The following is a 40,381-nucleotide window of genomic DNA, read 5'->3' as shown; positions in this document are numbered from 1 at the left end:
CCTGGCGGCCCTGTCCACGTGCGTCGCACTGGGCTGCGGGACCGGCGCCCCGTCCCGGGTCGCCCGGCCGGCCCCGCCGTCCGGCGCGCCGAGCGGTGGCGGGTACGGCGTGGTCACCTGGGCCTCCTCCGCGAGCCGCGTCGGCGAGGCGGCCGGCGACCGCAGCTACCGGCTGATCGTCCGCACGAGCGTCGGCGGCAGCCGCCTCAGGGTGCGCCTGTCCAACGCCCACGGCGACCGGCCGGTGACCTTCGGCGACGTCCGCGCGGGCCGCCAGCGGGAGGGAGCCGCTCTGGTCCCCGGCAGCAACCGCCGCCTGACCGTCGAGGGGGCGCGCTCCGTCACCGTCCCCCCGGGCGGCATCGTCCACAGCGACCCGCTGCCCGGCCGCGTCCCGGCCGCCGCCGTCTCCGTCCAGCGGCGGGCCCCGCCCCGTCTCCGGCCCGCCGCAGCCCGGCGGCCGCGTCGGCCACCGCGCGTCTTGCCGACCCCGGCGTCCCCGGCGGGCAGCACCGCACGGGGCTCAACCCGCGCGCGCCCGCTCCAGCACCCGGGACAGGCGCGCCAGTTCGGCGTCCCGCCCCACCAGGGGAGTGCGCGACGAAGCCTGCGGCACGGGACCACCCTTCTCGTTCAGGGCGCGGCGGACCGCGCGACGGTGGGGCCCACAGGCCCCGGCCCGGGCCGTCAGGCCCGCAGCACCCGGGCCCAGTCCACGGGCACCCGCCCCGCGGGTCCCGGAGCCGGCTGGTCCGCGGGGTGGCTCACCGGCGGGGCCAGCTCGGGCCCGGATTCGTACAACTGGTTCGCCGCGTAGTCCCAGTACCAGTCCTCACCCGGCTCGAAGCTCTGCACCAGAGGGTGCCCGGTCTCCCGGAAGTGCGCCGTCGCGTGCCGGGCCGGGGAACTGTCGCAGCACCCGACGTGCCCGCAGCGCGCACACCGCCGCAGGTGGAACCACCAGCCCCCGTCCCGCTCGCACTGCGCGCACCCGTCGCCGCTCGGCGGCGCGCCCGGGTCGATGCCGTTCTCCGCACTCATGCCGATTCCTCCTCCACCGTCGTCAGCGGCAGCAGCACCTGGAAACGTGTGTCCCCCGGCTCCGACTCCACCTGGATGCCGCCGTGGTGCTTGTCCACCACGATCCGCCAGGAGATGTCGAGTCCCAGTCCCGTCCCCTCGCCCACCGGTTTCGTGGTGAAGAACGGATCGAAGATCCGCCCCCGGTCGTCCGCCGGGATGCCGACGCCCGTGTCCCGGAACTCCACCAGCAGCCGGTCGTCCCGCCGCGCCGTCCGCACGGTCAGCGTCCCCCGGCCGCCCGCGCTGCGCATCGCGGAGACCGCGTTGTCGATCAGGTTCGTCCAGACCTGGTTGAGCTCCGCCGGGTACGCCGGGATCCTCGGCAGGGTGCGGTCGTAGTCCTTCACGACCTCGATCTCCTGGCCGATCTTGCCCGACAGCATGACCAGCGTGCTGTCGAGCAGTTCGTGCACGTCGGCGTTCCGGAAGGGCGCCCGGTCCAGCTGCGCGTACTGCTTGGCCGCGTCCACCAGGTGCGAGATGCGCGTGGTCGAGTCGCTGATCTCGTCCATCAGCAGCTCGGTCTCGACGGTGTAGTTGAGCCAGCCGATCGCGCTCGGCAGGATCTCCTCGTCCACCGCCGCCGCGACCTGGTCCAGCCAGTCCGCGTCGAGTCCGGCCTGGACGAAGGTGGGCGCGACGAGCCAGCCGTCCCGGATGCCGTGGCCGTCGAGCCAGTCGGTGAGCGCGTCCTCCCGGTCGGAGGCCTCCAGCGGGCTGAGCGAGGGTGTTTTGGCGACGCGCTCGGCGGTGCGTTCCTGCAGTTCGATGAGGCGGGCCATGACCTCGGGGGAGTAGGGGCCCTGCGCGATGACCGCCAGCTTGTGGCGCATCCTGCCGACCCGCTCCCGCAGCGCCGCGGTCGCCCGGACGGCCGCCGCGGCCGGGTTGTTGAGCTCGTGCGTCAGGCCCGCGGACAGCGAGCCCAGCGCCAGCAGCCGTTCGCGCTGGCCGATCATCCGCTGGGTGTTCGCGGACCCGAAGAACAGCCCTTCCAGCAGGTGCACCGCCATCGGGAACCACTCGCGCATGATCCGTGCGAACGTGTCGGCGGGGAGCACGAAGAACCGCGTCGGCTCGGTGACGCGCAGGGAGTTGGTGTAGACCTGCCGCACCCGGTCTCCCAGGTAGGCCTGCATGGCCCCGGCGTACACGCCCCGCTGGGAGGTCCGGGTCACCTCCACGTCGTCCCCGCCGACCCGGCGGTACAGCACGACGGTGCCCTCCAGCATCACGTAGAAACAGGTGGCCGGGTCGCCCTCGGCGTACACGGGCCCCGGCTCGAACCGCTCCACGCGTCCCGCGGCGCACAGCGTGCCGAGCTGCTCGGCCGTGAGGCCCTCGAAGAGGAACAGCGCCCCGACCTCCCGGGCGTCGCAGGGCATCGGCTGCCCGCTCACGACTGCTCCAGGTAGCGGTGGACGAGCATCACGGCCATGGCTCCCTCTCCGACGGCGGACGCGACGCGCTTGGCCGACTCGGAGCGGGCGTCACCCGCCACGAACACGCCGGGCACATTGGTCTCCAGGTGGTACGGCGGCCGGTCCAGCTCCCAGCCCTCGGGCGGACGGCCGTCGGGGGTCAGGTCGGGCCCGGCGAGGATGAAGCCGCGCCCGTCGCGCAGCACCGTGCCGTCCAGCCAGTCCGTCAGCGGGGCCGCGCCGATGAACACGAACATCCACTGCGCGTCGACCTCCTCCCTCTCGCCGCTGTCCAGGTCCCGCAGGGTCAGCCGCTCCAGGCGGCCGTCGCCGTGCGCCTCCTCGACGACCGTGCGGGTGCGCACCCGGATGGCGGGGGACTCCTCGATCTGCTGGATCAGGTAGTGCGACATCGACGCCGCCAGCGACTCGCCCCGCACCAGCAGCGTCACCGACTTGGCGCCCCGGGACAGGTACATCGCCGCCTGCCCCGCGGAGTTGGCGCCGCCCACGACGTACACGTCCTGCCCCTCGCAGGAGGGGGCCTGCGTGAGGGCCGAGCCGTAGTAGACCCCGCACCCGGTCAGGTCCGCGCAGCCGGGCGCGGCCAGCTGCCGGTAGGAGACGCCGGTCGCGAGGATCACGCTGTGCGCCGCGACCGCCGAGCCGTCGGAGAAGCGGACGATCCGCGCGGCGCCGTTGGCCTCCAGGGCCGTCACCTCACGCGCGGTGAGGATCTCCGCGCCGAACTTCGCCGCCTGCCGCCGCGCCCGGTCGGTGAGCTGCCCGCCCGAGACGCCGTCGGGGAAGCCCAGGTAGTTCTCGATCCGGGAGCTCTGCCCGGCCTGCCCGCCGGTCGCCGACCGCTCCACCAGCACGGTCCGCAGCCCCTCGGAGGCGCCGTAGACCGCCGCGCCGAGCCCGGCCGGGCCGCCGCCGATGACGACCAGGTCGTAGAAGTCGGCCGCCGGGGTCGTCGCCAGGCCGACCCGGGCGGCGAGCTCCACGGCCTCCGGCTCGACCAGGGGCGTCCCGTCCGGAGTGATGACCACCGGCAGCCGCTGCCCGTCCTGCCCGGCCGCGGCCAGCAGCCGCCGCCCCTCCGGTTCGTCGGCGGAGTACCAGCGGTAGGGCACCTGGTTGCGGGCCAGGAACTCCCGTACCTCCGAGGAGCGTGCCGACCAGCGGTGCCCGACGACCTTCGTCGCGGGCACGGGCCGGTGGTCGCCGGCGCGCCAGGCCCGCAGCAGGTCGTCGAGGACCGGGTACAGCTTCTCCTCGGGCGGGTCCCACGGCTTGAGCAGGTAGTGGTCGAGGTCGACGACGTTGATCGCGTCGATCGCCGCGTTCGTGTCCGCGTACGCCGTCAGCAGCACGCGCCGAGCGCCCGGGAAGACGTCCAGGGCCTGTTCGAGGAACTCGATGCCGTTCATCCCGGGCATCCGGTAGTCCGCCAGGATCACCGCCACGAGGTCGCCGCGGAGCTTCAGCTCCCGCAGCGCCTCCAGCGCGGACGCCCCGGACTCCGCCCGCACGATCCGGTACGACGCTCCGTAGCGCCGCCTCAGGTCGCGGGCGACGGCCCGGGAGACGCCCGGGTCGTCGTCCACGGTCATGATGACGCTCCGCGCCGCGTCGGCGGCCTGTGCCATACGTCCCCCCATACCGGGCGGTCGACTCACGGCGCGGTGCCCGGGGGCGCCGCGCCGACCTGTGCCCATCGTATGTTCGATCGGCGTGCCCGCCGTGCCCCGGTCAGGGATCAGCCGCGGCGGGGCCCGAGGACGCAGAACTCGTTGCCCTCCGGATCGGCGAGCGTCACCCACGGCTGCTCGCCCTGGCCGATGTCGGCGTGCCGCGCGCCCAGCGCGAGCAGGCGGGCCACCTCGGCCTCCTGGTCGTCGGGCCGGAAGTCGAGGTGGAGACGGTTCTTGATCGTCTTGCGCTCCGGCACCGAGGTGAAGAGCAGCCCCGGCAGCCGGTCCGGGGCGGGCCGGATCTCGAACTCGTCGGGTTCGTCGTTCACCACGGTCCAGCCCAGCGCCTCGGCCCACCACCGGCCGAGGGCCTCGGGGTCGGCCGAGTCCACCATGACCTGCTCCCACTGCAAAGACATGCGGGAAGGATAGTGAAGACCGATCATCGTCGCAGTCGCGTTTTCACAAGGAGGCACCGGGATGACAGGCCCGATCACCGCAGGGGTCGACGGATCGCAGGAGAGCCTCGCGGCCCTCGCCTGGGCGGCGCGGGAGGCGGTGCGGCGCGGGACGGCGCTGAAGGTGGTGCACGCCTGGCGCTTCCAGCCGCAGGAGGTGCTCGAAGCGGGGATCGAGGGGGACGCGGACAGTCAGGCCGAGTGGGTGCACAGCGCCGTGACCGAGGCCGTCGCCACCGTCACCGAACGGCACCCGGGCCTGGAGGTGACCACGGACGTCGTGGAGGGGGAGGCCCCCGCCGCCCTGCTGGCCGCCGCGGCCGACGCCGAGCTGCTGGTGCTCGGCTCGCGCGGGCACGGGCGGATCGTCGGGTTCCTGCTCGGCTCGGTCGGCCAGCAGGTCGTCGCCGAGGCGACCCGGCCGGTGGTGCTGGTCCGGGCCGGCGACGAGGCCTCGGGGGAGGCGGCCGGGCGGGAGGTCGTCGTGGGGCAGCAGGGCGAGCCGGGGGACAGCGCCGACGCGCTCCGCTTCGCGTTCGAGGCGGCATCGGCCCGCGGGGCGACCGTCCGGGTCGTCCGGGCCTGGACCCTGCCGCCCGTGTTCGCCTACAGCCCCGGCTCCCTGAAGCTGCTCGACGAGGCCGGGGGACTGGAGCCGTACGAGAAGAAGGCCCTGGCCGCCGCGGTCCGGCCCTGGCGCCGGCGCTTCCCCGAGGTGCCGGTGGTCGAGCACGTGGAGATGGGCAGCGCCGGCCAGGTGCTGCTGTCGGTGGCGGGGACGGCCCAGCTGATGGTCGTCGGCCGCCGCGCGCACCGCACGGCCGTCGGCGCCCGGATCGGCTCGGTGGCCCACGGGGTGCTGCACCACGCGGACTGCCCGGTGGCGGTGGTCCCGCACACGTGACGCGGGCGGGGGCTCACTCCGCCGTCGGCTGCAGCGTGCTGCTGGCCTTGGGGAGGATGGTGGTGAGGTAGTCCTCGACCGCCTGGTCCAGGCCGATGTCGTGCTGGGCCCGCTCGGAGAGGTACCAGCGGTGTTCGAGGAGCTGGTGGTAGATCTCCGCCGGGTCCATCGCGCCGCGCCGTTCGGGCGGGACGGCACGCACGGTCGGACGGAAGACCTCCCGGACCCAGCGGTGGGCGAGAACTTCGGGACGGGCTCCGAGGGGATCGCCGGGGGCGTAGTCGTCCTGGGTGGCCATCCAGCTCTCCAGGTCGTTCAGCAGCCGCCGGGCCTGGTTCTCCTCGGTGTCCAGACCGGTCAGCCGCAGCAGTTGCCGCTGGTGGTGGCCGGCGTCGACGACCTTGGGCACGAAACTGACCGTGTCCCCGTGCGCGGCGTGCTCGATCTGCATCTCGGCGACGTCGAAACCGAGGTCGTTCAGGCGGCGGATGCGGCGTTCTATGCAGTGGTACTTGCCCGCCGGGTACACCGAGGTCCGCGTCAGCTCCTCCCACAGGCCGCCGTAGCGGGCGCAGATCTCCATGCCGAACTCGATGGGGTCCACGGACGGGTGCAGCGCCCCGGACGCCTCCAGGTCCAGCAGCTCCCCGCTGATGTTGACCCGGGCGAGGTCGAGGTCGTACTCGCGCTGCCCGACGCTGAGCTGGGGATGCAGGTCACCGGTCTCGGCGTCCACGAGGTAGGCCGCGTAGGCGCCGGCGTCGCGCCGGAAGAGGGTGTTGGACAGCGAGCAGTCGCCCCACGCGAAGCCGGCCAGGTGCAGCCGCACCAGGAGCACGGCTAGGGCGTCCATCAGCCGGTGCATGGTGGCCGGGCGCATGGTCGTCTCGAACATCGAGCGGTACGGCATCGAGCCGCCCAGGTGCCGGGTGACCAGGACGCTCTCCAGGGGGGCGCCGTCGGCGTCGAGCCGGCCGGTGACCACGGCCAGCGGGTCGACCGCCGGGATGCCGAGCCGGTCCAGGTCGCGCAGCAGCTCGTACTCGCGCAGCGCGGGGCGCTCGGCGAGCTCCTTGACGGCGATCACCTCGTCACCGGCGCGGGAGTAGCGCACCACGTGCCGGGAGATGCCGCGCGGCAGCGGGACGAGGTACTCCTCCGGCCACTCCTCCAGCGGCACGTCCCACGGCAGCTCCAGCAGGAGCGCGGGATGCTCCGGGTTCGTCGCGCTGATCTGCAGTGCCATGCGCCGGGTGTCCTTGTCTCGCCGCCGATCGTCGCCTCACTCTAGAGGGCGAACTCCCGGGCCCGGTGTGCGGCGTCCCTCACCGGTCCCCGGTGCACCGGCCCGTGGCCGGGCAGCAGCAGGTCGCCGTCCAGCTCCGCGAGGACGTCCAGGCAGGCCACGGCGCGCGGGCGCTCGTGGTGGACCAGGTCCGGCAGCAGCTGCGGTCCCCCGGTCCGTGCGGTGGGGTGTCCGCTGACCAGGGCGTCACCGGAGATCACCACGCCCGCGCCGGGCAGGTGGTAGGCGCAGTGGCCGTCGGTGTGGCCCGGGGTGCGCACCGGCACGGGCCGCCCGGGCAGGTCCAGGGCCCCGGGTGCCGGGAACGCCTCGGGGACCGTGACCGGGACGTGGGCCGTGCCGCCGGACCGCAGCGCGTGCACCGCCCACGGCAGCACCCCGGACCGCCAGGCGTTGCGCAGCACGGTCCCGACGGACACCTGGTGCGGGAAGTCCCGGCGCGCGTGCGGCACTTCGGCCTGGTGCAGGTACACGGGCGTGCCGTGCGCGGCGCGCAGGTACTCCGCGGAGCCCAGGTGGTCGTTGTGCGCGTGCGTGACGAGCACGGCCGCGACGGCCTCCGGGGAGCTGCCCACCTGCGCGAGTGAGGCGAGGAGCCGCGCCCGGTCGCCGGGATAGCCGGTGTCGACCAGGGTGACGGCGTCGCCCTCGGTGAGGATCACCCAGTTGGTGTTCGAGCCGTGCACCGGGGAGGTGCCGTCCGCGACGTGCCGTACGTCTGCCCGCCTGTCCGCCCCGCGCCGTCTGCTCTCGTCCTGTCCCGACAGGAGAAGGTAAGCAGGGCCCGGCCCGGGGCGGAATCGCCGGGTGGTCACAACCTCCCGGGCCGGTGCGGCCGTTCGGGGCGGCTCAGCGCACCCCGTGCGGGCGGAACTGGATGCTGATGCGCGGCCCGGTCGCGCGGGTGCTCTTGGGGACCGAGTGCTCCCAGGTGCGCTGGCACGAGCCGCCCATCACGACGAGGTCGCCGTGGCCCAGCGGCCGACGCACGGTCTCGCGGCCGCCGCGCATCGGCCGCAGCAGCAGGTCGCGGGGCGCTCCCACCGACAGGATGGCGACCATCGTGTCCTCGCGCGCTCCCCGGCCGATCCGGTCGCCGTGCCAGGCCACGCTGTCCCGGCCGTCGCGGTAGTAGCACAGCCCGGCCGTCGTGAAGGGCTCGCCGAGCTCGCCGCCGTAGTGGGCGCTGAGCGCGTCGCGCGCCTCGGTCAGCACGGGGTGCGGCAGCGGGTCGCCGGCGCCGTAGTGAGCGAGAAGCCGGGGCACGGCGACGACGTGGTCGTACATCTGGCGCCGCTCGGCCCGCCACGGCACCTCGGCGGCCAGCTGTTCGAACAGCGCGTCGGAGCCGCCGAGCCATCCGGGCAGGACGTCGAGCCACGCCCCGAAGCCGAGCTCGGTGCGGCGGATCCCGTCGAGGCGGCCGAGGCGAAGTTCGTCCGCCTGGTCGAAGAGGGAACCCTGGAGGTGGTGCCTGGCCATGCGTCCAGCGTACCCATTAATCGAATGGGTGTTCCATGTCGCCGTGTCCCGGCTACCGCGCCCGCGCCGCGAGCGGTCTTCCGATACATCGATGTACCGCATACATTGCCGTATCGAAAGGAGGCCGACCGTGCCGGACCCGACCGGACGCGTGACCAGGCGCCGCGTCCGCACCCGCGCCCACCTCCTGGACGCCGCGTTCTCGGTGTTCGCCGCCAAGGGCTTCGGGCGCGTCTCGATCGAGGAGATCTGCGAGGCCGCCGGATACAGCCGGGGCGCCTTCTACTCCAACTTCTCCAGCCTCGACGAGCTGTTCTTCGCCCTCTACCGCGACCGGGCCGACGTGATCGCCGCACAGGTCTCGGGAGCGCTCGCCCTCGACGGGCCCGACCTCGACGTGCCCGCAGCCGTGGACCGCGTCACCGAGGTGCTGCTCCTGGACCGGGACTGGCTGCTGGTGAAGACGGACTTCCTCGTGCACGCCGCCCGCGATCCCGAGGTGGCCCGCACCCTGCTCGAACACCGCGCGCGGCTGCGCCAGGCCGTCGCCGACCGGCTGGCCCGCGCTCGCGGGGACACCGCCCTGCCCGCCGTCCTCGGCGACGCCGACGGCGCCGCGCACGCCGTGGTCGCGGCCTACGACGGCGTCACCACGCAACTTCTGCTGGACCGGGACGTGGACCACGCCCGCGCCTGGCTGAAGCAGCTGCTCACGGCCCTGCTGACCGACGGCAGCGGCACCCCCGGTCACACGAGGCACTGAGGAAAGGACGGTCGCCATGGACGCCGACGTCATCGTCGTCGGAGCGGGCCTCGCAGGCCTGGTCGCCGCACACGAACTGACCGGCAGGGGCCGCAGGGTGGCCCTCGTCGACCAGGAGAACGCCGCCAACCTCGGCGGCCAGGCCTTCTGGTCCCTCGGCGGGCTCTTCCTCGTCGGCTCCCCGGAGCAGCGGCGCCTGGGCATCAAGGACTCCTTCGACCTCGCCTGGAGCGACTGGCGGGGCAGCGCCGGCTTCGACCGGCTGGACGACGAGGACTCCTGGGCCGTGCGCTGGGCCCGCGCCTATGTCGAGTGGGCCGCGGGGGAGAAGCGGTCCTGGCTCGACGGGCACGGCATCACCTTCCTGCCCACCGTCGGCTGGGCCGAGCGCGGCGACCTCACCGCGCACGGGCACGGCAACTCCGTGCCCCGCTTCCACATCGCCTGGGGCACCGGCACCGGCGTCGTCGAACCCTTCGTCCGTCACGCCCGGCAGGCCGCCCGCGACGGACTGCTCACCTTCCACCACCGCCACCGCGTCGACGCCCTCGTCGTCGAGGGCGGCACCGCCCGGGGCGTGCGCGGCACGGTCCTCGCAGAGGACCCCTCACCCCGCGGCGTCGCCTCCAGCCGCGAGGCGGCCGGGGAGTTCGAACTGACCGCCCAGGCCGTGATCGTCACCAGCGGCGGCATCGGCGCGAACCACGACATCGTCCGCCGCCACTGGCCCGAGCGCCTCGGCACCCCGCCGCGCGAGATGGTCACCGGCGTCCCCGCCTACGTCGACGGGCGGATGCTCGACATCAGCGCCGAGGCCGGCGTCCGCCTGGTCAACCGCGACCGCATGTGGCACTACACCGAGGGCCTGCGCAACTGGGACCCGATCTGGCCCGGCCACGGCATCCGCATCCTGCCCGGACCGTCCTCGATGTGGTTCGACGCCCTCGGCCGCCGCCTGCCCTCGCCGTACCTGCCCGGCTACGACACCCTCGGCACCCTGAAGCACCTGCGCACCACCGAGGACATCGCCGGGTACGACCACTCCTGGTTCATCCTCACCCAGAAGATCATCGAGAAGGAGTTCGCGCTGTCGGGCTCCGAGCAGAATCCCGACATCACGGCCAAGGACCGCGCCGGCTTCGTCAAGGAACGCATCCTCGGCAAGGGGGCGCCCGCACCCGTCGGCGCGTTCCTGCGCAAGGGCGCCGACTTCGTGACCGCCTCCGGCATCGAGCAGCTCGTCGCGAAGATGAACGAGCTCACCGACGAGCCGCTCCTCGACGCGGCCGGGATCAAGCGGCAGATCGAGGCCCGCGACCTCCAGACGGCCAACCCCTACGCCAAGGACGCCCAGGTGCAGGGCATCCGCAACGCCCGGCGCTACATCGGCGACCGCCTCGGCCGGGTCGCCGCCCCGCACCGCCTGCTCGACCCCGCGGCCGGCCCCCTCATCGGCGTCAAGCTGCACATCCTCACCCGCAAGACCCTCGGAGGCATCCAGACCGACCTCGACTCCCGCGCCCTGGGCACCGACGGCCGGCCGGTCGAGGGGCTGTACGCGGCCGGGGAGGTCGCGGGCTTCGGCGGCGGAGGAGTGCACGGCTACAACGCCCTCGAAGGCACCTTCCTCGGCGGCTGCCTCTTCTCCGGCCGTGCGGCGGGCCGGGCGGCGGCGCTGCAGACCGCCTGACCCCCGGCTCCCGGAGGAAACTCAGTCCCGGACGAGCCGGACCAGCACCGCGGCGTGGCTGCGCTCCGGCGTCTTCGAGGCGGTCAGCAGCGTCACGTCGCCCTCGCGGACCAGGTCCCGCAGACGGTCGAGGGCCTCGGCCGCCCCGCCCGCGGCGAGTTCCGCCTCGTACCGCTCGGCGAACTCCTCGTAGGAGCCCTCACCCGCGTGGTACCAGCGGCGCAGCTGCGTCGACGGGGTCAGCTCCTTCGGCCATTCGTCGACCCGCGCCGCGTCCTTCGCCAGACCGCGCGGCCACAGCCGGTCGGCGAGCACGCGCACGCCGTCCTCCGGCTCGGGCGGATCGTAGACACGGCGGACGCGAACGCTCATGGTCGGCCCCTCTCGGGAACGGACGGACATGCCGCGAGCCTAACCGTCACCGCGGTGATCGGCGCGTCCGTCCGGTTCCGCTCCCGCCGGGCGGGTGGTCCGTCCGCCCGGCCACGACGGGAGAGGAGGTCATGCCATGAGCGCACCGGACGCTGCCGGTCGTGCCCCCCGACCCCCAGGGGAGAAGGCGGGGACGCCGGACCCGGGGAGGGGCGGAGGGGCGGAGCCGGCGTCAGGCGGAGCGGCGCCGGGCGGCGGTCCGGCGCTTCAGCGCACGCCGTTCGTCCTCGCCGGTCCCGCCCCACACGCCGATGGACTGCCCCGTGTCCAGGGCCCATTGCAGGCACCGCTCCTGTACGGGGCAGCGCCGGCACACCGCCTTGGCCTGCTCGGTCTGCAGCAGGGCCGGGCCGGAGGTGCCGATCGGGAAGAAGAGTTCGGGGTCCTCGTGCCGGCAGGCGGCCTGGTCTCGCCAGTTGTCCATCGAAGTCACCTGTATCGCAATAGACATGTGCTCTTTCGGAGGCTTGCTCCTCTTCGGGTCACCTGTCGATGCGGGGTGAAACAGCGCCTTTCCCGGCAACGTTCACTGCTCGCGCATGCCCCAGGGGGAGCCGTAGTCCGTCAGCAGGTCCAGGAAGGGGCGGGCCGGGAAGGCCTCGGGGCCGAGCACGCCGGTGCCCGACCAGGCGCCCGTGGCGAGGAGTTCGAGCGCGACGACCGGGTTGACGGCCGTCTGCCACACCACGGCCTGGGAGCCGTACTCGGCCATGGACCACTGGTTGTCGACCACGTGGTACAGGTACACCTCGCGCGGCGTGCCGTCCTTCACGCCCCGCACCCACGTGCCCGCGCAGGTCTTGCCGTGCATCCGCTCGCCCAGCGTCGCCGGGTCGGGCAGGCACGCGGCGACGACGTCCCGGGGCGACACGGCCACCGGCCCGTCCGGCCCGGGGACGGTCACGGGTGCCGTGCGGTCGAGGCCCAGCAGGTGCAGCGTCTTCAGCGTCTCGACGAACTCCCGGCCCAGCCCGTACTTGAAGGTGACCCGGCGCGCGCCGACCCAGCGCGGCACGAGGAGCACCTCCTCGTGCTCCACATTCACGCACTCGACCGGGCCGATGCCCTCGGGGAAGTCGAACACCTCGGGCTCGCTGAAGGGTTCGGTGGTGAACCAGCCGCGGCCGCGCTCGTAGACCACCGGCGGGTTGAGGCACTCCTCGATGGTGGTCCAGATGCTGAACGACGGCGCGAAGCCGTAGCCTTCGACGGTGAGGTTCGCGCCGTCGCGGATGCCGATCTCCTCGATCTCGTCGAAGAGTTCGTCCGCCGCGTGACGCGCGAAGACGTCCGACAGACCCGGTTCCACGCCCATGCCGACGAGGGCCAGCAGCCCCTCCTTCTCCCAGTCGGCCGCCTGCTCGAACTGTTCGTCGCCGAGCTTGACCCCGCACTCCCGGTACGGCCGCTCCGCGTGCGGGCGGGACAGCGACATCGCCAGGTCGAGATACGTGGCGCCCGCGGCGCGGGCCGCGCGGAACAGGGGCATCACGAACCGAGGGTCCGTGGCGTTCAGCAGGACGTCGCAGCCGTGGCCCGCCAGCAGCCGGGCGACGGCCTCCTCGTCGCCCGCGTCCACGCGCGCCGCGGTGAACCGGGCGTCACCGCCGAGCGCCGCGACCGCCGCGTCGGCCCGGCCGCCGTCGTAGTCGGCCACCACCATCGCCTCGAAGAACGGCCGCCGGGCCGCGATCCGGGTGATCGCGCCGCCCACGCCACCGGCACCCACGAGCAGTACACGCATGACAGAAACTCCCTCTTCGCGAAGAACGTGACGAGCCCTTGCCGCGATACAACGCGGCCCTGTGCCATAAGGTCAATGGCGTTGGCATAAGGTCGCAGGCCGCCCGGGCCCCGGCACGAACCCCCGGAGGGAGCAGCCGTGCCCAAGCCCGTGGTGCCCGAGGAGAAGCGCCGGCGGCGCAGGCCCACCAAGAGCGGCACCGTGCTGTCCGAGCGGCTGATCGTCGAGACGGCGCTGCGCGTGCTGCGCGAGCACGGCAGCGCCGGCCTGACCGCGCGCCGGCTCGGTCTCGCCCTGGACGCCGATCCGAGCACGCTGTACCGGTACTTCCGGGGTATGGACGACCTGACGCTGGCCATCGGCGACGCCCTCATCGGCCAGGCCCTGGACGGCTGGCGGCGCACCGGCCGCTGGCGTGAGGACCTGCGCTCGTTCGGGCTGCGCGTCCACGCCGCCTACGTGGAGCATCCGCAGGCGGCGGTGCTCACCGCGGGCCGGGTCTCGGGCCGGGCCAACGAGCTCGCCGCCGACGAGGCCGTCCTGGACGTCCTGCGCACCGCGGGTTTCCCCCTGCCGGACGCGGTACGCGTCTACCAGGCCTTCATCGACACCACGCTCGGTCTCGCCGCGCTCGACGCCGCTTTTCTGGCCCTGCCCAGCGCCTCGCTGCACGCCGACGAGGAGATGTGGCGCTCGACCTACGCCCGCCTGCCCGCCGCCACCCACCCCCGGATCGCCGAGGCGGCCCCGCTGCTCGCCACCCGCATGCTCACCAGCGCCTATCCGACGGCCCTGGAGATGCTGCTGGACAGCGCCGCGGCCCGGCTGGAGGGCGTCCGTGGCCCCGCATCAGGACCTTAGCGCCCCGGCTGCCGCCGCCGCGACCGCCTCCGCCACCCGCGCCACCGCGGGGGAATCGAGCCTCCACTGCTGCCAGTACAGCGGCACGTCGGTCACCCGGTCCCCGGTGAAGGCGACGAGCCGGCCGTCGCGCAGCAGCGGTTCCGCCTGCGCCTCGGGCACCAGACCCCAGCCCAGCCCGAGGGCGACGGCCTCCACGAAACCCTCCGAGGTCGGCACGTAGTGCCGCAGCGCGCTCGCGCCGCTGCGCCCCCGCGTCAGCCGGCGCACGAAACCGTCCTGGAGGTCGTCCCGCCGGTCGAAGGTCACCACGGGCACCTCCCGCAGCGTCTCCTCCGGGTGGCCACCGAGCCGGCGCGCGGCGAACTCCGGCGCGGCGACCGGGAGGTAGCGCATCCGCCCGAGCGAGCGGACCGAGCAGCCCGGCACGGGGTCCGGCGACGAGGTCACCGCCGCCATCACCGCGCCCTCCCGCAGCAGCGCCGCCGTGTGGTCCTCGTCCTCGCGGCGCAGCTCGAAGCAGACCCGCAGCTCCTCCGGCACGAGGGTGAGCGCCCGCAGGAACCAGGTGGCCAGTGAGTCCGCGTTCACCGCCACCGCCACCCGGGTCGGCTCGCGGCCGCTCAGCCCGAGCTCCGCGCAGGCGTCGTGCTCCAGCCGGGCCATCTGGCGGGCCAGCCGCACCAGCACCTCGCCCGACTCGGTCGGCCGCACCGGTTTGGTGCGCATCAGCAGCACCCGCCCCGTGCGCTGCTCCAGCGCCTTCACCCGCTGGCTGATCGCCGACGGCGTCACGTGCAGCGCGGCGGCCGCGGCGTCGAAGGTGCCCTCGTCCACGACGGCCAGCAGGGTCCGCACCTGGTCCAGCGGGAGATCGGTCGACATCACGTCTGCTGAGGATACGTAAGAAACATTAGCTGGACCCGATTCTGCCCTCTCCGTAGCGTCAAGGACATGACCAGCACCCTCACCGCCGCGGCCGCGGGTTTCGGCACCGGCCTGTCCCTGATCGTCGCCATCGGCGCTCAGAACGCCTTCGTCCTGCGCCAGGGCGTCCGTCGGCAGGCCGTCCTCGCCGTCGTCGGCATCTGCGCCCTGTCCGACGCCCTTCTCATCGCCCTCGGGGTGGGCGGGGTCGGCGCGGCGGTGGTGTCCTGGCCGGGCGCGCTGACGGCGGTCGGCTGGATCGGCGGCGTCTTCCTGCTGTGCTACGGCGCCCTGGCCGCCCGCCGGGTCGTCCGTCCGGACGGCGCCGGGCTGCGAGCGGTGGGGGAGGCCGCCGGATCGCGCCGCAGGGCCGTGCTCACCTGCCTCGCGATGACCTGGCTCAACCCGCACGTCTACCTCGACACCGTCTTCCTGCTCGGTTCCGTCGCCGCCGGCCACGGCCCGCTGCGGTGGACGTTCGGGATCGGTGCCGTGCTGGCCAGCCTGTGCTGGTTCACCGCCCTCGGCTTCGGCGCACGGATGATCGGCCGGTTTCTCGCCCGGCCCGCGGCCTGGCGGGTCGTGGACGGCCTGGTCGCCGCCACCATGATCGTCCTGGGCGTCGCGCTCCTCACCGGAAGCTGACGCCGGCCCGTACCGCCGGCCCCGGCAGCCGTTGTAACGGCTCCGCGGCGCTCACCGGCTCCGACGGCTCACAGCACCCCGCGGCGGTGCAACGTGTACTGCTCCATCAGTTTGCCCCGGGTCATCTCCAGCCGGTGGGCCAGCACCTCGGCGACGTTGCGCACCAGCATCAGCCCGAGCTCGGTGTCCTCCTCGCACAGCCGCAGCACGGCCTTGGCGTCGAACTCGTAGGCCCGAACGGGGCTGAACGCCACCGCGCCGAAGTCCCAGGTGTACGGCGGGAACAGCCAGGACCAGCCGAGCAGGTCGCCGGCGCCGAGGCTGGCCACCGTCACCCGCTGCAGGGAGTTGACCTGCTGGTCCAGGGAGACGGCGCCGGAACGGATGACCCAGAAGCGGTCGGCCGCGCCGCCCGACTCGAAGATCCGCGCGTCCTCGGGGAAGGACACCTCCCGGGCCAGCGTCACCAGACGCTGCCGCTGGGGAGGGGGCAGGGCGGTCAGGAGTTTGATCGCTTTGGTCATGCGGAGCTCCTCGCCGGGCGTCGACTTCGGTGCGTTGCCTGCTGCGCTGGGGGTCGGTGCTGAGCCTTTCCCTCTGCCCATTCCAGCCGCTGGCGGGGCCCCGGGCACCTCGGCGGGAGCAGCTTTCCCCGGGCATGAGAAAGCCCTGGCTGGACGGGGGAAACCAGCCAGGGCGGAGTGGTGCGGGACGACGGGGGTCCACTCCGTCACCACGTATGGATGAACGGTAAACCATTCCGTTGCCGAGTGCGTAACCGAGACCGGGTCGCGTGACCCGTTTCACTTCACCGGGCGCCCCCGGAGGGCGCCCGGACCGTCTCCAGCCCCGGACCCGCGGGGCCGGGGGTGCTTGCCCGCCTCCAGCCCCGCCGTCGGATGCACCGGCACCGGCCACCCGCACGCCCTCGGCCGGATCGAAGAACGCGTGACCGGGGCAGCCGCACCCGCTCAGCTCCGCGCGGTGTGTTTGCCCGGGGTCAGGATCTCGTCCAGCACCATGAGCACCGCCTCGTAGGACATCCGCCGCACGGTCGCGTCCCGGGCTCCCTGAGGGTCGGTCGCCGTCAGTTCCTCGCTCCTGGTCCGCCACGCGCGCTCCTCCCGCAGCGCACAGGCCCTCGCGCGCTGGATGCGCCGCAGCAGTTCATCCGAATCCACCACATCGGTCATGCACGTCGCCTACCCCGGCAGTGCGGGGAGATGGCACCGGCTCACGGCCGTTCGGGGGTATTCGGGGGCGAGGGGGTCACGGAGGTTTGCGGGTGCGGCGAGAGGTCAGCCGCAGAGAAGGACCCCGGCGCTCGTGAGGTGCGTGCCCCGGACGCTGTGACGGGTCGTCAAGCGGCAGGTCCGTGAGCCCGGGGATACCCGCCCAGGCGACCACGGAACGTGACCCGGACCCGGCTTTCCGTCCCCGACCTACCAGGGAGCTGAAGAATGTGCGATGAGCACATGATCGAGTCCGTCGTCGAGCCGCCCGGTGCGGACCGGGCCCGACCGTGCCGGCCCGCGGAGGCCCGCCGGGCCGTGGCACGCGCCGTGGCGGAACGCTGCCGCGCCACCCACACCCCGTGCGACGCGGACGCCCTGTCCGACGCGCTGCTCGTCGCCTCGGAGCTGACGACCAACGCGATCCTGCACGGCGGCGGCGTCACCGACTTCCACGTCGACATCGACGGCCCCGGCGTCCGGGTCTCGGTCAGCGACCGCAGCGACCGGCTCCCCGTGACCGCCCCGCCGGCCGACGCGCACGGCCGGACCCGGCACGGTGGCCACGGCTGGCCCATCGTCTGCCGTCTCGCCCGCGACCTCCATGTGTCCGACCTGCCCGCCGGCGGCAAGTGCATCACCGCCCTCGTGCCCCTGGTCTGACGGCCGGCACACGGTTCCCGGCAGATTGCTCCGCAAAGTGGAGTTTGCTCCACCGCGTGCAGGGCAGACGCAGTTTCGTGCTTCGGACCGGAGGCGCGCCAGCGGGAGCGGTGTATCCGCCCCGGAGGCCCTCCAGGCGATCCGGGCGGACTCGTTCCCGCGGTCAATCCCTGAAACCACTGTTCAGGAGCGAATCCGCATGCTCATCGATACGCCCACCCACCGTCCCGGCACGCCCGCACCGACGACCACCGCCCCCAAGCGGCGTCACGACGACGCGCCCGACACCGCAGCCCTCTTCACCCGCATGGCGGAACTGGAGGAAGGACCCGAGCGGGAAGCCGTTCGCGACGAACTGGTCACGCTGTGGCTGCCCATGGCTCACCGCATCGCCGGCCGCTTCCGCGACCGCGGCGAGTCGATCGAGGACCTCCGCCAGGTGGCCGCCCTGGGCCTCGTCAAGGCCGTCGACCGGTTCGACGTGAGCCGGGGAGCCTTCGAGAGCTACGCCGTCCCCACCATCACCGGCGAGGTCAAGCGCCATTTCCGGGACCGCATGTGGGCCCTGAGGGTTCCCCGCCGCGTGCAGGAACTGCGCAACAAGGTGCGCGTCGCGCGCCGGGAACTCACCCATAACCCGGGCAGCCCCGAGCCCTCGGTGGCCGCCATCGCCGCCCACGCCGGCCTGACCGAGGAAGAGGTCGGCGCCGGACTCGAGGCCCTGGACAGCTTCAGCACGCTCTCGCTGGACGCCGAACTCTCCGCCGACGACGACGGCTACAGCCTCGCGGACACCCTCGGCGGCGCCGACTCGTCCTACGACACCGTGGTCGACCGCGAGTCCGCCAAGGAAGGCCTGCGCCGCCTGCCGGAACGCGAACGGGCCATCCTCTACATGCGCTTCTTCGAGGACATGACCCAGAGCCGCATCGCCGACCGGCTGGGCATCTCCCAGATGCACGTCTCCCGGCTCATCACCCGCAGCTGCGCCCGCGTGCGCGACGAGGTCCTGGGACAGCGCACCGCCCGGGGCACCGGCGGCTCTTCCACCACGGCCTGACCACCCGACCCCTTTGGAGCGAACGACATGCTGAGGCCCCATCCCGATGTGCTGCGCCGTCTCGTCGACGCATACGAGGCGCTCTCGGCCGCCGAAGCCGGTGCCGCACCGGCCGAGGAGAGCCCGCGGGCACGCGACCTGGCGTACACGCTGTGCGTGTCGACCGGCACCCGGGACGTCCTGCGCGCCCTCGAGGCGGCTCACCGGTGGCTCGCGGACGCACCCGCACCGGCCCGCGAGACCGCTTCCCGGGTCCCCGAGCAGCCTTTGGCGAAGCAGACCTTGGTGGCCACGGGGAACGCCTGAGCCGCGTCTGCGCGTGAGGCGGCGGGGAAGACGAGGCGGAGCAGGGGTCCGGCCGGCGGCAGCCGCCGGCCGGACCCGCTCGCGTCACACGAGGGACCGCGTCACATCACGGAGGAGCTCGAAGTCTCATGTCCATCGCGGGGCGGGAACCGGCCGCCGAGGACGAGGGCGCACCGGAGCGACTGCGCGCCCAGGTGCGGGACCTGCGGGCCCGGCCCGTGTGTACCCACCGATCTCCCAGGCGCGGGGCATGCTGCGGGACCGCTCATGCCCTGCCCGACGCGGAGAGCGCCTTCGCCCTGCTGCAGCGGGCGTCGCAGCGGTACGACGTCAAGGTGCGGACGCTGGCCGGGGCCCTGGTCAGCGTCCCGCGCCCCGACCACCGGGAGCCGCTGTGGTTCCCGCGCCGGGTCCGGAGGCCGGAACGCGCTCTCACCTTCGCGGCGGCCCACCGGTCGTGATCCGGCAGCCGCGGGGCGGTCCTGAAGGCGGTGCTCGGCAGCACCCTCGCGGTGGCCGGTACCGACATGGGCAACGTCCAGCTCTCCGACCCGGCCGGGGGCGGCCTGCGCATCGAGCGGCACACCGGGCTCATGGCCGACTTCGTCGACTTCTTCGCCTTCGTCGACGAGGACGGCACGTCCTGCGCGCAGGCCGCCCGGGACGTCTCCCAGGTCACCGTCCACGACGTGGAGAGCGACCCGGTGTTCAGCGAACCCGCCCGGGCGGCCATCCTCGCGGCGGGCAGCAGGGCCTGTCACAGCGTCCCGCTCACGACCGGTTCGGGGCTGTCCATCGGGGTGGTCTCGGCCCACCTGGCCAGGCCCCTGCACGGACTGACGGCCGCCCAGACCAAGGCCCTGGACACCGTGGGCGGCCAGGCCGGCCGCCGGCTCACCTGGCACGACCGCACGGTGGTCCTCGACGCCCCCGAGCACCTGCACGCCCTCGGCCGCGCGAGCAGCGGACCGCTGCTGCGCCGCGCCTGACGAAGGCTCAGCGGCCCTCGTCCCCGCGTGCGCCGGGCGGACGGACCCCCGCGTCAACCGGAACCCCCAGGTCCGTGGGCTCCGCGCCGGGTGTGCGGCCGCCCAGCCGGGGCATCCGCAGAGCCGGGAGGATGAAATGAACACGAGTGCGATGGCACGACGCGGTGGGTTCCTGGCCCGGCGTGCGGCACGGGGCTCGGTGACCGAGGGCGCGGCCCGGGCGGGACTGACCGCCCGGGGCGTGATCTATCTGCTCGTCGGCGCGCTCGCCCTGCAGATCGCCTTCGGGGACACGGGGCGGCAGGCCGACCGCGGGGGAGCGCTGGCGGAGCTGTCCCACAAGCCGTTCGGCGCCGTCCTGCTGTGGGCGCTGGGCATCGGCCTCGTCGGCATGGCCCTGTGGCGGCTGTCCGAGACCCTCTTCGGCTCCACCGGACCGGACGGCCGCAAGCCGCGCAAACGGCTGCTGGCGGCGGTCCGCTGCGTGTTCTACTCCGTGGTCGCCTACTCCGTCCTGTCGTTCGCCGCCACCCGGCATCAGAGCGGCGGCGGGTCCAGCGACCGCCAGTCCCGGGACGCCACCGCACGGCTCATGGAGATACCCGCCGGCCGGTGGCTGGTCGGCGCCGCCGGTGTCGCGATCGTCGCCGCCGGCTGCTGGATCGGTTACCGGGCGGTGCGGCGCAAGTACCACGACAAGCTCCGGCTGGGACGGACGAGCCGCCGGACGCTGCAGCTGGTGGACGTCACCGGCGTGGCCGGCGGCGCCGCCCGCGGGCTGGTGTTCGCCGCGGCCGGCGTCTTCGCCGTCCGCGCCGCGATCGCCTACGACCCGGACCAGGCCAAGGGCATGGACGACACCCTGCGCACGCTCGCCGGGACGCCGCTCGGTCCATGGCTGCTGGTGTGTGTCGCGGCCGGTCTGGTGCTGTTCGGAGTGTTCTCCTTCGCCATGGCCCGCTGGCGCCGCGTCTGAGCCGCGCCGGGCGGGGAACACGGTGCACATGAGCGATTCCGAGATTCCGCATGGCGACGGCCGGCCCGTGGACGTGTACCTGGACCTCCTGCGCATCCGGATGGACACGGAGGACTACCGCCTCCTGATGCGTGTGGTGGAACCGGTCCTCGAGGCGATCGACGAGGAACGCCTGTCCAGCCTCGATTTCGCGCTCGACTCGGGGGACGGCGACGAACTCCCCCAGGAGGTCCGCGACGAGGTGGCCCTCGTCATCGCGACCGCCGTCACCGGACGCCTGGACAACGAAGTGGTCGAACTGACCGTGGACGACGCGGGCCCGGTCCGCATCGTCACGGACGCGGCCACCGCCTCCGACCCGGACCGCCTCGGCGAGATAGCCGACTACATCAAGGAACGGCACCGGCAGACCGAGGAACTGCGCGGCATCGCCGAGGTGAGCGGCCTGCCCACGGACTTCTGACGGGCGGCGGCCCTCACGGCCCTCAGGCCCGGGGCTCCGCCACCGGCACCCCCAGCGGCCGGGCGAGGCCCACCACGGCCTCGTCCAGCCGCTCCAGATGCCGCAGCACCCGGTCGGTGATCCGCCCGTAGCGCGGCGTCCCGGCGTCGGACCCCAGCAGCGAGGCGATGCTCGGCCCGGTCTCCACCGTCGCGTCCGCGTGCGCGTCGGCGACCCGGGCCGCGGTCGCCTCGATGTTGCGCACGGTGCGCCCCGCCGCCCCGCGCAGCCGCGGGTCCGCCGCGATCGACGGATGCGTCGGCAGCAGTTCGGCGGTCGCCGCCAGGGTGCGCGCGTGGTACGCGCACGTCTCCAGCAGCGCCACCACGTACCGGGCCGTGTCGCGCCGGGAACGCAGCGGCGTGACCGGGTGGGTCAGCGGCTGGGTGGCGGCCCGCAGATCGGCCAGGGCCTGGTCCAGGTCGCGCGACTTGTCCAGCAGCTCGTCGGCCGGCCCGCCGCTCAGCTGCCCCACCGCGGCCTCGGTGACATCGGCCAGCCGCTCCAGCACCGTGCCGAGCAGCTCGTTCGTCCGGCGGTCGGTCTGCACCGGCAGCACCAGCGCCGCCGCGACCACCCCGCACGCCGCACCGAGCGCCGTCTCCTCCACGCGCAGCAGCAGCACCTCCCAGCTGTAGGTGTGCAGCAGCGTGTACAGCAGCCCCAGCATGGCGGTGACGAAGAACGACATCAGCGTGTACGACAGCGGCGCCGAGTAGAACATCGCGAAGATCAGCACCAGCACCAGCGCGAAGGCCGTCCAGGTGTGCTGCCCGACGAGCCCCGCCAGGACGATGCCCGCCACCACGCCGAAGACGGTCCCCAGCAGCCGCCGGTAGCCCTTGACCAGGATCTCGCCCGTCGAGGACGTGTTGATGAAGACGATCCAGCACGTCAGCACCGCCCAGTACCAGCGCTGCGTGGACAGCAGCTCGCCGCCCACGATGGCCAGCGAGGACCCGACGGCGACCTGCACCGCCGCACGGGTCGTGGGGCGGTGCAGACCCGTCTGCTCCTCCGGCCGCGCCTCCTCGCCGGTGCCGTCGATCGCGGCCTCCTCGGCGTCCAGCTCCTCGCGGGAGCGGGCCGTGGCCGGGGTGTCGTCCGACTCGTCCTGCGGACCGTCCAGCGCGACCCGCAGCCCCATCACCGCCCGGGCGGCCTCGCCGATGCCGCGGAAGACGTCCTGGACGGCCGCCGGCGCGGACGGCAGGTTCTCCTCGTCCCGGTAGCCGAGGAGCCGGTTGCGCACCTGCGCCAGCCCGGTGCCCGTGTCACCGCTTCCGGTGCGCAGCACCAGGGCGTGCAGCGCCCGCAGGTCCCGGCGGAGCGTCGCCGTGGCCTCGTCGGGCACGGCGGGCCCGGCCGGGGAGGGGGCGGGGGCGCCCGGCAGGTGCAGGGTGAGGGTGTCGGCCCGTTCGGCGCTGCGCGCCGTCAGCAGCAGCAGGCCGAGCCGCTCGGCGGCGATCTCGGCGTCCGCGATCCGGCGCTGCACCAGCCTGGCCGCGGCCTCGTCCGGGGTGCCCTCCTCCAGTCGCCCCTGGATCATCATGGCCGTCTCGTGCAGCCGGGCGGTGCCGTCGCGCAGGGCCTGGAGCGCCCTGTCCATGTCCTCGGCGGCGGCGTCCAGCAGCTCGATCTGCGCCGACACCAGCTGGGCCAGCCGGGCCCGGAAGGCCTGCCGCAGCCGCGTCAGGACACCCGGGGGCGTCGTCGGCACGACCGCGAACCGCAGGACGGCACTGGAGGCGAACGCCAGGGCCATGGCGCCGTACAGCGCGGGCAGCTCCGAGGGGGTCGCGCCGACGAACAGGGACAGGAAGTAGACCTGGAAGCCGATCAGCCCCAGCGCGGTGCCCCGGTCGCCGAACCGGCGGCCGTAGACCGCGCTGAAGATCAGCAGCACGAAGAAGACGTCGCCGACGACCAGCCGTGTGTGGAGCACCGCGCCCAGGCTCACCGAGGCCAGCGCCACCGGCAGCCCCAGCGCGAGGGTCACGGCCTGCGCGGCGGGCTGCTTCTCCTGGATGGCGAAGGTGGCGACCATCGCCGCCATGGCCCCCGCCACCAGCAGGCGCACATCCTCCGTGAACAGGGAGAGCGGGGCCAGGGTGAGGGCGATGGCGCCGACAGTCCGCAACCCGGCCGTCAGACGCAGCAGTCCGGGATCGTTCGCCGCGATCCGGTCCCGCAGTCGTGTCCGCACCGAGCGTCCCGCCGCACTCACGCCGCCGCACTCTCTCCCGACTCATCCACACCAAGATCCGCGTCTCAGCATGTCATGCCCCGAGCGGAAGGTCCCGAGCGGTCCCGCTACTCCAGCCGGTCGGTCCCCTCGACGTGCGCCCGCACCCGCTCCGGCGAGAGATAGGCGTCGGTGTACTCGAAGTCCTTCAGCCGGGCGGGCTTGCGGGCCTGGAACCCCGTCCGGACGAAGTCGTCACCGGCCACGGCGTTGAGCAGCCAGTTCGTCATCACCCGGGTCTTGGCGACGTTGGTGCGCAGCGCCGACCAGTGGTAGCCGCGGGCCACGGCCTGGGCGGGCAGGCCCCGCAGTTCCACGCCCAGCGGCTTGGAGACCGCGTCGGTGCCGCCGAGGTCGACGACGAGCCCGAGGTCCTTGTGGACGTACGGCTGCATCTGCTGACCGCGCAGCGACGCGATGACGTTGTCCGCGACGTGCTTGCCCTGCCGCAGCGCGTGCTGCGCGGTGGGCGGGCACATCGCCCCGTCGCCCTTGGCCAGGTCGGGCACGGCGGCCGAGTCGCCGAGCGCGAACACCCCGTCGCTGCCGGGCAGGTTCAGCTCGGCGGCGACCGCGAGCCGCCCCTTGACGGTCTCCGCGCCCAGCGTGGCGATCAGGGGGCTGGCGACGACGCCCGCGGTCCAGATGAGGGTGCGGGTCGGGACGACCCGCCCGTCGGTGAAGGTGACCTCCTCGGGGCCCGCCTTCGCGATGGACGTGCCCAGGGAGATCTCGATGCCCCGCCGGCGCAGGATCTCCTGCGCGCTGCTGCCGAGCTTCTCGCCGAGCTCCGGCATCAGCTTCGGCGCGATGTCGATCAGGTGCCACTTGATCAGCCCCGGGTCCAGCCGCGGGTAGCGCTTGACGGCGGCGTGCGTCAGGCGCTGCAGGCACGCGGCCGTCTCGGTGCCGGCGTAGCCGCCGCCGACCACCACGAACTGCAGCCGCGAGGCCCGCTCGGCCGGGTCCTGGCTCGCGTCGGCCAGGTCCAGTTGCGAGATGACGTGGTCGCGGATGTACGCCGCCTCGGCGAGCGTCTTCATCCCGAACGCGTGCTCCGTGAGGCCGGGGATGTCGAAGGTCCGGGTGATGCTGCCGGGGGCGAGCACGATGTGGTCGTACGGCTCGTCGACGATCTCGTCGGTGATGGTTCGGATGACGCAGACCTTCGCCTTCAGGTCGACGCCGATGGCGCCGCCCGGAATGATCCGCGTGCGGTACCGCTTGCTGCGGCGCAGGGAGACGGCGATCGACTGCGGCGTCAGCACGCCGGAGGCGACCTGGGGGAGCAGCGGAAGGTACAGCTGGTAGGCGAACGGCGTCACCAGGGTGGCGTCCGCCTCGTCCGGGGAGAGTTTCCGTTCCAGACGGCGGACGCACTCCACACCGGCGAAGCCTGCGCCAACCACCAGGATCCTGGGTCGTGTCACGGTGTTCATCCCTTTCTGCGGCTCCAGGCGGTCTGCCTCGAACGCCTTCCGACTGCCCCTGGATCGCCGGTTCGCACCCTTCGGATCTACCGCGTGCCCGAGGGGTACGCCAGCCGGACGTTGGCAGGCAGACGAACGCGTCGATCACCACCATGCCCGCCCGGTGGCCGAAAAGCACCGGGCGGGAGTGAAGAACGCGTGCCCGCGTGCCCCGGCCGGACCGGGTGTCGGGGCCGGGCGTCAGGACCGTGCGTCGGAACCGGGCGCGTCCCCGTGGAGATGACACAGCAGCAGGCACACGTCGTCGTCGCGCTGGGAATCGCTCAGCAGCGGGTGCAGGAGCCGGTCCGCCGCGCTCTCCAGATCCGCGTCCAGCTCCTGGGAACGGAACCGGCCGAGCGCCGTCGCCAGCCGCTCGATGCCCGGGTCTATGCCCTGTGCGCGCCGCTCCACCAGCCCGTCCGTGTACAGCGCGAGCGTCGAGCCGGGCGGCAGCTCCTCGGTGTGGTCGGCGATCTCCTGCGTGAGGGGGATGCCGAGCATGGCGCCGGGCTTGGCGTCGAGGGTGCGCACGGTCCCGTCGGGCAGGCGCAGCACGGGCGGCGGATGGCCCGCGGCGGCCCAGGTCAGCGTGGACGGCTCGTCCGGGTGGAACCGGGCGATCACGGCCGTGGCGTACAGGTCCGGCTGCAGGTGGTGCAGGAACCGGTGCAGCCGGGTCAGCAGCCGGCCCGGGCTGTCACCGTCCACGGCGTAGGCCCGCAGCGCGGTGCGCAGCTGGCTCATCATCACCGCCGCGTGCAGACCGTGCCCGGTCACGTCGCCGATGACCGTGATGAGCCCGCCGTCGCGCTGGCGGAACGCGTCGTACCAGTCACCACCGATGTTCAGCCCGTAGGTGGCGGGCAGGTACCGTGCGGCCAGGCTCAGCCCGGGGGTGGCCGGCAGGTCCGTGAGCAGGGCGCGCTGCAGCGTCTCGGCGATGTCACGGTTGTGCTCGAAGCGCCGGGCGTTGTCGATCGCGATGCTGGCCCGCCGGGTGAGCTCGATCAGCATCACCGCGTCGTCCGGGTCCCAGCGCGCACCGGGCGGCGTCAGCGTGAGCACACCCAGCGGCGCCCGCCTGGTCGGCAGCGGGACGCACAGCAGCGGCCGGTCCGGGCGCAGGGCCGAGGGCGGCTGGTCGTCGACGCCGGGCAGGTTGCCCGGGTGGTCCGCGGCGTACTGGGGCCGCCCGGTGCGGGCCGCCACGACAGCGGCGGCCGCGTGCGGTGTCGAGCGGTCCCGGTCCTCGTCCTGCTCGAACAGCCAGACGTCGACGCTGCCGGCGTACTCCGGGACCAGCAGGTCCGGCAGCCGGCGCACGATCTCCTCGTGGTTGAGCGAGGCCGTCAGCACGGCACTCGCGTCCGCGAGGAACGTCAGCCGGCGGCGGGCGCTCTCCGCCTCGTTGCGTGCGCTGCGCTCGGCGGCGAAGGCCTCGCGCTGGGCCCGGCCGGCCGCGTCCAGCTCGGCGTGCAGCGCCAGCACGCCCTGGTTGGTCTGGTACAGCTCCTCGCGGTGGAAGGCGACCAGGTCCTCCTGCTCGGTGAGCTTGTCCAGCACCACGGCGGTGTCCTCGTCGGCGCCGAGCAGCGCCTCGGCCAGCGCGGCGGGGTCCTCGGCGACGGTGCCGGCCTCCGCGGCCTCGGCCGCCTCGGGGCAGGTGACCGTGACCTCCCACGGCGGCTCCCCGGCGGACGCGGCCTCCGCCGACGGGGTCACCACGGCGTGCAGCAGCCCCTCCTCCGTCGGGGACCCCGCGAAGTTCAGGGTGAGCAGCCAGGTGCCGCCCTTGGTGAGGCACTGCCGCAGGTGGGCGCTGAGGTCGGCGGCGAGCCGCGTCCGTTCCAGGGTGGGCACCCCGTACGCGGCGGCCAGGCGCGCGAGGGAGATGCGGGCGCGGGCCGCGTCGGTGACGGTGGTGATCTGCCAAGTGCGCATCATGGGCGTTCCGGCGGTGTCGGAGTCAGCACGGCCACGGCGGTGTCGTCCCGCACCGGGAGGACAGGACTGCTCGCGTCCCGTATCGTCACGGCTGCCGTGACGGCCGGGTCGGCCGTGGGCACACCGGCGTCCGACGGGGGTGTCCAGCGGCTGGGCAGGCCGTCGGTGTGCAGGATCAGCAGCCGGTCGGGCCCCCAGTCCGCCTCCTCCTCGCGCAGGGTGGAGGGCCGGTGCACGCCCACGATGCCGGGCCGTGACAGCAGGGGACGCCAGCAGCCGCCCGTGCGCAGCCGCGCCCCGACGTTGCCGATGCCCGCGAATCGCAGCAGGCCGGCGGCGAGGTCGAGCTGCGCCACGGCGACGGCTGCCCCCCGGGTGCTCTGCAGCGCGTCGTGGAGCTTGCCCAGGGCCGCTGCGGGGGAGAGGTGGGCCCACCGGTGCACTGCCGCGATCGCGGCCGACGAGGCCCGCGCGGCCTCCGGCCCGTGTCCGAGCCCGTCGGCCAGCATCAGCGTCACCCTGTCACCGGCCCGCACCCACGTCCAGGCGTCACCCGAGTACTCGGCTCCGCCGTAGGGGATGTTCACCCCACCGGCGCGGACACCGGCGAGGGGCACCGGACCGTTCTGCGCCGGAACGGCCTGGTCGGCGGCCGTGCCGGTGGTGGGCGGCGGATCGTGCGGCGGCGGGGTCCGGGCGGCGGCGCCGTCCGGGAACGGGGGCGCCGACGCGGGCCGCGACCCGGTCCGGTGCACCGGCGCGGGAGGCGCGGCGAGACCGCCGGGCGGCCTCGCCGTCCCGAGCTCGTCACCGCCGACCGCCGCGTGGCCCGTGAGGGCGCCGCAGGCCGGCACCTCGGCCGGGGAGCCGTCCGGCCCGGCACGGCCCGGCCGCGCCCCGCCGCCGCGTGCCGCGCTCCCGGACCACGGGGGAGCCTCCTGAGCACTCGCGGGCACGGACGTGCCGGCCCGGTCCCGCGGCGCGATCGCGTCGCCGCTCCGGGGCGTCGCGCCCAAGCGGGCCACCGCCACCGTGCCGCGGCCCGCCGTGCTGTGCAGGCCGAAGTCGTCGGCCAGACGCCGACAGGTCCCCAGACCCGCCCCGAGGGAGCGGGTGGTGGAATAGCCGTCGCGCACGGCCGCGCGGACGTCGGACATCCCGGGACCGTGGTCGATCGCCGTGATCTGCACGACCCGGGGCTGCTGCCGGTCCGGCCGCAGCGCGGGCGCGTCCACGATGTCGATGAGGACCTGCCCGCCGTCGGCGTGCTTGAGCAGGTTCGTCGCGAGCTCCGTCGCGACCAGCGCCGCGGCGGCCGTGCGCCGCTCGTCCAGCCCGGCCATCGCGGCCGCCTCCTCGGCGGCGACCCGCGCGTCGCGCACCCGCGTCGCGTCGCGCACAGGGACGTCCCACACGCGCGGCATCAGGCCTCCTCGCGCGGCCGGGGCGGCTGCCCGACCCAGCAGGTGACCCGCACGGTGGTGCCGGCGCCCGGCGTGCTGTCGATGGCGAAGTCGTGCACCAGACGCCGCGCCCCGCTCAGCCCCATGCCCAGCCCGCCGCCGGAGGTGTACCCGTCGCTGAGTGCCTGGTCGAGGTCGGTGATGCCGGGCCCCTCGTCGGTGAAGGACAGCCGAAGTCCCTGTGCGCCCGGGCGGCTGACCTGCCTCGCCTCCATCCGTCCGCCCCCGCCGTGCACGAGGGTGTTGCGGGCCAGCTCGCTGGCCGCGGTGACCAGCTTCGTCTGGTCGACCAGCCCGAAGCCGAGCAGGGCGGCGGCCTGCCGCACGTGCTGCCGCACCCACACCAGGTCCATGTCGGACCGGATGGGCAGGCAGGCCTCGACGCCCGCGGCGGTGTGCATCACGGAGTCTCCTGACGCGGGCCGCCGGGACGTACGGTCGGGGCCTGGCGCGTGAGCATCTCCATGCCCGCCTCGGTGCTGAGGGCGGTGCCCAGCCCCGGCAGCGTCAGACCCAGTTCGACCAGGGTGATGGCGACCGCCGGGCGCATGCCGGCGACCACGGTCCGCGCGGCCAGCAGCTTGGCCTGCGCGGCGATCTCGGCCAGTACCCGGCCGAGGAACGAGTCGACGATCTCGACACCGGAGATGTCGATGAGGACCCCGCGGACGCCCGTGCGGGAGATGGTCTCCGCGAGGTCCTGCTGCAGTTGCTGCGCGGTGCTGTCGTGCAGGTCCCCCTGCAGCGTGATCAGGAGGACGTCGCCGAGCCGCAGGACCGGCACGTGGCCCGTGACGGGACGGGAGTACGCCTCGCTCACCGCTGACCCGCACCGGGGTTCACGATGTCCGCACCCAGCCGGTGCAGCGCGTAGCCCAGCGCGTCGGACAGGCTCGCGCGGGTGATGACGTCGAGGTCCAGACCGAGGTGCACCATGGTCTGGGCGATGGCGGGCCGGATGCCCGAGACGATGCACTCGGCGCCCATCAGCCGCGCCGCGGCCACCGTCTTCATCAGGTGCTGGGCGACCAGGGAGTCGACCGTCGGCACCCCGGTGATGTCGAGGATCGCGAACCGGGCGTGCTGGTCGACGACCGCGTTCAGCAGCGTCTCCATCACCACCTGGCTGCGGGCGCTGTCGAGCGTGCCGATGAGCGGCACGGCCACGATGCCGTCCCAGAGCCGGATGACGGGCGTGGCGACCTCCATCAGCTGCAGCCGCTGCCGGTCGCTGAGCGCCTGCCACTCGCTGAGCGCCGCCTGCATCGCCACCAGCCGCAGGGTGCCCATCAGCACGGTCAGTGCCGTGGAGGACGCCCGCAGGTGCTCGGACGGCGCCTGCTCCAGATCGGCGGCCAGCAGGTTCTCCACGGGCGGGCGCAGCGCGGCCAGCTCGGTGGAGACCTGGGTGGTGGACAGTCCGGCGCGGGAGCGGGCGGCGCCCATCAGGGCCAGCTGCTCGCGCACCCCGCTGAACCCCGCGGCGTCCGGGTCCTCGACGTGGCCCGAGTCGGCCACCTGGGCCAGCGCGTCCACCACGACCTTGCCCGCTTCCAGCGCCTCGTCGCGAGAGACGGAGAACACGGTACGGAACAGAGGCTCGGCCGCCCACCGCTGGGCGATCTGTTCCCGCCGGCGGTGCAGGAAGTCCCTGACCTCCTGCGTCGGCGTGGCGAGCTGTCCGTCCGTTTCGTGCTCCGGCACCTGCTTCTCTCCTCATCCGCGCTGCGTCGACCGAGCCCGCTTCAGGCAACGAGAGGCCGAGTGACACTTGCCGGGCGCCAACTCTAACCATGCGCCGACCTCGCACGACACCGGATCCCGGGCGGGGTTGCCGGTGCGGGGGAACGGCGGTGTGACCCCGCCGCCGTCCGCGTGCGGCGGCCGGCCCCGGGGCGTGCGCGCAGGGCGAAGCGTGGGCATCGGCGGCCGGTCGCGGACGGCGCCGTGCCCCGGGGGACGCCCAGGGGTCAGAGGTCGCCTTCCCCCGGCTCCCCGGGGGTCACCGGACCCGCGTCGACACGGGCCAGGGCCTCCTCGACGTTGTCCGATATCGGCACGGTGATGCTCACGCCGGTCAGATCGAGGATGCGCCGCACGGCCGGCGTCGGGCGGATGACGTGCACGCTGCCGGCGTCGCCGCGGGTCTCCTGGTACACGCGCAGGATGATGTTCATCCCCGACGAGTCCATGAAGGGGACGGACGAGAGGTCGAGCAGGAAGTGGCGTCGGCCGTGGTGGAGTTGGTTGGCCAGATGGGCCTGGAACTCGGTCGCGGTGTCGACGTCCAGGTAGCCGTCGACCGTGATCAGGGCCACGTCCTCCCGGGGCAGTTCGACTTCCACGGACAGCGGGTTCTGGGCGAGGGGCACGGGTACCTCCAACAAAGTGCTACGGCCTGGGCTGGTCACCTCTGGGGGTGACGGGGGTGCGGGGCGATGCCGGTCGTGTCGCGGGCTCGGCGGGCGTGTCTCATGGGCCTCCCTTCGCCGCCCGGCTCGGTTTTCACCGCGCCCCCGCGATTACCCCCGAAATCCCGGTCCATGCCGACCGATCCGGACGGGTTCTTCCCGCGCGGTTCCCCGGGCCGGCTGCGCGTACACCGAATGCGCGTGCGGCAGCAGGGTAGTTGGTGCTGTGGAGCAGCGCGGGCGGGAGCCGTCCGCCGAGCGATCCGCACACCGCCAGGGAGGATGGAGCAGCGTGACCATCGACAGAATCTGGGCCTACACACCGGACAGCGGTCACGTCGAAGGGCAGGACCTGACCGGTTACACCGTCGCAGCCACCGACGGAACGATCGGTCACGTGGACCGGGAGGCCGCCCCGCAGGGCCTGCGGCACCTGGTCGTCGACACCGGGGTCTGGGTGTTCGGCCGCAGCGTCCTGGTGCCGGCCGGGGTCGTCACCGGAATAGACGTGCAGGCCCAGCAGGTCACACTGGCCTGCACCAGGTCGGACGCCAAGGCGGCCCCCCGCTTCCAGACCGACAGCGAGACCAGGGACCCGGAGTACCTGCGGGCCGTGGGTGACTACTACCACAGGCTGCCGCCGCGGGAGACGGCCACGGTCTGAGCGGCTCACGGGCGCCTCGCGCCCGTGACGCTCCCGTCTCACCAGGGCAGGAACACGTGCACGTCCTTGCCGTGGTCGTCGGTCACCACGCTCACCTGGTCGCACAGCGTGTGGATCAGGTGCCATCCGATGCCGCCTCCGCCGCTGCGCGGATCGAAGGGGCGGGGCGAGGGTTCCGCGGTGCTGGTGTCGTGCAGGATCACATGCACCCCGTCGAACGTCCGGCGCATCCGCAGGGCGAACGGACCGGGCGCGTACTGGACGGCGTTGGCGGCCAGTTCCGTCACCACCAGCAGGATGTCGTCCCAGTACTCGGGGGCGAAGGGCGGCGAGGAGCGTGCCAGGTCGCGCAGGAACTCCTCCGCGGCCAGCCGTGCTCCCGTCACGTCACGCGGCTCGCCCACGAAGCTGTTCGTGCGGCTTGGGATCTCCTCGGAGGTCAGGGCGTCGTCCCCACGCGGCTCGGTTGACATATCGCCTTTCCGGCCCGGGCGTCAGCGAGAGCTGGCGTCAGGGCTGTCGTCCCTTCTCTTGCGTCACCACCGTTGCGTGTTCCCGAGGGGACGAGGCCTACGCGTCCGGGCGTGCGCTCAGCGGAACACGCTGTCTGAATCGTCCGCTTTCGCCGGGTCGTCGGGAGTGCCCGGCCTGCCGGGACGCCCGCGTGAGGCGTACATCATGTCGATCTCGGCGGCGTAGCGCCGCACGATCTCGTCCCGGCGCAGTTTCATCGACGGCGTCAGCAGCCCGTTGGTGACGTCGAACGGCTCGGGCAGCACCCGGAACACCCGGATCGACTCCGACCGCGACACCGCGCTGTTGGCGGCGGCCACGGCCCGCGCGACCTCCTCGCGCAGCGCGTTCTCCTCCCGCGCCTCGCGCATCTCGCCCTGCAGCGCCAGCGCGGCCCGCCAGTGCGCCAGGAACTCCGGGTCCAGTGTGATCAGGGCACCCACGCACGGCCGGTTGTCGCCCACGACCACCGCCTGGTGGATGAGCGGGTGCATCCGCAGACGCTGCTCCAGCGCGGCCGGCGCCACGCTCTTGCCGCTGCTGGTGACGACGACGTCCTTCTTGCGGCCGGTGATCGTCAGGTAGCCCTCGGAGTCCAGCTGTCCCAGGTCCCCGGTCGCCAGCCAGCCCCCGCGCAGCGCGGCCCGGGTCGCCGCCGCGTCGCCCACGTACCCCTGGAACACCGACGGGCCGCGCACCAGGATCTCGCCGTCCCCGGCCACCCGGATCTCCGTGCCCGGCAGGGCCGTGCCCACGGTCCCCGACTTCTCCCTGCCCAGCGGCTGCATCGTGACCCCGCCGGCCGTCTCGGTCAGGCCGTACCCGTCGTGCACGTAGATGCCGATGCCCTCGTAGAAGAGGGACAGGTCGCGGCTGAGGGGCGAGCCGCCGGAGTGGGCCCGCCGCGCCCGGCCGCCGAGGGCCGCCCGCAGCCGGCGGTAGACCGTCCGCTCGTACAGGGCGTGCTGCAGCCTCAGGTCGAAACCGGGTCCGCGGCCCCGGCCGAGCCGCTGGCGCTCCAGGGCCGCGGCGAAGTCCCGCGCCGTCCCGGCCGCCCGCTCGAACAGTCCGCCGTGACCCGCCTGCTGCGCGGTGCGCAGGAAGTTCTTGTAGATCTTCTCGAAGACCGACGGGACCGCGTAGAAGTACGTGGGCCGGAAGGAGCGCAGCGCGGACCACAGCGCCTCCCCGCCCAGATCGGCATGGTGACCCATCAGCAGGCCCCCGCGCACGCACAGGCCCTGGATCATCAGCCCGTACACGTGGGAGAAGGGCAGGAACGCGAGCACCGAGCCCTGCTCGCCGGGCGCCGCCGCCGTGTGCCCCCAGCCAGCCAGCAGCGTGTCGCAGGGGCCGGCGAGGTTGCGGTGGCTCAGGGCGCAGCCCAGGGCGTGGCCGGTCGTGCCGGAGGTGTAGGCGATCACGGCCGTGGAGTCCGGCAGCACGATGCGGCGCATCGAGTCGACCGTGGTGCGCGGCACGTTCTGTCCGCGCACCGCCAGCTCCCGGAGCGCGCCCGCGTCCAGCTGCCACACGTGCCGCAGCAGGGGAAGCGCCGCGCACACCGAGCCGACCGTCATCACGCCCTGCTCGTCCTCGACCACCACGGCCACGCAGCCGGAGCCCCGCAGGATCCACTCCACCTGGTCGCGCGACGACGTCGGGTACACCGGGACGACCTCGGCGCCCACCGCCCACAGCGCGTAGCACAGGACCGTCCACTCGTACCGGGTGCGCGCCATGATGGCCACGCGGTGACCGGGCGCGATGCCCGAAGCGATCAGGCCCTTGGCCGCGTCCACCACCTCGTCGCGCAGCTCGATCGCCGTCACCTCCTCCCAGGTCCCGGAGGCCGGGTCGGCGCGGCGCGCGAGCACCGGCCGGGTGGGCTCGCGGTCCGCCATCTCGAACACACTGTCGGCGAGCCCGCCGGTCAGGGGCGGGACGGCCGGTGGAGCGAGGGCGAGGTCGCGCATGCACTGCTCCTGTAAGTACGGGGTGTGACCTTGCCGACGGGTACCGTCATCGGCGGTGCTCGAATGTAGTCCAGGCGGGACCCTTCGGGGTCGGCTAACACGGAAGTGGATCGACTGGTGATCTCGCCGTGATCGGGGGACCCGAGGACATGAGCCACGACGGTCCCGGTCCCGAGCGCAGCACCGGCCTGGAGCCCGGCGGCGGCGTGCCCTGCATGCCCGAGGCGCTGCCGCGCGAGACCCGCGATCCGATCAGGGGCTGGGCCAAGGCGCCGCTGACCGTGATCATGGTCCTGGTGATCCTGGTCGTGGCCTTCTTCCTGGCCTACGTCCTCGTCCTGATCCTCTGACCCGCGCCCCCCTCGGGGAGCACGGCACGTCTCACCCCTGCGTGTGACGCACGCACCCGGTGACGACGTCACGCAGACTGCCCGTGCGCTCCATCAGCTCGCGCTGCACCTGCGCACCGTTGCCGTCACGCAGCAGCTCACGGCACGCCGCGCGGGCCCGCTCCAGGTCACCGGTGCCGTCGAGGGCCGCCTCGACGTGCTCCAGCAGGGCCCGTACGACGGACTCCGCGGGCATGCGCCGCATGGTCGCGGGGTGCAGGAGCTCACCGGTCAGCCCGGCGCGGGCCGCCTGCCAGTCGGCCAGCCGCAGCAGGCTCACGCTGTGGTCCAGCGGTTCCCCGCCGGCCCGCCACTCACGCGCGGCGGTCTCCACCAGGGCGCGCACGAGGGTGGCGATCAGCACGGCCGTACCGGAGTGCAGACAGACGTCCGAGACCCGCAGTTCCACCGTCGGGTAGCGCTGCGACAGCCGCGCGTCGAAGTAGATCATCCCGTCGTCCAGGATGGCGCCGGTGGCCACCATGTCCGCGATCAGACGGCGGTACCGCTCGGCGGAGCCGAAGATCTCGGTCGGGCCGGCCGAGGGCCACCGCAGCCACACCCTGCTGCGATAGCTGTGGTACCCGGTGTCCGTGCCCTGCCAGAAAGGCGAGTTCGCGCTGAGCGCCCTCAGCACCGGCAGCCACGGCCGCAGCCGGTCGATGACGGCGACGCCCTCCTCGTCGGACTCCACCGACACATGCACATGGCAGCCCATGACGAGCTGCTCCCGGGTGGCTATGCCGTACTGGTCCGCCATCCACTGGTACCGCCGGTTGACGCCGATGGCCGGGCTGACCGGCAGCGGCGAGGTGGCCAGCGCCGCGACCGTGCAGCCGATCTCCCCGGCGTGCCGGGCGGCCTCCTTGCGGCAGCGGACGATCTCCGCCCGCAGGCTCTCCATCGACGACTGCGGATGCGTGGCGAACTCCAGCATCTGCTCGTGGAGTTCCTTCTCGAAGACATCCTGATCGGCGTCGTCCTGCGCGGCCCGGGCGAGCACCGCTGCGGACAGCGCGCGCGGTTCGCCGGTCTCCGGATCGACCAGGAGGAGCTCCTCCTCCACTCCGACGGTGCGCACCTGATGCCCGCCCTTTCCGTGAGCCTGAAGCGTCGGCCACCGGGGGCTCCCGGCGGTAGACCCCCAGTGCCCCTCACCGGCGGGTCGGACACCTGGTGCGGCGAGCGGACTTCACGGCGCGAACGGCGTCAGCCACACGGTGGCCAGCGGAGGCAGCGTGAGCCGCACGTGGCCGTCCTCCGGCTTGACCGCGTCCGGGTTGCTCACGCCGCTGCCGCCGTAGCGCGGGTCGTCGGTGTTGAGGATCTCCTGCCACGCGGCCGTGTCGCCCGGGACCCGGAGGCCGTAGTCCTGCCGGACGACGGGGGAGAAGTTGGACACCGCCAGCAGCGCCCGGCCTTGCGCGTCGTAACGCAGGAAGGCGAAGACGTTGTCGTCGGCCGAGTCCACCGCCACCCACCGGAACCCCTCCGGCCGGGTGTCGCACTGCCACAGCGCCGGCGTCGCCAGGTACGCCGTGTTCAGGTCGCGCACCAGGTCGCGCACGCCCCGGTGGTCGCCCGCCGAGTGGTAGCCCTCGTCGAGCAGCCACCACTCCGGCCCGTGCTCCACCGACCACTCCGCCCCCTGCGCGAACTCCTGCCCCATGAACAGCAGCTGCTTGCCCGGGTGGCTCCACATGTAGCCGAGGTAGGCGCGCAGGTTCGCCCGCCGCTGCCACCAGTCGCCCGGCATCTTCGTCACCAGCGCCTGCTTGCCGTGCACGACCTCGTCGTGGGAGATCGGCAGGACGTAGTTCTCGCTGTAGGCGTACACCATCGAGAACGTCATCTCGTGGTGGTGGTACCTGCGGTGCACCGGCTCGTGCGCGATGTACTCGAGCGAATCGTGCATCCACCCCATGTTCCACTTCAGCCCGAAGCCCAGCCCGCCCGTCTCGGTGGGCCGCGTCACCCCGCCCCACGCGGTGGACTCCTCCGCGATCGTGACCACGCCGGGCGCGCGCCGGTACACGGTCGCGTTCATCTCCTGCAGGAACGTCATCGCCGCCAGGTCCTCCCGGCCGCCGTGGGCGTTGGGCTCCCACTGGCCGTCCTCGCGCGAGTAGTCCAGGTACAGCATCGAGGCCACCGCGTCCACGCGCAGCCCGTCGATGTGGAACTCCTCGCACCAGTACACGGCGTTCGCGACCAGGAAGTTGCGCACCTCGGTGCGGCCGAAGTCGAACTCGTAGGTGCCCCAGTCGGGGTGCTCCGCGCGCCGGTCGTCCCCGGGTTCGTACAGCGGCTCCCCGTCGAACCGGGCCAGTGCCCAGTCGTCCTTCGGGAAGTGCGCCGGCACCCAGTCCATGATCACGCCGAGGCCGGCCCGGTGGCAGGCGTCGACGAAGAACCGGAAGTCGTCGGGGGTGCCGAGACGGGCCGTCGGTGCGTAGAAGCCGGTGACCTGGTAGCCCCAGGAACCGTGGAAGGGATGCTCGGCGACCGGCATCAGCTCCACGTGCGTGAAGCCCATGTCCGTGACGTACTTCGGCAACTCCTCGGCGAGCTGCCGGTAGTCCAGACCGGGACGCCACGACGCCAGATGCACCTCGTACACCGACATCGGCGCCTCGTGCACCGGCGTGTCGGCGCGGTGCGCCATCCACTCGGCGTCGCCCCACGCGTAGTGCGAGGCCGTCACGATCGACGCCGTGTTCGGCGGCTCCTCGGTACGGCGGGCCATCGGATCGGCCTTCAGGAACCGGTGGCCGTACCGGGAGTGGATCTCGAACTTGTACGCCGTGCCCTCGCCGACACCGGGCAGGAACAGCTCCCACACCCCGGACGCGCCCAGCGACCGCATCGGGAACTGCGTGCCGTCCCAGTACGTGAAGTCCGTGGCGACCCGCACGCCCTGCGCGTTCGGCGCCCACACCGTGAACCGGGTGCCGGACACGCCCCCGTGGGTCATCGGCCGCGCGCCGAGCGCCTGCCACAGCTGCTCGTGCCGGCCCTCGCGGATCAGGTGCAGGTCGAGCTCGCCGAGCGCGGGCAGGAAGCGGTACGGGTCGTGCGTCTCCTGCTCACCGCCCTCGTACGCCACGTGCAGGGTGTACGCGGGGATCGCGTCCAGCGCCAGCACGCCCGAGAAGAGGCCGTCGCCCTCCGAGACGAGTGCCGTGCGCCGGCCGTCGATCACCACGCTCACCGAGCGGGCGAAGGGGCGCAGCGCCCGGAACACGACCCCGCCGGGCACCGGGTGGGCGCCCAGCAGCGCGTGCGGATCGTGGTGGGCACCCGCCAGCAGCCGCCCCCGGTCCTGTGGACTCAGGGCGGGCGCGGCCGCGGTCGTGACGGGGCGGGACGGCTCCGGGATTGAGGTGTCGCGCAGGGCCACGGCTCAGTCTCCTCTCACGGCGAGGCGCTCGATCGCCGCCATCGGTACAGGCAGCCAGTCGGGGCGGTGCCGTGCCTCGTACAGCACCTCGTACACGGCCCGGTCCGTCTCGTAGGCCCGGAGCAGTCCGTGCTTCTTGCGGGGGTCCCAGCCGGCGCGGGCGGCGTAGCCCGCGCAGTACGCCTCACGGCAGCGGCGGGCCCACTCCGGGCGCCAGGGACGGCGCTGCCGGGCGGCGTAGTCGAAGGAGCGCAGCATCCCGGCGATGTCCCGCACGGGGGAGTGGGCGCTGCGCCGTTCGGAGAGCGGCCGGGACGGCTCGCCCTCGAAGTCGATCACGAACCAGTCGCGTCCGGCCCGCAGCACCTGACCGAGGTGCAGGTCGCCGTGGATGCGCTGGGCGGGCGGCCCGGCGTCGCAGGTGGTGAGCGCGGCGAACGCGGTCCGCAGGCCCGGCACGAACCGCTGCAGCGCGGGTACGCAGTGCGCGGCGGCGTCCAGCCGCTCGGTCATCGACGCCGCCGTGCTCCCGTTCTCGCCGGGCTCGCCCACCGGGAACGCCGAGGCCAGCGCGAGGTGCACCTCCGCCGTGGCCGCGCCCAGCGCACGGGCCTGGACGGTGAAGTCGTCCCCGGCGGCCAGGGCGTGCAGCGCGAGCGTCCAGCCGTCGGAGGCGTCCCGCAGGTAGGGCTGGAGCACACCGAGGGTGGCCTTGAACGGATGCCTCGTCTGGAACCAGGCCACGGGCGCCGGGACCCGGTGGCAGCCCTGGCGGGCCAGCGCCCCGGGCACCTCCAGATCCGGGTTGACGCCCGGCTGGATGCGCCGGAAGACCTTCAGGATGTACTCGTCGCCGTACACCAGCGAGGAGTTGGACTGCTCCGCGTCCAGCAGCCGCGGCACCAGGCCGCCGGGCACCCGCTGGTCCGGGTCGCACTCGAAGCGCAGCGGCCCCGCGGTGCCCGGGTGGCGCAGCCGGTCCAGCAGCAGCTGCGCCGAACGCGGGTCGTGCAGCGCGTCGTAGACCGTCAGGCCGGCCAGCGGCCCGTCCCGCACCTGCCCGATCAGCGCCCGCCCGAGCCGCGGCGACGGGTGCTCCCGCACGACGAGCAGCAACTGGTAGCAGTCGCCGGCCGGGGGAGCGCCGCCCGGTGAGGGCACGCCCGTGTGGCCGGAGTGACCGGCGTGCACGAGGAGGTGCAGACAGCCCGGGAAGAGCTCGGTCATCGACAGCAGGCCGAGTTCGGTGACGGGCCGGTCCTTGCCCGCGAACCAGCGCTGCCGGGGCAGCCAGTCGCGCAGCAGCCCGCCGAGCGACTCCATGGGCTCGGCCAGGCGCGTGAGACCCGGGTGGAGGGATGCGGTCTTCGGCATGGTCACGCCTCCTTTCGTCGGCGCATGCTCACAGTCGCCGGCCGATGCGGGATGCGACTCGAGTGAGCCGGAACCAGTAGAAGCCGTGGCCCCCGAGGGTCAGCAGATAGGGCAGTTCGCCGATGGCCGGGAAGCGGACCCCGCCGAACAGCTCCACGGGAACGCGCCCGGCGAACTCCCGCAGGTCGAGCTCGGTCGGCTGGGCGAACCGCGCGAAGTTGTTGACGCAGAGCACCAGGTCGTCCTCGTACTCCCGCAGGAACGCGAGCACCGCGGGGTTGGAGGAGGGCAGCTCGGTGTACGAGCCGAGGCCGAACGCGGGGTTCTGCCTGCGGATCTCGATCATGCGGCGGGTCCAGTGCAGCAGCGACGAGGGCGAGGACATCGACGCCTCGACGTTGGTGACCTGGTGGCCGTAGACCGGGTCCATGATCGCCGGCAGGAAGAGGCGGCCCGGGTCGCAGGTGGAGAACCCGGCGTTGCGGTCCGGGGTCCACTGCATCGGCGTCCGCACGGCGTCGCGGTCGCCGAGCCAGATGTTGTCGCCCATGCCGATCTCGTCGCCGTAGTAGAGGATCGGCGAGCCCGGCAGGGCCAGCAGCAGGGCGGTGAAGAGCTCGATGGTGTGCCGGTCGTTGTCCAGCAGGGGGGCCAGCCGCCTGCGGATGCCGATGTTGGCGCGCATCCGCGGGTCCTTGGCGTACTCGGCCCACATGTAGTCGCGCTCCTCGTCGGTGACCATCTCCAGGGTCAGCTCGTCGTGGTTGCGCAGGAACATGCCCCACTGGCAGCCCGAGGGGATGGCGGGCGTCTTGGCGAGGATCTCCGACACCGGGTAGCGGGACTCGCGGCGTACGGCCATGAAGATGCGGGGCATGACCGGGAAGTGGAACGCCATGTGGCACTCGTCGCCGCCGGTGGCGTAGTCGCCGAAGTAGTCGACGACGTCCTCGGGCCACTGGTTGGCCTCGGCGAGCAGCACGGTGTCGGGGTACTGGGCGTCGATCTCGCGGCGGACCCGCTTGAGGAAGGCGTGCGTGGCGGGCAGGTTCTCGCAGTTGCTGTCCTCGGATGCGTAGAGGTACGGCACCGCGTCCAGCCGGAAGCCGTCGATGCCCAGGTCCAGCCAGAACTTCAGCGCGGCCAGGATCTCCTCCTGGACGCGCGGGTTCTCGTAGTTGAGGTCGGGCTGGTGTGAGAAGAACCGGTGGAAGAAGTACTGGCCGCGCACCGGGTCGTACGTCCAGTTCGACGTCTCGGTGTCGACGAAGATGATCCGCGCCTCGGGGTAGCCCTTGTCGTCGTCGGCCCACACGTAGTAGTCGCCGTAGGGGCCGTCGGGGTCCTTGCGTGACTCCTGGAACCACGGGTGCTGGTCGCTGGTGTGGT

General features: G+C 73.4%; 41 protein-coding genes. 14 read left to right on the top strand and 27 right to left on the bottom strand.

The annotated features are described in order from the left end of the window. Positions 1-687 precede the first annotated feature (687 nt). The 4 genes from ACFW6P_RS21835 to ACFW6P_RS21820 form a co-directional block, all read right to left on the bottom strand. Complete coding sequence (locus ACFW6P_RS21835) at positions 688-1,041, bottom strand: UBP-type zinc finger domain-containing protein (RefSeq protein WP_386356809.1); 354 nt, start codon at positions 1,039-1,041, stop codon at positions 688-690. Continuing rightward, positions 1,038-2,483, bottom strand: a complete 1,446-nt coding sequence (locus ACFW6P_RS21830) for an ATP-binding protein (protein ID WP_386356806.1) — start codon at positions 2,481-2,483, stop codon at positions 1,038-1,040. The genes ACFW6P_RS21835 and ACFW6P_RS21830 overlap by 4 nt, the downstream gene beginning before the upstream one ends. Continuing rightward, the gene (locus ACFW6P_RS21825) at positions 2,480-4,156 is read right to left on the bottom strand and encodes an FAD-dependent oxidoreductase (protein ID WP_386356803.1); all 1,677 of its coding nucleotides are present in this window, start codon (positions 4,154-4,156) and stop codon (positions 2,480-2,482) included. The genes ACFW6P_RS21830 and ACFW6P_RS21825 overlap by 4 nt, the downstream gene beginning before the upstream one ends. Positions 4,157-4,266: 110 nt before the next feature. Continuing rightward, positions 4,267-4,620 carry a VOC family protein gene (locus tag ACFW6P_RS21820; RefSeq protein WP_386356800.1) on the bottom strand — a complete coding sequence of 118 codons (354 nt, stop codon included), beginning with the start codon at positions 4,618-4,620 and terminating at the stop codon, positions 4,267-4,269. A 61-nt stretch (positions 4,621-4,681) separates the two neighbouring features. Here ACFW6P_RS21820 and ACFW6P_RS21815 point away from each other — a divergent pair, with 61 nt between their 5' ends. Beyond that, entirely contained in the window at positions 4,682-5,563 is an 882-nt protein-coding gene (locus tag ACFW6P_RS21815; protein ID WP_386356797.1) for a universal stress protein, read from the top strand. Between the two features lie 13 nt (positions 5,564-5,576). Here the strand turns inward: ACFW6P_RS21815 and ACFW6P_RS21810 are convergent, their stop codons facing one another. The 3 genes from ACFW6P_RS21810 to ACFW6P_RS21800 all read right to left on the bottom strand — a co-directional run bounded on the left by ACFW6P_RS21810 (position 5,577) and on the right by ACFW6P_RS21800 (position 8,351). Then, on the bottom strand, positions 5,577-6,809 hold the full coding sequence (locus ACFW6P_RS21810) for a DUF4032 domain-containing protein (protein ID WP_386356794.1): 1,233 nt from the start codon (positions 6,807-6,809) through the stop codon (positions 5,577-5,579). A gap of 41 nt (positions 6,810-6,850) precedes the next feature. After that, positions 6,851-7,555 carry an MBL fold metallo-hydrolase gene (locus ACFW6P_RS21805; RefSeq protein WP_386356791.1) on the bottom strand — a complete coding sequence of 235 codons (705 nt, stop codon included), beginning with the start codon at positions 7,553-7,555 and terminating at the stop codon, positions 6,851-6,853. Between the two features lie 163 nt (positions 7,556-7,718). Next, a complete protein-coding gene (locus ACFW6P_RS21800) occupies positions 7,719-8,351 on the bottom strand; it encodes an alpha-ketoglutarate-dependent dioxygenase AlkB (RefSeq protein ID WP_386356789.1) in 633 nt (210 codons plus the stop codon). A 91-nt stretch (positions 8,352-8,442) separates the two neighbouring features. On the opposite strand from ACFW6P_RS21800, the gene ACFW6P_RS21795 reads away from it, so the two are divergent. Beyond that, on the top strand, positions 8,443-9,114 hold the full coding sequence (locus ACFW6P_RS21795) for a TetR/AcrR family transcriptional regulator (RefSeq protein ID WP_386356787.1): 672 nt from the start codon (positions 8,443-8,445) through the stop codon (positions 9,112-9,114). Between the two features lie 16 nt (positions 9,115-9,130). Then, positions 9,131-10,804 carry an FAD-binding dehydrogenase gene (locus ACFW6P_RS21790; protein WP_386356785.1) on the top strand — a complete coding sequence of 558 codons (1,674 nt, stop codon included), beginning with the start codon at positions 9,131-9,133 and terminating at the stop codon, positions 10,802-10,804. Between the two features lie 21 nt (positions 10,805-10,825). Here ACFW6P_RS21790 and ACFW6P_RS21785 read toward each other — a convergent pair whose 3' ends face one another. The 3 genes from ACFW6P_RS21785 to ACFW6P_RS21775 form a co-directional block, all read right to left on the bottom strand. Beyond that, positions 10,826-11,176: a DUF488 domain-containing protein gene (locus ACFW6P_RS21785; protein ID WP_386356782.1), complete on the bottom strand. Its 351-nt coding sequence runs from the start codon at positions 11,174-11,176 to the stop codon at positions 10,826-10,828. Positions 11,177-11,408: 232 nt separating this feature from the next. Then, positions 11,409-11,660 carry a WhiB family transcriptional regulator gene (locus tag ACFW6P_RS21780; protein WP_386424395.1) on the bottom strand — a complete coding sequence of 84 codons (252 nt, stop codon included), beginning with the start codon at positions 11,658-11,660 and terminating at the stop codon, positions 11,409-11,411. Positions 11,661-11,762: 102 nt separating this feature from the next. Next, on the bottom strand, positions 11,763-12,980 hold the full coding sequence (locus ACFW6P_RS21775) for a saccharopine dehydrogenase family protein (RefSeq protein WP_386356768.1): 1,218 nt from the start codon (positions 12,978-12,980) through the stop codon (positions 11,763-11,765). 138 nt (positions 12,981-13,118) lie between these two features. On the opposite strand from ACFW6P_RS21775, the gene ACFW6P_RS21770 reads away from it, so the two are divergent. After that, positions 13,119-13,841 carry a TetR/AcrR family transcriptional regulator gene (locus tag ACFW6P_RS21770; protein ID WP_386356765.1) on the top strand — a complete coding sequence of 241 codons (723 nt, stop codon included), beginning with the start codon at positions 13,119-13,121 and terminating at the stop codon, positions 13,839-13,841. On the opposite strand, the gene ACFW6P_RS21765 is transcribed toward ACFW6P_RS21770, so the two are convergent. Beyond that, positions 13,830-14,726: a LysR family transcriptional regulator ArgP gene (locus tag ACFW6P_RS21765; protein WP_386356762.1), complete on the bottom strand. Its 897-nt coding sequence runs from the start codon at positions 14,724-14,726 to the stop codon at positions 13,830-13,832. The genes ACFW6P_RS21770 and ACFW6P_RS21765 overlap by 12 nt on opposite strands. A gap of 69 nt (positions 14,727-14,795) precedes the next feature. Here ACFW6P_RS21765 and ACFW6P_RS21760 point away from each other — a divergent pair, with 69 nt between their 5' ends. Next, positions 14,796-15,413, top strand: coding sequence for a LysE/ArgO family amino acid transporter (locus ACFW6P_RS21760; protein ID WP_386356760.1), 618 nt, complete (start codon positions 14,796-14,798; stop codon positions 15,411-15,413). 68 nt (positions 15,414-15,481) lie between these two features. Here ACFW6P_RS21760 and ACFW6P_RS21755 read toward each other — a convergent pair whose 3' ends face one another. Together ACFW6P_RS21755 and ACFW6P_RS21750 are read right to left on the bottom strand one after the other, a co-directional pair. After that, a complete protein-coding gene (locus ACFW6P_RS21755; protein WP_386356757.1) occupies positions 15,482-15,937 on the bottom strand; it encodes a cyclic nucleotide-binding domain-containing protein in 456 nt (151 codons plus the stop codon). A gap of 447 nt (positions 15,938-16,384) precedes the next feature. Beyond that, the gene (locus ACFW6P_RS21750) at positions 16,385-16,606 is read right to left on the bottom strand and encodes a hypothetical protein (RefSeq protein ID WP_386356754.1); all 222 of its coding nucleotides are present in this window, start codon (positions 16,604-16,606) and stop codon (positions 16,385-16,387) included. A 267-nt stretch (positions 16,607-16,873) separates the two neighbouring features. Between ACFW6P_RS21750 and ACFW6P_RS21745 the strand changes: the two genes are divergently transcribed. From ACFW6P_RS21745 to ACFW6P_RS21715, 7 genes are all read left to right on the top strand, one after another. Further along, positions 16,874-17,308 carry an ATP-binding protein gene (locus tag ACFW6P_RS21745; protein ID WP_386356751.1) on the top strand — a complete coding sequence of 145 codons (435 nt, stop codon included), beginning with the start codon at positions 16,874-16,876 and terminating at the stop codon, positions 17,306-17,308. Between the two features lie 199 nt (positions 17,309-17,507). Continuing rightward, complete coding sequence (locus ACFW6P_RS21740) at positions 17,508-18,368, top strand: SigB/SigF/SigG family RNA polymerase sigma factor (protein ID WP_386424392.1); 861 nt, start codon at positions 17,508-17,510, stop codon at positions 18,366-18,368. 27 nt (positions 18,369-18,395) lie between these two features. After that, a complete protein-coding gene (locus tag ACFW6P_RS21735; protein ID WP_386356745.1) occupies positions 18,396-18,674 on the top strand; it encodes a DUF5133 domain-containing protein in 279 nt (92 codons plus the stop codon). Positions 18,675-18,802: 128 nt separating this feature from the next. Further along, the gene (locus tag ACFW6P_RS21730) at positions 18,803-19,135 is read left to right on the top strand and encodes a hypothetical protein (protein WP_386356742.1); all 333 of its coding nucleotides are present in this window, start codon (positions 18,803-18,805) and stop codon (positions 19,133-19,135) included. Positions 19,136-19,165: 30 nt separating this feature from the next. Continuing rightward, the gene (locus tag ACFW6P_RS21725) at positions 19,166-19,663 is read left to right on the top strand and encodes a GAF domain-containing protein (RefSeq protein WP_386356739.1); all 498 of its coding nucleotides are present in this window, start codon (positions 19,166-19,168) and stop codon (positions 19,661-19,663) included. A gap of 136 nt (positions 19,664-19,799) precedes the next feature. Further along, entirely contained in the window at positions 19,800-20,639 is an 840-nt protein-coding gene (locus ACFW6P_RS21720) for a DUF1206 domain-containing protein (RefSeq protein ID WP_386356736.1), read from the top strand. A gap of 28 nt (positions 20,640-20,667) precedes the next feature. Next, positions 20,668-21,102 (top strand): hypothetical protein, encoded by a 435-nt coding sequence (locus ACFW6P_RS21715; RefSeq protein ID WP_386356734.1) that lies wholly within the window; start codon positions 20,668-20,670, stop codon positions 21,100-21,102. Between the two features lie 22 nt (positions 21,103-21,124). On the opposite strand, the gene ACFW6P_RS21710 is transcribed toward ACFW6P_RS21715, so the two are convergent. The 8 genes from ACFW6P_RS21710 to ACFW6P_RS21675 all read right to left on the bottom strand — a co-directional run bounded on the left by ACFW6P_RS21710 (position 21,125) and on the right by ACFW6P_RS21675 (position 30,637). Next, positions 21,125-23,368, bottom strand: coding sequence for an FUSC family protein (locus tag ACFW6P_RS21710; RefSeq protein WP_386356731.1), 2,244 nt, complete (start codon positions 23,366-23,368; stop codon positions 21,125-21,127). Positions 23,369-23,454: 86 nt separating this feature from the next. Further along, positions 23,455-24,825 (bottom strand): NAD(P)/FAD-dependent oxidoreductase, encoded by a 1,371-nt coding sequence (locus ACFW6P_RS21705; RefSeq protein ID WP_386356728.1) that lies wholly within the window; start codon positions 24,823-24,825, stop codon positions 23,455-23,457. A 231-nt stretch (positions 24,826-25,056) separates the two neighbouring features. Continuing rightward, on the bottom strand, positions 25,057-26,802 hold the full coding sequence (locus tag ACFW6P_RS21700; RefSeq protein ID WP_386424389.1) for a PP2C family protein-serine/threonine phosphatase: 1,746 nt from the start codon (positions 26,800-26,802) through the stop codon (positions 25,057-25,059). After that, positions 26,799-28,226, bottom strand: coding sequence for a SpoIIE family protein phosphatase (locus tag ACFW6P_RS21695; RefSeq protein WP_386356722.1), 1,428 nt, complete (start codon positions 28,224-28,226; stop codon positions 26,799-26,801). The genes ACFW6P_RS21700 and ACFW6P_RS21695 overlap by 4 nt, the downstream gene beginning before the upstream one ends. Beyond that, on the bottom strand, positions 28,226-28,666 hold the full coding sequence (locus ACFW6P_RS21690; protein ID WP_386356894.1) for an anti-sigma regulatory factor: 441 nt from the start codon (positions 28,664-28,666) through the stop codon (positions 28,226-28,228). The genes ACFW6P_RS21695 and ACFW6P_RS21690 overlap by 1 nt, the downstream gene beginning before the upstream one ends. Beyond that, the gene (locus tag ACFW6P_RS21685; protein ID WP_386356719.1) at positions 28,666-29,085 is read right to left on the bottom strand and encodes an STAS domain-containing protein; all 420 of its coding nucleotides are present in this window, start codon (positions 29,083-29,085) and stop codon (positions 28,666-28,668) included. Before ACFW6P_RS21685 ends, ACFW6P_RS21690 begins: the two co-directional genes overlap by 1 nt. Next, positions 29,082-29,969, bottom strand: coding sequence for an STAS domain-containing protein (locus ACFW6P_RS21680; RefSeq protein WP_386356716.1), 888 nt, complete (start codon positions 29,967-29,969; stop codon positions 29,082-29,084). Before ACFW6P_RS21680 ends, ACFW6P_RS21685 begins: the two co-directional genes overlap by 4 nt. Positions 29,970-30,235: 266 nt before the next feature. Continuing rightward, positions 30,236-30,637, bottom strand: a complete 402-nt coding sequence (locus tag ACFW6P_RS21675; protein WP_386356713.1) for an STAS domain-containing protein — start codon at positions 30,635-30,637, stop codon at positions 30,236-30,238. A gap of 331 nt (positions 30,638-30,968) precedes the next feature. Here ACFW6P_RS21675 and ACFW6P_RS21670 point away from each other — a divergent pair, with 331 nt between their 5' ends. Then, positions 30,969-31,340: a PRC-barrel domain containing protein gene (locus tag ACFW6P_RS21670; RefSeq protein ID WP_386356711.1), complete on the top strand. Its 372-nt coding sequence runs from the start codon at positions 30,969-30,971 to the stop codon at positions 31,338-31,340. A 38-nt stretch (positions 31,341-31,378) separates the two neighbouring features. Here ACFW6P_RS21670 and ACFW6P_RS21665 read toward each other — a convergent pair whose 3' ends face one another. Next, positions 31,379-31,813: an ATP-binding protein gene (locus ACFW6P_RS21665; RefSeq protein ID WP_386356709.1), complete on the bottom strand. Its 435-nt coding sequence runs from the start codon at positions 31,811-31,813 to the stop codon at positions 31,379-31,381. Between the two features lie 117 nt (positions 31,814-31,930). Continuing rightward, complete coding sequence (locus ACFW6P_RS21660; RefSeq protein ID WP_386356707.1) at positions 31,931-33,829, bottom strand: AMP-dependent synthetase/ligase; 1,899 nt, start codon at positions 33,827-33,829, stop codon at positions 31,931-31,933. A 149-nt stretch (positions 33,830-33,978) separates the two neighbouring features. Here ACFW6P_RS21660 and ACFW6P_RS21655 point away from each other — a divergent pair, with 149 nt between their 5' ends. Further along, positions 33,979-34,179, top strand: a complete 201-nt coding sequence (locus ACFW6P_RS21655) for a DUF6480 family protein (protein ID WP_386356704.1) — start codon at positions 33,979-33,981, stop codon at positions 34,177-34,179. Positions 34,180-34,210: 31 nt separating this feature from the next. Here the strand turns inward: ACFW6P_RS21655 and ACFW6P_RS21650 are convergent, their stop codons facing one another. From ACFW6P_RS21650 to treS, 4 genes are all read right to left on the bottom strand, one after another. Further along, positions 34,211-35,299: a glutamate--cysteine ligase gene (locus ACFW6P_RS21650; protein WP_386356701.1), complete on the bottom strand. Its 1,089-nt coding sequence runs from the start codon at positions 35,297-35,299 to the stop codon at positions 34,211-34,213. Positions 35,300-35,410: 111 nt separating this feature from the next. Next, on the bottom strand, positions 35,411-37,618 hold the full coding sequence (glgB, locus tag ACFW6P_RS21645) for a 1,4-alpha-glucan branching protein GlgB (RefSeq protein WP_386356698.1): 2,208 nt from the start codon (positions 37,616-37,618) through the stop codon (positions 35,411-35,413). A gap of 3 nt (positions 37,619-37,621) precedes the next feature. After that, positions 37,622-38,992: a maltokinase gene (locus tag ACFW6P_RS21640; protein ID WP_386356695.1), complete on the bottom strand. Its 1,371-nt coding sequence runs from the start codon at positions 38,990-38,992 to the stop codon at positions 37,622-37,624. Between the two features lie 28 nt (positions 38,993-39,020). Beyond that, on the bottom strand, positions 39,021-40,381 hold a 1,361-nt coding region (treS, locus tag ACFW6P_RS21635), incomplete at its 5' end, for a maltose alpha-D-glucosyltransferase (protein WP_386424386.1).

It is taken from the genome of Streptomyces sp. NPDC058741 (assembly GCF_042746715.1).
GTDB lineage: Bacteria > Actinomycetota > Actinomycetes > Streptomycetales > Streptomycetaceae > Streptomyces.
This window is presented reverse-complemented; position numbering and strand designations above follow the sequence as displayed.

Bases quoted from the DNA above. Each gene is read 5' to 3' on its own strand.
- ACFW6P_RS21835 (WP_386356809.1), bottom strand. From the start codon at position 1,041: ATGAGTGCGGAGAACGGCATCGACCCGGGCGCGCCGCCGAGCGGCGAC.
- ACFW6P_RS21820 (WP_386356800.1), bottom strand. From the start codon at position 4,620: ATGTCTTTGCAGTGGGAGCAGGTCATGGTGGACTCGGCCGACCCCGAG.
- ACFW6P_RS21755 (WP_386356757.1), bottom strand. From the start codon at position 15,937: ATGACCAAAGCGATCAAACTCCTGACCGCCCTGCCCCCTCCCCAGCGG.
- ACFW6P_RS21690 (WP_386356894.1), bottom strand. From the start codon at position 28,666: ATGCACACCGCCGCGGGCGTCGAGGCCTGCCTGCCCATCCGGTCCGAC.
- ACFW6P_RS21655 (WP_386356704.1), top strand. From the start codon at position 33,979: ATGAGCCACGACGGTCCCGGTCCCGAGCGCAGCACCGGCCTGGAGCCC.
- ACFW6P_RS21775 (WP_386356768.1), bottom strand. From the start codon at position 12,980: ATGCGTGTACTGCTCGTGGGTGCCGGTGGCGTGGGCGGCGCGATCACC.
- ACFW6P_RS21700 (WP_386424389.1), bottom strand. From the start codon at position 26,802: ATGATGCGCACTTGGCAGATCACCACCGTCACCGACGCGGCCCGCGCC.
- ACFW6P_RS21715 (WP_386356734.1), top strand. From the start codon at position 20,668: ATGAGCGATTCCGAGATTCCGCATGGCGACGGCCGGCCCGTGGACGTG.
- ACFW6P_RS21795 (WP_386356787.1), top strand. From the start codon at position 8,443: ATGTACCGCATACATTGCCGTATCGAAAGGAGGCCGACCGTGCCGGAC.
- ACFW6P_RS21810 (WP_386356794.1), bottom strand. From the start codon at position 6,809: ATGGCACTGCAGATCAGCGCGACGAACCCGGAGCATCCCGCGCTCCTG.
- ACFW6P_RS21730 (WP_386356742.1), top strand. From the start codon at position 18,803: ATGTCCATCGCGGGGCGGGAACCGGCCGCCGAGGACGAGGGCGCACCG.
- ACFW6P_RS21780 (WP_386424395.1), bottom strand. From the start codon at position 11,660: ATGGACAACTGGCGAGACCAGGCCGCCTGCCGGCACGAGGACCCCGAA.
- ACFW6P_RS21760 (WP_386356760.1), top strand. From the start codon at position 14,796: ATGACCAGCACCCTCACCGCCGCGGCCGCGGGTTTCGGCACCGGCCTG.
- ACFW6P_RS21720 (WP_386356736.1), top strand. From the start codon at position 19,800: ATGAACACGAGTGCGATGGCACGACGCGGTGGGTTCCTGGCCCGGCGT.
- ACFW6P_RS21750 (WP_386356754.1), bottom strand. From the start codon at position 16,606: ATGACCGATGTGGTGGATTCGGATGAACTGCTGCGGCGCATCCAGCGC.
- ACFW6P_RS21740 (WP_386424392.1), top strand. From the start codon at position 17,508: ATGCTCATCGATACGCCCACCCACCGTCCCGGCACGCCCGCACCGACG.
- ACFW6P_RS21660 (WP_386356707.1), bottom strand. From the start codon at position 33,829: ATGCGCGACCTCGCCCTCGCTCCACCGGCCGTCCCGCCCCTGACCGGC.
- ACFW6P_RS21765 (WP_386356762.1), bottom strand. From the start codon at position 14,726: ATGTCGACCGATCTCCCGCTGGACCAGGTGCGGACCCTGCTGGCCGTC.
- ACFW6P_RS21665 (WP_386356709.1), bottom strand. From the start codon at position 31,813: ATGTCAACCGAGCCGCGTGGGGACGACGCCCTGACCTCCGAGGAGATC.
- ACFW6P_RS21800 (WP_386356789.1), bottom strand. From the start codon at position 8,351: ATGGCCAGGCACCACCTCCAGGGTTCCCTCTTCGACCAGGCGGACGAA.
- ACFW6P_RS21745 (WP_386356751.1), top strand. From the start codon at position 16,874: ATGTGCGATGAGCACATGATCGAGTCCGTCGTCGAGCCGCCCGGTGCG.
- ACFW6P_RS21735 (WP_386356745.1), top strand. From the start codon at position 18,396: ATGCTGAGGCCCCATCCCGATGTGCTGCGCCGTCTCGTCGACGCATAC.
- ACFW6P_RS21785 (WP_386356782.1), bottom strand. From the start codon at position 11,176: ATGAGCGTTCGCGTCCGCCGTGTCTACGATCCGCCCGAGCCGGAGGAC.
- ACFW6P_RS21640 (WP_386356695.1), bottom strand. From the start codon at position 38,992: ATGCCGAAGACCGCATCCCTCCACCCGGGTCTCACGCGCCTGGCCGAG.
- ACFW6P_RS21825 (WP_386356803.1), bottom strand. From the start codon at position 4,156: ATGGCACAGGCCGCCGACGCGGCGCGGAGCGTCATCATGACCGTGGAC.
- ACFW6P_RS21790 (WP_386356785.1), top strand. From the start codon at position 9,131: ATGGACGCCGACGTCATCGTCGTCGGAGCGGGCCTCGCAGGCCTGGTC.
- ACFW6P_RS21815 (WP_386356797.1), top strand. From the start codon at position 4,682: ATGACAGGCCCGATCACCGCAGGGGTCGACGGATCGCAGGAGAGCCTC.
- ACFW6P_RS21705 (WP_386356728.1), bottom strand. From the start codon at position 24,825: ATGAACACCGTGACACGACCCAGGATCCTGGTGGTTGGCGCAGGCTTC.
- ACFW6P_RS21695 (WP_386356722.1), bottom strand. From the start codon at position 28,226: ATGCCGCGCGTGTGGGACGTCCCTGTGCGCGACGCGACGCGGGTGCGC.